Source organism: Kribbella sp. CWNU-51, from assembly GCF_054073265.1.
Window position 1 is genome coordinate 54,966 of record NZ_JBSXMZ010000025.1, and the last position, 54,903, is coordinate 109,868.

Sequence of the window (54,903 nt, forward strand, 5' to 3'; positions counted from 1 at the left end):
CGGCGAGTGAGCTACCAGCCCTTCAATGCACTCAGGTAGGTTCCAGCCGGTGGGCGGACCGAGCCCGTCATGAAGAGTTTGAGAGGCGCGGCGTACAGGCCGTAGGTGTGGGTGCCGGTGAAGAAACCAGCCGAGTCGCAGCCGTCGTACTGGACCCAGATCTCGCGGATTCCGGCCGCGGTGTCGAAGCGCAGCACGATCGCCTCGGACGGCTGTGCGGTCTGCGGCGCGCACTTGAACACCGGCAGCGACGGGTTCCGTTCCGGCAGCACCTTGATCGCATCGACCACCTGCTGCGCGACCTCAGAGCTGAATCGCTCCTGGCCGAGCAGCGCCGTGGACCCCGGAGTGAGCTGGTAGCGGCACGCCTGCAGCCCGGTCACCGGTGTGTTCAGGTCCAGCCCCGTCCCAGCCGGTACGGCGTTGGGCCCGTCGGCCTGGAGAATCGGATGATCCGGAGGACAACTCACCGCGGCCTTCGGCGGCGCCATGCCCTCGGTCGACTTGTCCGGGACGGACGCCTTGCTCTGCCCACTGCTGTCACTGGCGGTCGACGCGACCGGGGACTCGCCGCTCGCCAGGTTCCACACTCCGCCGATGGCCGCGGCCACCACGACGGCCGCCGCGGCGATGGTCAGGTTCTGACGCCGCTTGCGCACTCGCCGGCGCGCCTCTCGCGCCAGTCCGTCGTCCCGCAGTCCGGTCTGGGCGTCGGCCTGGCTCTGGAACGCCGAGGCGATCTTGGGGCCGAGCTCTTGCTCAGGGTCGTGCTCAGGCATCCTCGGCTCCTTCCTTGCTCAGCGTGGTCTTCAGTGCGGCCAAAGCTCTGTGGACATGTGATCGGGCGGTCGCCTCCGCACAGTGCAGCAGCACACCGATCTCGGCGTACGAGAGCTCCTCGTAGAAGCGCAGTACGACGGCTGCCCGCTGCTTGTCCGGCAGCGTCGCGCACAGCGCCCAGACCGCGTCCGACTCAGCCCGGGCGGCAGCACCGTCCGGGGCGGCCGGTGCGCTCCGGACCGGGTCCGGCGCCGGTGCCTCGCGGCGGCGGAACCGGCGCCACCAGGAGATGTGTGCGTTCACCACCATCCGCTTCACGTACGCCTCGGGGTCGTCGGCCCGGCTCACCCGGCTCCAGCGCGCACAGGCCGTCGTCAGGGCATCCTGAACGGCGTCCTCGGCCAGGTTTCCGTCCCCGGTGAGGACATAGGCGAACCGCAGCAGTGCATCTGCCTTCTCGGTCACCCACTGCTCGAAGTCGAGCGCGTCGGTCCGTGCCTCTGCTGCCGCCAAGGCTGCCTCCATACCCTCAGGACGGCGATGGACCCGGGTTCGTTGCACACAGGACCCGGAACCCCTTCGCGCTGCCGATCCGCCGGCACGGGTAGCCCTGCTCGGTCAGCCAGCGCTGCAGCGAGTCGCCGCCGAGGTTCTTGCCGACGACGAACCATGCCACGCCGCCGGGGGCAAGCCGGGCCAGCCAGTGCAGCAGCATCTTGTGCAGCTCGGCCTTGCCGATGTGGATCGCCGGGTTCGACCAGATCTGGTCGAAGAGCACGTCAGCGGGTACGTCGTCCGGCAGCGCCGGGTGCACGCGGTCACTCACGCCGGCCTTACCCGCGTTCTCCCCGGTCAGCTCCAGGGCCCGAGTGTTCACGTCCACTGCCCAGACCACGGCCTCGGGCGCTTCGACGGCCAGTGCACACGCGATGGGGCCGTATCCGGTCCCCAGGTCGAGGAACGTGCCCGAGCCGGTCGGCGGATCCACCTCGCGCAGCAACACCGCCGTACCGATGTCCAACCGGTCTCTGGAGAACACTCCGGTCGCGGTGGTGAACGTGTACTCGCGTCCCCAGATCCGGGCCTCGACAGTGCGGCGTACGTCCGCGGAACCGGGCTCCGCCGAGAAGTAGTGGTCAGCCACGCTGGTGTACCTCTCCCCTGACCTGACGGGCCTGCAATGCCTGCGCGGCCAGCTCGTCATCGGCCGGGTACCGCACTTCTTCCAGTGTGAGGCCGTGCGCGGGCAGCACCGACACAGCTGAGTCCCGGAGCTTGCCGGCCAGTACGGCGGCCGGCCAGTCGACGTCACGTCGTCCGTCACCCACAGGGATCATCGAACCCACCAGGGCCCGGACCATCGAGTGACAGAAGGCATCCGCGATCACTGTGCCCTCCAGCAGCCCGGGAGCCGTCCGGAGCCACGAGAACTCCAACAGGGCCCGCACTGTGCTGGCACCTTCCCGCTTCTTGCAGAACGCGGCGAAGTCGTGCTCTCCGAGCAGACCGGCCGCGGCTGCGTTCATCCGATCCACATCCAGAGGGCGGCCCACTCGCAGTACGTGCCCACGGGTCAGCGGGTCCCAGCCGGCCGGATCGTCGCAGAGGCGGTAGACGTAGCGGCGGGCCAGAGCGGAGAAGCGGGCGTCAAAGCCCTCTGGAGCGGCCGTGACAGCCGTGACAGCCACATCCTCGGGCAGGACGCCGTTCAGGCTTCTCAGGAGCCTCAGCGGCTCTACGGCGCCTTCGACGTCCACATGGGTGACCTGACCGCGAGCGTGTACGCCGGTGTCCGTGCGGCCGGCGCAGGTCACCACAGGAGTCGCCGGCAGCCGCAATACGACGCGGAGGGTCTCCTCCAGCACACCCTGCACGGTTCGGAGGCCCTCCTGACGGGCCCAGCCGTGAAAGGCCGTTCCGTCGTATCTCAGGTCTATCCGCCAACGCCCAATACCGTCGAACACAGTGCAATCTAACGCAAACAGCGCCCCCCCACCGTGCGGTGAGGGGCACTGTCAACAGCTGCTGTTACTTGTCCTCGGTCTTGGCGTCCTCGACGACGTCCTGGACGTCCTCGGTCGCGACGACGTCCTCGACCTTCTCGTCCTGAACGTCCTGGACCTTCTCGTCCTCGACGTCGTCGGACTTGTCCTCGGCGACCGCCGGCTTCTCGGCGGCCTTCTTGGCCGGAGCCTTCTTCGCGGCGGTCTTCTTCGCCTTCGGCGAGTCGGCCAGTGCCTCGACCAGCTCGATCTTCACCATCGGCGCGTTGTCACCCTTGCGTGGGCCGAGCTTGGTGATCCGGGTGTAGCCGCCCGGACGGTCGGCGTACCGCTCGCCGATGTCGGTGAAGAGCACGTGCACGACGCTCTTGTCCTTGATCCGCTTCATCACCTGGCGGCGCGAGTTCAGGTCACCACGCTTCGCCTTGGTGATCATCGACTCCGCCAGCGGCTGCAGGCGCTTGGCCTTGGCCGCGGTGGTGGTGATGGCGCCGTGCTCGAACAGCGACGTCGCGAGGTTGCTGAGGATCAGCTTCTCGTGCGCCGGGCTGCCGCCCAGCCGGGCACCCTTGGTGGGGGTAGGCATCTCTTACTCCAGAAGGATTCAGGCCGATGGTGGCCCGGGGTGGGTGTCAGTACTGCTCGGTCTCGGCGAAGCTCTCGTCCTCGTCCTCGGCCTCGGTGCCGTAGGCCTCGGCGGCCGCACGCAGGTCGAAGCCAGGAGGCGAGTCCTTCAGCGACAGGCCCATCTCGGCCAGCTTCAGCTTGACCTCGTCGATCGACTTGGAGCCGAAGTTGCGGATGTCCAGCAGGTCCTGCTCGCTGCGCGAGATCAGCTCACCCACGGTGTGGATGCCCTCACGCTTGAGGCAGTTGTAGGAGCGGACGGTCAGCTGCAGGTCCTCGACCGGCAGGGCCAGGTCGGCGGCCATCTGCTCGTCCACCGGCGACGGGCCGATGTCGATGCCCTCGGCCTCGACGTTCAGCTCGCGGGCCAGGCCGAACAGCTCGACCAGCGTCTTACCGGCCGACGCGACGGCGTCGCGGGGCAGCATCGACGGCTTGGTCTCGACGTCGACCACGAGGCGGTCGAAGTCGGTGCGCTGCTCGACACGGGTCGCCTCGACCTTGTAGGTGACCTTGAGGACCGGCGAGTAGATCGAGTCGACCGGCATCCGGCCGATCTCGGCGTCGGCGGACTTGTTCTGGATCGCCGACACGTAACCGCGGCCCCGCTCGACGACCAGCTCCATCTCGAGCCGGCCCTTCTCGTTCAGGGTGGCGATCTTCAGGTCCGGGTTGTGCACCTCGACACCGGCCGGCGGCGCGATGTCGGCGGCGGTGACGTCACCGGGGCCCTGCTTGCGCAGGTACATGGTGACCGGCTCGTCGTGCTCGGAGGAGACGACCAGGTCCTTCAGGTTCAGGATCAGCTGGGTGGCGTCTTCCTTGACCCCGGCAACCGTCGAGAACTCGTGCAGCACGCCGTCGACCTTGATGCTGGTCACGGCGGCGCCCGGGATGGACGACAGCAGGGTACGGCGGATGGAGTTGCCGAGGGTGTAGCCGAAGCCCGGCTCGAGCGGCTCGATCACGAACCGCGAGCGGTGCTCGCCGACGACCTCTTCGGTCAGGGTGGGGCGCTGCGCAATAAGCACTTCGTTCTTCTTTCTGGTTCCGCGACGACCACTATTTGAGGTCGCGAAGATCCGAAGGACCGGCCGTTTCCGGCCGGTGACCACAGGCCACCGGCCGGAGCAGGATCAGTTCTTCGAGTAGAGCTCGACGATCAGGTGCTCGGCGACCTGGGTGTCGATCTGCTGCCGGGTCGGCAGCTGGTGGACGAGGATGCGAAGCCGCTCGGGCATCACCTCGAGCCAGGCCGGGACGACGCGCTCGGAGTGCGTCTCCCGGGCGATGATGAACGGGGTCGTCTCGACCGACTTCGCCTTGACATCGATGATGTCGTGGGCGGCCACCCGGTACGACGGGATGTTCACCTTGACGCCGTTCACGGTGAAGTGACCGTGGACGACGAGCTGACGGGCCTGCCGACGGGTCCGGGCCAGGCCGCTGCGGTACACCACATTGTCCAGCCTGGACTCCAGGATGATCAGCAGGTTGTCACCGGTCTTGCCGGAGCGCCGCGAGGCCTCCTCGTAGTACCGGCGGAACTGCTTCTCCAGGACGCCGTACGAGAAGCGGGCCTTCTGCTTCTCACGGAGCTGGAGCAGGTACTCGCTCTCCTTCGGGCGGCCGCGGCCGTGCATACCCGGCGGGTACGGACGGCGCTCGAACGCCTTGTCGCCACCGACGAGGTCGACCCCGAGACGGCGCGACTTCTTGGTCATCGGTCCGGTGTAACGGGCCATGGTTCGCTACCTTCCTCTCTCTGGGGTCAGACCCGGCGCCGCTTCGGCGGGCGGCATCCGTTGTGTGCGGTCGGGGTGACGTCCTGGATGGTGCCGACCTCGAGGCCGACGGCACCCAGCGAACGGATCGCGGTCTCGCGGCCGGAGCCGGGACCCTTCACGAACACGTCGATCTTGCGCATGCCGTGCTCCATCGCCCGGCGCCCAGCGGCCTCGGCGGCCATCTGCGCGGCGAACGGGGTGGACTTGCGCGAACCCTTGAAGCCGACGGTTCCCGCGGAAGCCCACGAGATGACCGCGCCGGTCGGGTCGGTGATCGTCACGATCGTGTTGTTGAACGTGCTCTTGATGTGCGCGTGGCCGGCGGCCACGTTCTTCTTCTCCTTGCGGCGCACCTTCTTCGCGCCGGCCGCTGTGCGGCTCTTGGGAGGCATAAGTCAGTTGCTCCTGGAAAGGTCGAGGCTGGTCATCCGGGTCACTTCTTCTTCTTGCCGGCGATCGCCTTGCGACGACCCTTACGGCTGCGGGCGTTGGTCCGCGTGCGCTGACCACGCACCGGCAGGCCGCTGCGGTGCCGGCGACCCTGGTACGACCCGATCTCGATCTTGCGGCGGATGTCCGCGGTCACCTCACGACGGAGGTCACCTTCGATCTTGTAGTTGCCTTCGATGAAGTCCCGGAGCTTGACCAGTTCTTCGTCGCCCAGTTCGTGGACGCGCTTGTCACCGGAGATTCCGGTGGCTTCGAGCGTCTTCAGGGCGCGAGTACGACCTACACCGAAGATGTAGGTGAGAGCGACCTCGATGCGCTTGTCGCGCGGCAGGTCGACCCCTACGAGGCGTGCCATGTGGCGGTGTTCCTTTCGTCGGCAGAGGTGTGGTGGCGCGCCGCGTCCCCGCCCGCCTCGGTGAATTGCTCACCGGCAGGGCCCCGGCCTCTGTTCCGGGGGCGACGCCCAGCAGCGGTACATCCTGCTGCTGGACGAGCGTGCGCGCTGTGTGATGCGAAAGTGCTGTGTACTGCTCGAAAAGGCTTGGTCAGCCCTGCCGCTGCTTGTGCCGCGGGTTCTCGCAGATCACCATGACCCGGCCGTGACGGCGGATCACCTTGCACTTGTCGCAGATCTTCTTGACGCTCGGATTGACCTTCATCGAGCTACTTTCTTCGACAGGTGTTGGTGGTGGTCCTACTTGTACCGATAGACGATGCGACCCCGGGTGAGGTCGTACGGCGACAGCTCCACGACGACCCGGTCCTCGGGGAGGATCCGGATGTAGTGCTGCCTCATCTTGCCGCTGATGTGCGCGAGCACCTTGTGCCCATTGGACAGCTCAACACGGAACATCGCGTTCGGCAGGGCCTCCACGATGGTGCCCTCGAGTTCGATGACTCCCTCTTTTTTGGGCATGTCCTCGCACTTCTGTAGACGACGTACTGAAAAGGTGGGTACTACCGGCTCAGACCCAGGCTCGAATGCCCTCCTGACACGAGGTCAGGCAGCCGCGGGCACAACGAGACAGAGGCTACAAAGAGCCAAGGAACGAGTGTACGCCACTCCCCCACGCGAAACCCAATCGAGACTCCGTACGGCGCCTTGGCAGCGCAACCGTGGTCACTGAGAGTGCGTAGCGGCCCACTGTTCGCCTTCGCGCCAGAGTTGTTCGGGCATCAGGTCGAGCAGGTCGCAGGCCGCGTCCAGCTGGGCCAAGGCGGTGGTGGCGTCGCGGTACGCCGGGAGGATCGCGACGAAGCGGCGTCCCTCGCAGCTGAAGCCGAAGGCCGGCACCTGGGCCAGGGCCTCGGCTGCGCCTGGATGCAGGACCGCTCGGGCGTGGTCCTCGCGGCCGTTGAACAGGCAGTAGCGCCCGGGCAGCCCGTCAATGGTCAGTTTGAGCGGCAGCAGGCTCGCGGCCGCGACCGGAGCCAGCGACGCCGGCAGCACCTGCAGCGGTGGAAGCGGCCGGTCCACCTGCAGATCGAGGAAGTCGAAACCGAGCTCGCGACGTCCGACCTTGTGCTGGAACCGACCGGTCCAGAACTCACGCCCGCGGTGCCGGCCGGTGGTCACCTCCGTCACCTCGGCGGACGGGTCGGTGGAGAACGGCGGGAACGGCCAGTGCTCCTGCAACCCCGGCTCAGTGGCCTTCATCCGCCAACCCATCTGGGCGGCCGCGTCGGCCCATGACTTCCGCAGCCGGCCATCGGCGATCCGCATCGACACCGTGAACAGGATCAGTACCAGGAACCAGCCCAGCATCATCCAGCCGACCCAGCGCGGCTCCAGCAGCAGACCCACAACCACCAGCGGGATCGCCACGGCGAACCAGATCAGGTACACGAGAGCCGAGCCCCGCCGTAGCTGCCACGCCAGATCTGGGCGCAGACGCGGACCCGCGGGGCGACGGGTGACCGGGGCCGCTGTCAACGGCGCCTGCCGAGGCCACCCAGGGCGAAGATCGCCCACGGGATCAGCAGCCAGACCGGCCAGAAGTGCGGCCAGTGACCGCCGTTGCCGAGACCGATCACGAACCAGATCACCACGTTGATCATGACGACGCCGGTGAAACCGCCACCCAGCGCGGCGATCCCGTGCCGACCACTGTGCCTCTTGCGCTCCGGGAAGTCGCCCGGCTCGGGCGCCGGCTTGCTGTCCTGCACCACCGCGGGCGTCTGGTACGTCCGCACCGGCGGCAGGTCCCGCACCAGCGGCTCCAGCTCGCCGTACGTCTGGACGGCGTACAACTGGTCGAGGCGGGAGGAGAACTCGGGCTGATCCAGCCGGCCGTCCGCGAACGCGTCCCGCAGCCGCCCGGCGATCTTGTCCCGGTCGGCTTCGGTGAACCGCTGGTGCGGCTGGTACTGAGGCATGTCTCAAGTGTGCCTCAGCTGCGGTTCGCCTGCGTCCCCCGACGGGTGGACCCCCACTGTCCGTCGATCAGCTAGCGCACCGTCAGTCGGTCAGCGCGCCGCACTTGACGCCGAGCTCGGCCAGCTTCGCCTCGCCGCCGTCGAGCGCGGTCAGCACCCAGGGACCCTGCGGAGTGAGAGTGAACGTGTGCTCGGTGTGCGCGGCGGCCAGACCGTCGTCGGTGACGACCGTCCAGTCGTCCTCGAGCGTGTGGTTGTCCTGCTTGCCGAGCGTGAGCATCGGCTCGACGGCCAGCGCCATCCCCTCGACCAGCTTGGGGCCGCGGCCCGGGCGGCCGAAGTTCGGCACGTTCGGCGGCTGGTGCATCGCCGAGCCGATCCCGTGCCCGACGAAGTCCTCGACGATCCCGTACGACGAGGTCGCCCGGACGTGGGCCTCGACAGCGTGGGAGATGTCGGTGAGCCGGCCGCCGAGCTTCGCGGCGGCGAACCCACGCCACATCGACTCCTCGCAGATCCGGGCCAGCTCGAGCAGCTCGGCACCGACCTCGCCCACCGGCACCGTGATCGCCGCGTCGCCGTGCCAGCCGTCGACGATCGCGCCGCAGTCGATCGAGATCAGGTCGCCGTCGGCCAGCACCCGGCCACCGGGGATGCCGTGCACGATCTCGTCATTCACCGACGCACAGATCGAGCCGGTGAAGCCGTGGTAGCCCTTGAACGACGGGACCGCGCCGGAGGACCGGATGTGGTCCTCGGCGATCGCGTCCAGTTCGCCGGTGCTGATACCGGCCCGGACCTCGCCGCGCAGCAGCTCCAGCGTGCGGCCGACGACGAGGCCGGCCGCCCGCATCGAAAGGATCTGTTCACGGGTCTTGATCTCGATCCCGCGGTCTCTGAACATCACAGCCCGCGCTTACTCCGTGATCGTCTTCAGGGCGGCGAGCACGCGCTCGCTCACCTCGTCGATCTCGCCGACTCCGTCCACCTCGACCAGCAGGCCGCGCTGGGCGTACACCCGCAGCAGCGGCTTGGTCTCGGCGGTGTAGACGTCCTGCCGGTGCCGGACGACCTCTTCGGAGTCGTCCGACCGGCCGTCGGTCTGGGACCGCTTCAGCATCCGGCCGACCAGCACGTCGATGTCGGCGACCAGCGCCACCACCGCGTCCAGCTTGTGGCCGTGGTCGGCCAGGATGTCGTCCAGCGTGCCGACCTGGGCCAGCGTCCGCGGGTAGCCGTCGAGCAGGAAACCCTCGCCCGCGTCGGCCTCGGACAACCGGTCCCGCACCATTGCGTTGGTGACCTCGTCCGGGACGTAGTCACCGGCGTCCATGTAGCGCTTCGCTTCGAGCCCGAGCGGCGTCTCGTCCTTGACGTTCGCACGGAAGATGTCACCGGTGGACACGGCCGGGATATTCAGGCGTTCCGCAAGCACCTTTGCCTGCGTGCCCTTGCCCGCCCCGGGCGGACCCATCAGCAACATTCTCATCAGCGCAGGAACCCTTCGTAGTTACGCTGCTGCAGCTGAGACTCGATCTGCTTCACCGTGTCCAGTCCGACGCCGACCATGATCAGGATCGACGTACCACCGAACGGGAAGTTCTGATTCGCGTTCAGCAGGACCAGCGCCACGAGCGGAATCATCGAGATGGCCGCGAGGTAGAGCGCGCCCGGCAGCGTGATGCGGGACAGTACATAGCCCAGGTACTCCTCGGTCGGCCGTCCCGCCCGGATCCCGGGGATGAAGCCGCCGTACTTCTTCATGTTGTCTGCAACTTCCTTCGGATTGAAGGTAATCGAGACGTAGAAATACGTGAAGAAGATGATCAGGGCGACGTACGTCACCATGTAGATCGGGTGGTCACCCTTGACCAGGTTGCCCTGAATCCAGTTCGCCCAGGGCTTGCCTTGCTGGAACTGACTGAGCAGCACCGGTAGATAGAGCAGGCTCGAGGCGAAGATGACCGGGATGACACCGGCCTGGTTGACCTTCAGCGGGATGTACGTCGAGGTGCCGCCGAACATCTTGCGGCCGACCATCCGCTTGGCGTACTGGACCGGGATCCGGCGCTGCGCCTGTTCGATGAAGATGACCGCGGCCATGATCACCAAGCCGATGACGATCACCACCAGGAAGGTGGCGATGCCCTTCTGCTTGCGGATGTTCCACAGCTGGGTCGGGAAGGTGGCGACGATCTGGGTGAAGATCAGGATCGACATGCCGTTGCCGACGCCGCGGTCGGTGATCAGCTCGCCCAGCCACATGATCACGCCGGTGCCGGCGGTCATGGTGAGCACGATCACGCTGATCGTGAACCAGTCGTCCTTGTACAGCAGCGGCTCGTTGCAGCCCTGGAACAGCCGGCCCGGCGTCCGGGCCAGCGCCACGAACGCGGTCGACTGCAGGATCGCCAGCCCGACGGTGAGGAACCGGGTGTACTGGGTGATTTTGGCCTGTCCCGCCTGGCCTTCCTTCTTCAGCGACTCCAGCCGCGGGATCACCACGGTGAGTAGCTGCAGGATGATGCTGGCGGTGATGTACGGCATGATGCCGAGCGCGAAGATCGCGAGCTGCAGCAGCGCGCCGCCGGAGAACAGGTTGATCAGGTTGTACAGGTTCGCGTTCGCACCACCCTGGGACACCTTGATACAGGTGTGCAGGGACTGGACGTTCACGCCGGGGGCCGGCACGACCGAGCCGAGCCGGAAGATCACGACAATGAAGAGCACGAACAAGATCTTCCGGCGCAGGTCCGGAGTCTTGAACGCGTTGGCAAAGGCGCCTAACACCCTGTCCTCCCACATGTTTCCTCTGCCCCGGGCAGGGCAGGGGCCTAGCAAGCAGCTGGGCAAGAGACGAACCAGGGCTCGTCCGACCGGCGCAGGATATCAAGCGCCGTACCGGTCGAGCCCTGGACCTCGTCACACCTCGGTGATGGTCCCCCCGGCCGCCTGGATCTTGTCCTGGGCGGACTTGGAGAACTTGTGCACCGAAACCTGCAGTGCCACGGTCAGTTCGCCGTCACCCAGCACCTTCACCGGCTGACCACGACGGACCGCACCCTTGGCGACCAGTTCGGCTACGCCGACCTCGCCACCTTCGGGGAACAGTTGTCCGAGCTTGTCCAGGTTAACGACCTGGAACTCCACCCGGTTCCTGCTCTTGAAGCCCTTCAGCTTCGGGAGCCGCATGTGCAGCGGCATCTGGCCACCCTCGAAGTACTCGGGGATGTTGTTGCGCGCCTTGCTGCCCTTGGTACCGCGGCCGGCCGTCTTGCCCTTGCTGCCCTCACCACGACCCACGCGGGTCTTGGCGGTCTTGGCACCGGGCGCCGGACGCAGGTGATGAACCTTCAGCGCCATGTCAGTCGACCTCCTCGACGGTGATGAGGTGGCGAACCGCACGCACCATGCCGCGGACCTCGGGCTTGTCCTCGTGGACGGCGGTGTCGCCGATCCGCTTGACGCCCAGGGTGCGCAGCGTGTCGCGCTGGTTCTGCTTGCCACCGATGCCGGAACGGGTCTGGGTCACCTTCAGGCGTGCCATCAGGAGGCCACCTCCGCCCGCGCCTTCAGCAGTGCCGCCGGGGCGACCTGCTCGACCGTCAGGCCACGGCGCGCGGCCACGGCCTCCGGGGTCTCCAGGCTGCGCAGCGCCGCCACCGTGGCGTGCACCACGTTGATGGCGTTGGACGAACCCAGCGACTTGCTGAGGATGTCGTGGATCCCGGCGCACTCCAGTACGGCGCGCGCCGAGCCACCCGCGATCACACCGGTACCGGGAGCGGCCGGACGCAGCATGACAACGCCTGCGGCCTTCTCGCCCTGGACCGGGTGCGGGATGGTGCCCTGGATCCGCGGCACCTTGAAGAACGCCTTCTTGGCCTCCTCGACACCCTTGGCGATCGCCGCGGGCACCTCCTTGGCCTTGCCGTAACCCACACCGACGGTGCCTTCACCGTCGCCGACGACCACGAGGGCGGTGAAGCTGAAGCGACGACCACCCTTCACGACCTTGGCGACACGGTTGATGGCTACCACGCGCTCGATGTAGGCGGTCTTGTCAGCTGCCTGACCGCGACCACCGTCGCGACCACGGCGCTCACCACCGGCGCCGCCTCCGCGACGCTGCTGGCCTCCGCTCATTTCGAACTACCTTCTTCCCTTTGTGTCGCCATGTCAGAAGCCGAGCCCGCCCTCGCGGGCGGCGTCGGCCAGGGCCGCGATGCGGCCGTGGTACTTGTTCCCGGCCCGGTCGAAGACGACCGAGTCGATGCCGGCGGCCTTGGCCCGGTCGGCGATCAGGCCGCCCACCGTCTTGGCCTTGTCGGTCTTGTTCGCCTCCGCGCCACGCAGGTCGGCCTCCATGGTGGAGGCAGACGCCAGCGTCTTGCCGGCCACGTCGTCGATGACCTGAACGAACAGGTGCCGCGACGACTTGGTGACCACCAGCCGCGGCCGGTCGGCCGTGCCGTTGATCTTCTTCCGGACCCGGATCTGGCGACGCAGCCGCGACGCCGTCTTCTTGGCGGAGTGCTTGTGCGGACGCAGTCCGATCGCCATGGTTACTTACCAGCCTTTCCGACCTTGCGGCGCACCTGCTCGCCGGCGTACCGCACACCCTTGCCCTTGTACGGCTCGGGCTTGCGCAGCTTGCGGATGTTGGCGGCGACCTCGCCGACCGACTGCTTGTCGATGCCCTGCACCGAGAAGCGGGTCGGCGCCTCGACCACGAAGGTGATGCCCTCCGGGGCGTCGACCGTGATCGTGTGGCTGTACCCGAGCGAGAACTCCAGCTGGGTCGGTCCCTTGGACAGGACGCGGTACCCGACGCCGACGATCTCGAGCTTCTTCTCGTAGCCGTCCGTCACGCCGGTCACCAGGTTGGCGATCAGAGTGCGGGACAGGCCGTGCAGTTCCTTGCTCTTGCGCTGGTCGTCGGGGCGGGACACCGCGATGGTGCCGTCCTCGTCCCGGTTGACCGCGATGGGCTCAGCCACGACGTGCGAGAGCTGACCCTTGGGACCCTTCACGGTGACCGTCTGGCCGTCGATCGTGACGTCGACGCCGGACGGGACCGAGATCGGGAGCTTACCGATGCGAGACATGAGAGTGGTCCTCCTTCCGGTTCTTCGTCACCAGACGTAGGCGAGGACTTCCCCGCCGACGCCCTTGTTCTTGGCCTGACGGTCGGTCAGCAGTCCCTGGGACGTCGAGATGATCGCGACACCCAGTCCACCGAGGACCTTGGGCAGGTTGGTCGACTTCGCGTAGACCCGCAGGCCCGGCTTGCTGATCCGGCGAACACCCGCGATGGAGCGCTCCCGGCTCGGGCCGAACTTGAGGTCGACGACCAGGGTCTTGCCGACGGCGCCCTCCTTGGGCTCCTCGACCTTGTAGGAGGAGATGTAACCCTCCTGCTGGAGAATGTCGGCGATGCCCTGCTTGATCTTGCTGTACGGCATCGTGGTCGACTCGTGGTACGCCTGGTTGGCGTTCCGCAGACGCGTCAACATGTCTGCGATCGGGTCGGTCATCGTCATGGCCTGGGGCCTCTTTCCCGCCGTGGTTTCGCCGGCCGGCGACCTACGGTGACTAGATGGTGAGTAGGGAGAAGTTCGGAGGTGGAGACGGTCACCAGCTGGACTTGGTCACGCCGGGCAGCTCGCCCCGGTGCGCCATCTCCCGCAGGCAGATCCGGCACAGGCCGAACTTGCGGAAGACCGCCTTCGGCCGGCCGCAGCGCTGGCAGCGGGTGTAACCGCGCACCGCGAACTTCGGCTTCCGGGCCTGCTTGACCTTGAGTGCTGTCTTCGCCACGTCAGTTCTCCTTGAACGGGAAACCGAGCTGCCGCAGCAGGGCCCGGCCCTCGTCGTCGTTCTTCGCGGTGGTCACCACGGTGATGTCCATGCCCCGGACCCGGTCGATGCGGTCCTGGTTGATCTCGTGGAACATCACCTGCTCGGTCAGACCGAAGGTGTAGTTCCCAGTGCCGTCGAACTGCTTCGGGGACAGGCCGCGGAAGTCGCGGATCCGGGGCAGCGCGAGCGCCAGCAGCCGGTCCAGGAACTCCCACATCCGGTCGCCGCGCAGCGTCACGTGGGCGCCGATCGGCATCCCCTCGCGCAGCTTGAACTGCGCGATCGACTTGCGGGCCTTGGTCACCTGCGGCTTCTGCCCGGTGATCGCGGCCAGGTCCTTGACCGCGCCCTCGATCAGCTTCGAGTCGCGCGCCGCCTCGCCGACGCCCATGTTCACCACGATCTTGGTGAGGCCGGGCACCTGCATGACGTTGTCGAACTGGAACTGCTCCTGCAGCTTGCCGACGATCTCCTCGCGGTACTTCGTCTTCAGCCGCGGCTGGATCCTGCTTGTCACAGTCTCGCTGGCAGTCGCACTCATCAGATCTCCTCGCCGGTACGCCGCGCGATCCGGACGCTCCGGAAACCGGTGTACGTCGAGCCGTCGGGGCGCCGCTTCTGCACCTCGACGCGGTTGTAGCCGACGCGGGTGGTCACCTTCTGCTTCTTGCCGTCCTTGTCGACCTCGACCAGAAGCATCACGTTCGAGACGTGGATCGGGGCTTCCTGGGTGACGATGCCACCGGTGGTGCCGCCGCGCTGGGCCTGCTGCACCTTGGTGTGCTTCTTGACCCGGTTCACGCCCTCGACGATGACCTTCTCGGCGTCGGGCAGGACCTGGATGATCTTGCCCTCGAGGCCCTTGGACTTACCGGCGATCACGCGGACCTGATCGCCCTTCTTCACGTGCAGTTTCCTCTGCGCCATCTCAGAGCACCTCCGGGGCGAGCGAGATGATCTTCATGAAGCGCTTCTCCCGCAGCTCCCGGCCGACCGGCCCGAAGATACGGGTGCCCCGGGGCTCGCCGTCGGCCCTCAGGATCACCGCGGCGTTCTCGTCGAAGCGGATGTAGGAGCCGTCCGGACGCCGGCGCTCCTTCACGGTCCGCACGACGACCGCCTTGACGACGTCACCCTTCTTCACACCACCGCCGGGGATCGCGTCCTTGACGGTGGCGACGATCGTGTCACCGACACCGGCGTAGCGCCGACCGGAGCCACCGAGAACGCGGATGCACAAGATCTCCTTGGCACCCGTGTTGTCGGCGACCTTCAGTCGCGACTCCTGCTGGATCATCTGTTGATCTCCTGGTTGTCTCGCTGGTTCTCACAAGTTGTGAGCCTTGCGGAACGAATGATTTCGATTGGTTGCCGGTCTGGGACCGGAACTACTACTTGGCCTTCTCGAGGATCTCGACGACGCGCCAGCGCTTGGTCGCCGACAGCGGCCGGGTCTCCATCAGGAGGACGCGGTCGCCGATGCCGGCGGCGTTCTGCTCGTCGTGCGCCTTCAGCTTGCTGGTGCGCCGGATGACCTTGCCGTAGAGCTTGTGCTTGACCCGGTCCTCGACCTCGACGGTGACGGTCTTGTCCATCTTGTCGCTCAGCACCAGGCCCTCTTTGGTCTTCCGGCGGCCGCGCGTCTCGGTGGTGGTCGTGCTCACGGTCTCGTCCTTCGCGTTCTCGGTCATGCCTTCGCCTCGGCCTTCTCGCTGTCGTCCGCCTCGTCGGTGCCGGCCTCGGCCTCGGCGTCAGCCTCGACCGGTGCGTCGACCTCGTCGGTGATGCCGAGCGCCCGCTCGGTCAGCACCGTGTAGATGCGGGCGATGTCCTTGCGGACGGCGCGCAGCCGGCCGTGGGACTCCAGCTGACCCGTAGCAGCCTGGAACCGGAGGTTGAACAGCTCCTCCTTGGCTTCACCGAGCTTCGACATCAGCTCGTCCTTACCGAGATTCCGCAGTTCGGCGGCGGTCACGGTGGTAGCCATCAGTTCTCACCTGCCTCTCGGGAGATGAAGCGGCACTTCATCGGCAACTTGTGGATCGCGCGGCGCATGGCCTCGCGAGCGATGTCCTCCGGCACGCCGGACAGCTCGAACAGCACGCGGCCGGCCTTCACGTTGGCGATCCACCACTCCGGCGAACCCTTACCGGAACCCATCCGGGTCTCGGCCGGCTTCTTGGTCAGCGGGCGGTCCGGGTAGATGTTGATCCACACCTTGCCGCCACGCTTGATGTGCCGGGTCATCGCGATACGAGCGGCCTCGATCTGCCGGTTGGTGACGTAGTGGCTCTCCAGCGCCTGGATGCCGAAGTCACCGAACGCCAGCGTGGTACCGCCCTTGGCCGCGCCGGAGCGCTTCGGGTGGTGCTGCTTGCGGTGCTTGACCTTGCGGGGGATGAGCACGGTTCAGCTCTCCGTTCCGGTCGTCTCGGCCGGCTTCTCGGCCGCCGGAGCGGCCTCGGCCTTCGGAGCCTCGTTCCGGGCGCCGCCGTCGCGACGGTCGTCACGACGACCGCCACGGTCACCACCGCGACCACCACGGTCGCCGCGGTCGCCACCGTCACGGCGGGCCGGACGGCCACGCTGCTGGGTTGCGGCGCGGGCAGCGGCCTGCGCCTCGCGCTCGGCGCGGGTGCCGGCGACGTCGCCCTTGTAGATCCAGACCTTCACGCCGATCCGGCCGAAGGTCGTGCGGGCCTCGTAGAAGCCGTAGTCGATGTCCGCGCGGAGCGTGTGCAGCGGCACCCGGCCCTCGCGGTAGAACTCGGAACGCGACATCTCCGCGCCACCGAGCCGGCCGGAGCACTGGATCCGGATGCCCAGGGCGCCGCCACGCATGGTGGTCTGCATCGCCTTGCGCATCGCGCGGCGGAACGCCACGCGGCCGGACAGCTGCTCGGCCACGCCCTGCGCGACCAGCTGGGCGTCGACCTCGGCGTTCTTCACCTCGAGGATGTTCAGCTGCACCTGCTTGCCGGTGAGCTCCTCCAGGCTGCCCCGGATCCGGTCCGCCTCGGCGCCACGGCGACCGATGACGATGCCCGGACGGGCGGTGTGGATGTCGACCCGGACCCGGTCACGGGTGCGCTCGATCTCCACGCGGGAGATGCCGGCGCGCTCCATGCCCTTGCTCAGCAGGCGGCGGATCTTGACGTCCTCGCCCACATAGTCCTTGTACAGCTTGTCGGCGTACCAGCGGCTCTTGTGGTCGGTGCTGATGCCGAGACGGAACCCGTGCGGGTTTACCTTCTGTCCCACAGTCAGGACTCCTTCTTCTCAGCGGTGGCCTTCTTGGCGGCCGACTTCTTGGCGGTCGCCTTCTTGGCCGGCTTCTCGGCGGCCTCGGCCTGGTCGGCCGCGGCCTTCTTCGCCGGCGCCTTCTTGGCCGTGTCCGCCTTCTTGGCGGACTTCTTCGCCGGAGCCGGGTTCTTCTCGACCGGCTCGTCCTCGACCCGCGGCGCGACCACGACGGTGATGTGGCTGGTCCGCTTGTCGATCCGGGTGGCCCGGCCCTGGGCACGCGGGCGGTGACGCTTCAGCGTCGGACCCTCGTCCACCAGGACCTTCGCCACGACCAGGTCGGCCCGGCTCAGGTGCTCGGTGCCCTCGGCGTTCGCCGCGGCGCTGTCGACGACCTTGTACACGGTCGCGGCAGCGGCCTGCGGGGCGAACTTCAGAGTGGCGAGTGCGTCGTCGACGCCCAGACCGCGCACCAGGTCGCCCACGCGGCGCGCCTTCATCGGCGTCACGCGGACGAAGCGCGCGACCGCGAAGGCCCCGGGCTCGTCGCCCAGCAGGCTCTCGCGACGGGCACTGACGGCCCTACGCTCTTGAACGCTCATGATGTTCGAATCTCTCCGTAGGTTGCTATCGCTTCGTCACTGACACGCGGTCAGCGACGCCGTGACTTCCGGTCGTCCTTCTCGTGACCCTTGAACGTCCGGGTCGGGGCGAACTCGCCGAGCTTGTGCCCGACCATCGCGTCCGTCACGAACACCGGCACGTGCTTGCGGCCGTCGTGCACCGCAATCGTGTGGCCGATCATGTCCGGCACGATCATCGATCGGCGGGACCAGGTCTTGATGACGTTCTTGGTGCCCTTCTCGTTCTGCACCTCCACCTTCTTGGCCAGGTGGTGGTCGACGAACGGGCCCTTCTTGAGGCTGCGTGGCATTCTGGCCGGCTCCTATCAGCGCTTCTTGCCGGCCTTGCGGCGCCGGACGATCATGCGGTCGCTTTCCTTGCGGGTGCGGGTGCGGCCCTCAGGCTGACCCCACGGGGACACCGGGTGGCGACCACCCGAGGTCTTGCCCTCACCACCACCGTGCGGGTGGTCGACCGGGTTCATCGCGACACCGCGGACGGTCGGGCGCTTGCCCTTCCAGCGCATCCGGCCCGCCTTGCCCCAGTTGATGTTCGACTGCTCGCCGTTGCCGACCTCACCGAGGGTGGCGCGGCAGCGCACGTCGACCATCCGGACCTCGCCGGACGGCATCCGCAGGGTGGCCATCCGGCCTTCCTTCGCGACCAGCTGGATGCTGGCACCGGCCGAGCGGCCCATCTTGGCGCCGCCGCCCGGGCGCAGCTCGACGGCGTGCACCGTGGAGCCGACCGGGATGTTGCGCAGCGGCAGGTTGTTGCCGATCTTGATGTCGGCGGCCGGGCCGTTCTCGACGATCGTGCCCTGCTTCAGGTTCGACGGGGCGAGGATGTAGCGCTTCTCGCCGTCGACGTAGTGCAGCAGCGCGATCCGCGCGGTGCGGTTCGGGTCGTACTCGATCTCGGCGACCTTGGCCGGCACGCCGTCCTTGTCGTACCGCTTGAAGTCGATCAGCCGGTACGCCCGCTTGTGACCGCCACCGTGGTGCCGGGTGGTGATCTTGCCGGTGTTGTTCCGGCCGCCCTTCTTGGGCAGCGGACGCAGCAGCGACTTCTCGGGGGTCGAACGGGTGAGCTCGACGAAGTCGGCCACGCTCGAGCCACGGCGGCCCGGCGTCGTCGGCTTGTACTTGCGGATTCCCATTACGACTGGCCTCCGAAGATGTCGATGCGGTCGTCACCCTTGAGGGTCACGATCGCCCGCTTGGTGTCGGGGCGCTTGCCGAAGCCGGTACGCGTCCGGCGGCGCTTGCCCTTGCGGTTGATGGTGTTGACGTCGCTGACCTTGACCTTGAAGACCTTCTCGACCGCGAGCTTGATCTCGGTCTTGTTGGCCCGCGGGTCGACCTCGAACGTGTACTTCTGCTCGTCCAGCAGGCCGTAGCTCTTCTCGCTCACGACCGGCCGGAGCAGCACGTCGCGGGGGTCCTTGTTGACTCCGTGGCTCATGCCTCTACCTCCTCGGCCTCAGTCGACGTGGCGACGGCCTTGACGGACTTGCCCTTCGGCGCACCGGCCACGAAGGCCTCCAGCGCGGGCTGGGTGAACACGACCGCGTCGCTGACCAGAACGTCGTACGCGTTCAGCTGGTCGGCGGCGATCAGGTGCACGTGCTGCACATTGCGCAGGCTCAGCCAGGTGAGCTCGTCGGCACGCTCGACCACGACCAGGACCTTGCCCGGCTCGGCGGCCTCGGCCAGCACGTTCAGCGCGGCCTTGGTGGACGGCTTGTCGCCGTCGACGAACTTCTCCACGACGTGCACGCGGCCGTCGCGGGCCCGGTCGGACAGCGCACCGCGGAGCGCGGCAGCGATCATCTTCTTCGGGGTCCGCTGGCTGTAGTCGCGCGGCACCGGGCCGTGGACGACGCCACCGCCGGTGAACTGCGGCGCGCGGGTCGAGCCCTGGCGGGCGCGACCGGTGCCCTTCTGGCGGTACGGCTTGGCGCCACCACCGGACACCTCGCCCCGGCTCTTGGCCTTCGCCGTGCCCTGGCGGGCCGCGGCCAGCTGGGCCACCACGACCTGGTGGATCAGCGGGATGTTGACCTGGACGTCGAACAGCTCGCCCGGAAGCTCGGCGGAGCCCGACTTGGTGACCTTGTCGCCCTTCACGACGACGACGTCGACGGTGCTCACTTGGCAGCTCCCTTCGCGGCGTTGCGGATCAGCACGAGGCCGCCCTTGGGGCCGGGAACGGCACCCTTGAGCAGGATCAGGCCGCGCTCGGTGTCGATCGCGTGCACGCTGATGTTCTGCGTGGTGATCTGCTCGGCGCCCATCCGGCCCGCCATCCGCAGGCCCTTGAAGACGCGGCCGGGGGTGGCGCAGCCACCGATGGAGCCCGGCGAGCGGTGCTTCTTGTGCACACCGTGGGTGGCGCGCAGGCCGTGGAAGCCGTGCCGCTTCATCACACCGGCGAAGCCCTTGCCCTTGCTGGTCGCGGAAACGTCGACCCGCTCACCGGCCTCGAAGGCCTCGGCCTTGATCTCCTGGCCGAGCGTGTACTCGCTGGCGTCGGCGGTGCGCAGCTCCAGCAGGTGGCGCCGCGGCGTCACGCCGGCCTTGTCGAAGTGACCGCGCATCGGCTTGGTCACCTTGCGGGGGTCGATGTCGCCGAAGGCGATCTGGACACCGTCGTACCCGTGGCTGTCCGAGGTGCGAACCTCGGTCACGACGCAGGGGCCGGCCTGGATCACGGTGACGGGGACGACACGGTTGTTCTCGTCCCAGGTCTGGGTCATGCCGAGCTTGGTGCCCAGCAGACCGCGCGTGTTCTTAGAAGTGTTCACAGTGGGGCTCATTGGTTGTTCGCGTCCCTCAGAGCTTGATCTCGATGTCGACACCGGCCGGCAGGTCGAGCCGCATCAGCGAGTCGACGGTCTTCGGCGTGGGGTCGATGATGTCGATGAGCCGCTTGTGGGTGCGCATCTCGAAGTGCTCGCGGCTGTCCTTGTACTTGTGCGGCGAGCGGATGACGCAGAACACGTTCTTTTCCGTCGGCAACGGCACCGGGCCAGCAACCTTCGCACCAGTACGCGTCACCGTGTCGACAATCTTGCGCGCCGAGCTGTCGATGACCTCGTGGTCGTAGGCCTTCAGCCGGATGCGGATCTTTTGTCCCGCCATCGCTTCGCTTCGTCCTTCTCTATCGTCTTCGTTGCGTTGCTCCGACCCCCGCGGTCGGGTGTGTCGCGTGCGCGGCACGCGCGTGACTCACCGCTTCATCGACCTGGATTGGTGATCGGGGCCCGGTCTCGGACCGGAACCTCGGCATGGTCTCCGGTCCGGCGCACCCGCCAGACATGGTCTGGGGCGCGCCCCGGCGGCCTCGCCTGAGCAACCTGAACATTGTGCCAGAGATCGGCGCCGGAACGCCAATCGGGTGGCCTCACGCCTGATCCGGTCCCACCTGAGCGCCGGATCAGGCGCAAAGCAGAGGTCCGCGGGGGCTCAGCGTGCGAGCCCTCGCGGACCTCGTGAGATCACTTGATGATCTTGGTGACCCGGCCGGCGCCGACGGTGCGGCCACCTTCGCGGATCGCGAACTTCAGGCCCTCTTCCATGGCGATCGGCTGGATCAGCTCGACCGACATGTCGGTGTTGTCGCCCGGCATGACCATCTCGGTGCCCTCGGGCAGCGTGACGACGCCGGTGACGTCCGTGGTGCGGAAGTAGAACTGCGGGCGGTAGTTCTGGAAGAACGGCGTGTGACGGCCGCCCTCCTCCTTCGACAGGATGTAGACCGAGGCGTCGAAGTTGGTGTGCGGGGTCGTGGTGCCCGGCTTGATGACGACCATGCCGCGCTCGACGTCCTCGCGCTTGGTGCCACGCAGCAGCAGACCGACGTTCTCACCGGCCTGACCCTCGTCCAGCAGCTTGCGGAACATCTCGATGCCGGTGACCGTGGTGGTCTGCTTCTCCGGACGGATGCCGACGATGTCGACGGTCTCGTTGATCTTGACGATACCGCGCTCGATCCGGCCGGTGATGACCGTGCCGCGACCGGTGATGGTGAAGACGTCCTCCACCGGCATCAGGAACGGCTTGTCGACCTCGCGGACCGGCTGCGGGATGTAGGAGTCGACCGCGTCCATCAGCTCGAGGATCGACTCGCCCCACTTCGCGTCACCCTGCAGTGCCGGGTGCGCCGCGACCTTGATGACCGGGGCGTTGTCGCCGTCGAACTCCTGCTCCGAGAGCAGCTCGCGGACCTCGAGCTCGACGAGCTCCAGGATCTCCTCGTCGTCGACCATGTCGCACTTGTTCAGCGCCACGACCATGGCCGGCACGCCGACCTGGCGGGCGAGCAGCACGTGCTCACGCGTCTGCGGCATCGGGCCGTCGGTGGCGGCGACGACCAGGATCGCGCCGTCCATCTGGGCCGCACCGGTGATCATGTTCTTGATGTAGTCCGCGTGACCCGGGCAGTCAACGTGGGCGTAGTGCCGGGCCTCGGTCTGGTACTCGACGTGCGCGATCGAGATGGTGATACCGCGCTGACGCTCTTCGGGCGCCTTGTCGATCTGGTCGAAGGCCGACGCCTCGTTGAGGGTCGGGTACTTGTCGTGCAGCACCTTGGTGATCGCCGCGGTAAGAGTGGTCTTACCGTGGTCGATGTGACCGATGGTGCCGATGTTGACGTGCGGCTTAGTCCGCTCGAACTTCGCCTTCGCCACTGGGGCCCTCCTAGTAAATGTTGACTACGCCGTACGCCGACGCGCTGTGGGTGGTTGGTCCGGATGCGAGAGACTACTCGCCCCGGGCCTTCTTGATGATCTCTTCCGCCACGTTCTTCGGAACCTCGGCGTAGGAATCGAACTGCATCGAGTAGGACGCGCGGCCCTGGGTCTTGGACCGCAGGTCACCGACATACCCGAACATCTCGGACAACGGCACCAGGGCCTTGATGGCCCGGCTGCCACCGGGGCCCTCGTCCATCGACTGGATCTGGCCGCGGCGTGAGTTGAGGTCGCCGATCACTTCACCCATGTAGTCCTCGGGCGTGATGACCTCGACCGCGAACATCGGCTCCAGGATGACCGGGGTCGCCCTGCGGGCGGCATCCTTGAAGGCCATCGAACCGGCGATCTTGAACGCGAGCTCGGAGGAGTCGACGTCGTGGTAGGCGCCGTCTCGCAGCGTCACCTTGACATCCACCATCGGGTAGCCGGCCAGTACGCCGAACTCCATCGCCTCCTGGGCGCCCTCGTCCACCGACGGGATGTACTCCCGGGGGATGCGGCCGCCGGTGACGGCGTTGACGAACTCGTACCCGCCCTCACCACCAGCCTCGACGCTGGTCGGCTCGATGTCGATGATCACGCGCGCGAACTGACCCGAACCGCCGGTCTGCTTCTTGTGCGTGTAGTCGACCTTCTCGACCTTCTTCTTGATGGTCTCGCGGTAGGCGACCTGCGGCTTGCCGACGTTGGCCTCGACCCGGAACTCGCGCTTCATCCGGTCGACCAGCACCTCGAGGTGCAGCTCACCCATACCGGCGATGATGGTCTGGCCGGTGTCCTCGTCGGTCCGGACCTGGAAGGTCGGGTCCTCCTCGGCGAGCCGCTGGATCGCGACGCCCAGCTTCTCCTGGTCGCCCTTCGACTTGGGCTCGATGGCGACCGAGATGACCGGGGCCGGGAACTGCATCGACTCCAGTACGACGGGCTTGGCCGGGTCGGCCAGCGTCTCACCGGTGGTGGTGTCCTTCAGACCCATCACGGCGACGATGTGCCCGGCGCCGATCGACGCGATCTCCTCACGCTTGTTCGCGTGCATGCGGTAGATCTTGCCGATCCGCTCCTTGCGCCCCTTGGTGGGGTTCAGGACCTGGGTGCCGGTCTCCAGCTTGCCGGAGTAGACCCGGATGAAGGTCAGCTTGCCCAGGTGCGGGTCGGCCGCGATCTTGAACGCCAGCGCCGAGAACGGCTCGCTGTCGTCCGGCTTGCGCAGGACGACCTTGTCGCTGTCCTTGACGTCGTGGCCCTCGATGGCCGGAACGTCGAGCGGGCTCGGCAGGAACGCGTTGATCGCGTCGAGCAGCGGCTGGACGCCCTTGTTCTTGAACGCCGTACCAGTCAGGACCGGGGTCAGCTTGCTGGCGATGGTCGCCCGCCGGATGGCCGCGACGATCTGCTCCTGGCTCGGCTCGTCGCCCTCCAGGTACATCTCCATGATCTCGTCGTCGGCCTCGGCCAGCGTCTCGATCAGCTTGTCGCGCCACTCGGCGGCGATCTCGGTGTGGCTGGCCGGGATCTCCTCGACGGTGTAGTCCTCACCCATCGTGGTCTCGCCGCGCCAGGTCAGCGCGCGCATCCCGATCAGGTCGACGACGCCGATGAAGTCCGACTCCGCACCGATCGGCAGCTGCAGCACCAGCGGCACCGCGGCCAGCCGGTCGACGATCATATCGACGCAGCGCATGAACTCCGCACCGGTCCGGTCCAGCTTGTTCACGAAGCAGATCCGCGGCACGCCGTACCGGTCCGCCTGGCGCCATACGGTCTCCGACTGCGGCTCCACGCCGGCGACACCGTCGAACACCGCGACGGCACCGTCGAGGACGCGCAGCGAACGCTCCACCTCGACGGTGAAGTCGACGTGGCCCGGGGTGTCGATGATGTTGATGGTGTGGTCTTTCCAGGTGCAGGTCGTCGCGGCGGACGTGATCGTGATGCCGCGCTCCTGCTCCTGCTCCATCCAGTCCATCGTGGCGGCGCCGTCGTGGACCTCACCGATCTTGTAGGTGATACCGGTGTAGAAGAGGATCCGCTCGGTCGTCGTCGTCTTGCCGGCGTCGATGTGAGCCATGATCCCGATGTTGCGGACCTTGGCCAGGTCGGTGGTGATTTGTACGGCCACCTCGGTGGTCTACCTCTCGATTCTGTACTGCGTCAAAGGGGTGAGCGCTGGGGTCCGGATCGGACCCCGGATCACCAGCGGTAGTGGGCGAAAGCCTTGTTGGCTTCGGCCATCTTGTGCGTGTCCTCGCGGCGCTTCACCGAGGCTCCCAGGCCGTTGGAGGCATCCAGGATCTCGTTCATCAGGCGCTCGGACATGGTCTTCTCGCGACGCGCACGGGAGTACGACGTCAGCCAGCGCAGGGCGAGCGTGGTCGAACGACCGGGCTTGACCTCGATCGGCACCTGGTAGGTGGCGCCACCGACGCGGCGGCTCTTCACCTCGATGCTCGGCTTCACGTTGTCCAGCGCACGCTTCAGCGTGATCACCGGGTCCGTGCCGGTCTTGGTGCGGGTGCCCTCGAGCGCGTTGTAGACGATGCTCTGCGCGATCTGCTTCTTGCCGTCGACCAGGATCTTGGAGATCAACTGGGTGACGAGCGGCGAACTGTAGACCGGGTCGATGATGACCGGGCGCTTCGGGGCGGGGCCCTTGCGCGGCATTAGCTCTTCTCCTTCTTCGCGCCGTAGTGGCTGCGGGCCTGCTTGCGGTTCTTCACACCCTGGGTGTCGAGCGAACCGCGGATGATCTTGTACCGGACACCGGGCAGGTCCTTCACACGACCGCCGCGCACGAGCACGATCGAGTGCTCCTGCAGGTTGTGGCCGACGCCGGGGATGTACGCGGTGACCTCGATGCCGCTGGTCAGGCGGACACGCGCGACCTTCCGAAGCGCCGAGTTCGGCTTCTTCGGCGTAGTCGTGTAGACGCGCGTGCACACACCGCGACGCTGAGGGGAACCCTTCAGGGCGGGCGTCTTGTTCTTGGACACCTTGTCCTGGCGGCCCTTGCGGACCAGCTGCTGAATGGTGGGCACCGCGTAGGTCTCTTTCTGTCGTCCGGCTATCTCTCTGCTGTTGCTTGCCTGACCCCCGCGGTCGGGTGTGTCGCGTGCGCACGGGCGTACCGAAGCCGTAATCTTCCAGACTGTCGGCAGGAGTCCCGTGCCACGCGCGCAGACCCGGTTCGACGAGGGGCACGCATGACGGCCCAGGATGACCCGGGCACGATCGTTAAGACTAGCGGCTGCCTCAAGCACGGTCAAAATGACTACCCGACCGGCGCAGAGGCCATTCCGCTTCTCCAGTCTACAGGGTCTACGGAGTGGTCTTACCGGCCAGGAAAGCGGCTGCCACCGAGCGGTCCCCCTCGACCTCCAGAACGTCCGCGGGCAAGCGCTTCCAGAGGCAGAGGTCCAGCTCTGCCGCGGTCCCCGAGAGGACCGCCTCACCGGCTGCCTTCCCCCGCTCCACCTGCGGCCGATCCCCTTCAGCCACAGGCGTCAGCGTCCATTCGCCGCCCGTGTCGATCGCGCGTACGCCGACCTGCCGGGTGACCGCCGGCTTCGCCCCGCGGGCCAGCATCCGGGGCAGGAACACCCCGAACACCTCGTCGACCCCGTCGGCCGCGATCTCCGCAGGTATCACGTCCAGACCAGTGGCCTCCCGGGCTTCAGCCTGGACGGCGTCCACGAGATGGATGACCGTCTCATGCATGCGCCGCCGGGACCAGAATCCCGCCCGCTGATCGACCGGCGCGAAGTTCCAGCACGGTTCGTCCGGATCGACGGCCCGCAGCGCGGCGGCCAGTGCGGCGGTCGTACCGGCATACCAGTCGGACCAGGAGATCGTCGTACGCAGGACCTCCGGGCGCTTCTGGGAGATGCCGCTGAGCACGATCGACGCGGCCCAGCGCTGCCCCGAACCGAGGTGCATGGCCAGGTCGGCCAGCGTCCAGCCCGGGCAGTTCGGCACCACGGCGGCCGGGTCCACCCGGTCGAGCACGGCCGCGACCTCCGCGGCCGTCCGCTCGAACTCGGAGAGATGGTCGATCGGTTCAGGCACGGAACTCGACTTCGGTGATCAATCCGTCGGCGACGCGATAGAGCGCGAGCTGGGCGGCCGGTTCGCCGGTGTCGTAGGCCAGCACGTGCTCGACCACCCAGTCGCCGAGCATCAGCTTCTGCACCACCTCGGTCTTGCAGCGCCCGGCGTCGAACCGCGGCCGGTAGTGCTCGCGCAGGAACCGGCGGCCCTTCAGCTCGGTGCCGTCGACGAGCTGGATCCGCGCGGTCGGCGAGTACATCGCCAGGAACGCCTCCAGGTCGTGAGCAGCGTACGCGGCGTGCTCGCGCCCGACGACGCGCGCGGCGGGCGTATCCGCCGTGACAGCGGCGACGGTGGCGGCGCCCAGGTCGGCCAGCGGCGCCATGGTGGCGGCAGGCGTGGGAGTAGGAGTGGGCACCTGCTGACTGGCAGGATCAGCAACTGCCGGTGCTTCCTTGACCGCTGCTGCGGGCTTGGCGGCAGGCGTCCTACGGCGGGTGGTCGTGGTCTTCTTGGCCGGCGGCGGGGGTGGGACGAGCAACTTCTCCTCGCCGCCGGGTTCCTCGCCCAGATGGGCGATCGCCCAGTCCAGAGCCTTGGTGACGGCGGCGCGTGATTCTTCGGTGTGGTCGAGCATGTCGAACCCGTGGTGCCCTTTCGGTACGTCGATGATGTCCAGCGAGCTGCCACCCGCGGAAACGAACTCCGCGACCGGACCGGCGAGCTCCTCGCGCTCGAGCCCGGCTCTGGTCAGCAGCACCGGCAGATCCTTGTGTTTGCCGATCACTTCGGCGGCGTTTACCAGATCGTCGACACCGGGCGGGGTGGCGAGCAGGGGATAGGACAGGGCGACGAACCGCAGCCAGTCGGGGCGGCTGTCCAGCCACTCCCCCGCCAGCAGGCCGGCGCCGGAGAAGAACCACAGGCCGACCCGATCGGGGTCGACGCGTGGATCGGAACGCAGGACGCCGACCGCGGCCTCCACCTCGTCCGCGGCGGTGACCAGGCGGTCGAGGCCATAGATCAGGCTGTGGTCGACGACAGCGGCCACCAGGCCCCGCCTGGCGGCTGCGGTCGCGTACCCCCGGTAGACCGGCCAGTCCCGCGGCATCACCTCGAGGCCGGCGGGTCCGGGACCCCCGTGCACGAACAGCACCGCCCCGGTCCGGGCAGTCCCGGCCGGGCGATAGAAGTCGATCTCTCCCAGTCTGTCCACCCGCACGTCGGGCCCGTCCAAAACTCCCAGGACAAAGGGCCGCAGATAGGCCGGGAGATCCGTCATGCCCCAATCTTGGCGCATCCGCCGGACACTTTCAGCCGCCACCCCGAGTGTCTTCGCCAGACCGCCGTACGAGCTCGCCCAGAACGCCGGAATCCCCTGTCAGCCAAGCGTTTGAACCCTGGAACGCCGCGAGGGCGGCACCCCCTAGTGGGAGTGCCGCCCTCGTGGGTGACTTGGCTCAGTTCTGGTAGGAACCGAGGTCGAAGTCGTCGAGCGGGACCGACTGTCCGGTGGACGGGCCGAAGTCGTAGTCGTACGACTCGTAGCCGACCATCGAGTACATCGCGGCCTTCGCCTCCTCGGTGGGCTCCACCCGGATGTTGCGGTACCGGTCCATGCCCGTACCGGCCGGGATCAGCTTGCCGATGATGACGTTCTCCTTCAGACCGACCAGCGAGTCGGACTTGCCGTGGATCGCGGCCTCGGTGAGGACGCGGGTCGTCTCCTGGAAGGAGGCGGCCGACAGCCACGACTCGGTCGCCAGCGAGGCCTTGGTGATACCCATCAGCACCGGACGACCGGAGGCCGGCGTACCGCCCTCGGCCACCACGCGACGGTTCTCCGCCTCGAAGGTGATCCGGTCCGCGAGCTCACCCGGCAGCAGCTGGGCGTCGCCCGACTCGATCACCGTGACCCGGCGCAGCATCTGCCGGACGATGATCTCGATGTGCTTGTCGTGGATGGCCACACCCTGCGACCGGTACACCTCCTGGACCTCGTCCACCAGGTGCTCCTGCGCCTTGCGTACGCCGAGGATCCGCAGCACCTCCTGCGGGTCCGGCGTACCCTGCGTCAGCTGCTGGCCGACCTCGACGTGCTGACCCTCTTCGATCAGCAGGCGGCCACGCTTCGACACCGGGTAGGCGACCTCCTCGGAACCGTCGTCCGGGGTGAGCACCAGCTTCCGGGTCTTGTCGGTGTCCTCGATCGCGATCCGGCCCGCGGCCTCGGCGATCGGCGCCTTGCCCTTGGGCTGACGGGCCTCGAAGAGCTCGACCACACGCGGCAGACCGTGGGTGATGTCATCACCCGCGACACCACCGGTGTGGAAGGTACGCATCGTCAGCTGCGTACCCGGCTCACCGATGGACTGCGCCGCGATGATGCCGACGGCCTCACCGATGTCGACCGGCTTGCCGGTCGCCAGCGAACGGCCGTAGCACTTCGCGCAGGTACCGGTCTTGGCGTCACAGGTGAGCACCGACCGGACCTTGACCTCTTCGATCCCGGCGTCGACCAGCTTGGCGATCGACACGTCGCCCAGGTCAGCGCCGGCCTCGAGGACGACGTTGCCGTCGGCGTCGGAGACGTCGCCGGCGAGCGTCCGTGCGTAGGCGCTGGTCTCCACGTTCTCGGCGTGCACGACCTTGCCCGACGGGTCCTTCTCGCCGATCTTCTTCGGCAGACCCCGCTCGGTCCCGCAGTCCTCCTCGCGGATGATCACGTCCTGCGACACGTCCACCAGACGACGGGTCAGGTACCCCGAGTCGGCGGTCCGCAGCGCGGTGTCGGCCAGACCCTTCCGGGCACCGTGGGTGGCGATGAAGTACTCGACCACCGACAGACCCTCGCGGAAGTTGGACTTGATCGGCCGGGCGATGATCTCACCCTTCGGGTTGGCCACCAGGCCACGCATACCGGCGATCTGCCGGATCTGCATCATGTTGCCTCGGGCACCCGAGTGGACCATCATCCAGATCGGGTTGGCCTTCTCGAAGTTCTCCTCCATGGCCTTGCCGACCTCGGCGTTGGCGCCGGTCCAGATCTCGATCAGCTCCTGGCGCCGCTCGGACGAGGTGATCAGACCTCGCTCGAACTGCTTCTGGACCTTCTCGGCCTGCGACTCGTAGCGAGCCATGATCTCCGGCTTGCTCGGCGGCGTGCTGAAGTCGTCGATCGACACCGTGACACCCGAGCGGGTGGCCCAGCGGAAACCGAGGTCCTTCAGCGCGTCGAGGGCGTTGGCGACCTCGACCTTGGAGTACCGCTCGGCCAGGTCGTTGACGATCCCGCCCAGCTGCTTCTTGCCGACCTCGACGTCCACGAACGGGTAGTCCTGCGGCAGCGCCTCGTTGAACAGCGCCCGGCCCAGCGTGGTCTCCAGCGCGAACCCGCCGTCGGCACGCTCGGTGGCACCGGCCGGTACGCCGGACTCGTCCAGCCGCAGCGTGATCTTGGCCTGCAGCGACAGCTCGTTGCGGTCGAACGCCATCAGCGCCTCGGCCACCGAGCTGAACGCCCGGCCCTCGCCGAGCGCGCCCTCCTTGAGCATGGTCAGGAAGTAGATGCCGATGATCATGTCCTGCGTCGGCATCGTGACCGGACGGCCGTCGGCCGGCTTCAGGATGTTGTTCGTCGACAGCATCAGGATCCGGGCCTCGGCCTGCGCCTCGGCCGACAGCGGCAGGTGCACCGCCATCTGGTCACCGTCGAAGTCCGCGTTGAACGCGGAGCAGACGAGCGGGTGGATCTGGATCGCCTTGCCCTCGATCAGCTGCGGCTCGAACGCCTGGATGCCCAGCCGGTGCAGGGTTGGTGCACGGTTGAGCAGGACCGGGTGCTCGGTGATGACCTCTTCCAGCACGTCCCAGACCTGGGCGCGCTGGCGCTCGACCATCCGCTTGGCGGACTTGATGTTCTGCGCGTGGTTGAGGTCGACCAGCCGCTTCATCACGAACGGCTTGAACAGCTCCAGCGCCATCGCCTTCGGCAGACCGCACTGGTGCAGCTTCAGCTGCGGGCCGACCACGATGACCGAACGGCCGGAGTAGTCGACGCGCTTGCCCAGCAGGTTCTGCCGGAAGCGGCCCTGCTTGCCCTTGAGCATGTCGGACAGCGACTTCAGCGGCCGGTTGCCCGGGCCGGTGACCGGACGGCCACGACGGCCGTTGTCGAACAGCGCGTCGACGGCCTCCTGCAGCATCCGCTTCTCGTTGTTGACGATGATCTCCGGCGCGCCCAGGTCGAGCAGTCGCTTGAGCCGGTTGTTCCGGTTGATCACCCGGCGGTACAGGTCGTTCAGGTCCGAGGTGGCGAACCGGCCACCGTCGAGCTGGACCATCGGCCGCAGGTCCGGCGGGATCACCGGAACGCAGTCGAGCACCATGCCCATCGGGCTGTTGTTGGTGGCCAGGAACGCGGTGACGACCTTGAGCCGCTTCAGGGCGCGGGTCTTGCGCTGGCCCTTGCCGGTCTTGATCGTCTCGCGCAGGTTGTCCGCCTCGGCCTTCAGGTCGAAGGTCTCCAGCCGGCGCTGGATCGCGGCGGCACCCATGGCGCCCTCGAAGTACTTGCCGAACCGCTCCTTCATGGCGCGGTAGAGGATCTCGTCGCCCTCCAGGTCCTGGACCTTCAGGTTCTTGAACCGGGTCCAGACCTCGTCGAGGCGGTCGATCTCGCGCTGCGCACGGTCGCGCAACTGCTTGACCTCACGCTCGGCGCCTTCCTTGACCTTGCGCCGTACGTCGGCCTTGGCGCCCTCGGCCTCGAGCTGCGCCAGGTCCTCCTCGAGCTTCTTCATCCGCTGCTCGATGTCGTTGTCGCGCCGGTTCTCGAGCTGCTTGCGCTCGACGTCGGTGCGACCCTCCAGCGACGAGAGGTCGCGGTGCCGCGCCTCCTCGTCGACGTCGGTGATCATGTACGCCGCGAAGTAGATGACCTTCTCGAGGTCCTTCGGGGCGAGGTCGAGCAGGTAGCCGAGCCGCGACGGGACACCCTTGAAGTACCAGATGTGGGTGACCGGGGCGGCCAGCTCGATGTGGCCCATCCGCTCACGGCGCACCTTGGAGCGGGTGACCTCGACGCCACACCGCTCGCAGATGATGCCCTTGAAGCGAACGCGCTTGTACTTGCCGCAGTAGCACTCCCAGTCCCGGGTGGGACCGAAGATCTTCTCGCAGAAAAGGCCGTCACGCTCGGGCTTGAGCGTCCGGTAGTTGATCGTCTCGGGCTTCTTGACCTCGCCGTGCGACCACTGGCGGATCTCATCCGCGGTCGCCAGGCCGATCCGAAGCTCGTCGAAGAAGTTCACGTCGAGCACGATGTGTTATCTCCCGTTGCTAAAAATGGTCTGAGTGAGTTGGTTGTTGATCTCAAGCGGCAACCCGCTCAGACCTCCTCGACGCTGTTCGGCTCACGCCGGGACAGATCGATGCCCAGTTCCTCCGCGGCACGGAAGACGTCCTCCTCGCTGTCGCGCATCTCGACCCGGCTTCCGTCGGACGAGAGCACTTCCACGTTCAGACACAGGGACTGCATTTCCTTGACCAGAACCTTGAAGGACTCCGGGATACCCGGCTCCGGGATGTTCTCGCCCTTGACGATCGCTTCGTACACCTTGACGCGACCGACCACGTCGTCCGACTTGATCGTGAGCAGCTCCTGCAGCGCGAAGGCGGCACCGTAGGCCTCCAGGGCCCACACCTCCATCTCGCCGAACCGCTGGCCGCCGAACTGGGCCTTACCGCCCAGCGGCTGCTGCGTGATCATCGAGTACGGACCGGTCGACCGTGCGTGGATCTTGTCGTCGACCAGGTGGTGCAGCTTCAGCATGTACATGTAACCGACGCCAACCGGCTCCGGGAACGGCTCACCCGAACGGCCGTCGAACAGCCGGGCCTTGCCCGAGCCGTCGACCATCCGGACACCGTCGCGGTTCGGCAGCGTGGAGCCGAGCAGGCCGGTGACCTCCTCCTCCTTGGCGCCGTCGAAGACCGGGGTGGCGACATTCGTCATCGGAGCCGCGGAACCGGCGCCGATCTTGATCAGCCGCTGGGCCCACTCCTCCTGATTCTCCGGGTCGACCTCCCAGCCGCGGCTGGCGATCCAGCCGAGGTGGGTCTCGAGCACCTGACCGACGTTCATCCGGCCGGGCACGCCCAGCGGGTTCAGGATGATGTCGACCTGGGTGCCGTCCTCGAGGAACGGCATGTCCTCGACCGGCAGGATCTTGGAGATGACGCCCTTGTTGCCGTGCCGGCCGGCCAGCTTGTCGCCGACCGAGATCTTGCGCTTCTGGGCGACGTACACCCGGACCAGCTGGTTGACGCCCGGCGGCAGTTCGTCGCCGTTGTCGCGGTCGAAGACCCGGACACCGATGACGGTGCCCTCCTCGCCGTGCGGCACCTTCAGCGAGGTGTCGCGGACCTCCCGCGCCTTCTCACCGAAGATCGCCCGGAGCAGCCGCTCCTCCGGGGTCAGCTCGGTCTCACCCTTGGGCGTGACCTTGCCGACCAGGATGTCACCGGTGGTGACCTCGGCGCCGATCCGGATGATGCCGCGCTCGTCCAGGTCGGCCAGCATCTCGTCGGAGACGTTCGGGATGTCCCGGGTGATCTCCTCCGGGCCCAGCTTGGTGTCGCGAGCGTCGACCTCGTGCTCCTCGATGTGGATCGAGGTCAGCAGGTCCTGCTGGACGACGCGCTGGGAGAGGATGATCGCGTCCTCGTAGTTGTGGCCCTCCCACGGCATGAAGGCGACCAGCATGTTGCGGCCGAGCGCCATCTCGCCCTCGTCGGTGCACGGACCGTCGGCCAGCGGCGTGCCGACCTCGACCCGCTGCCCGGCGTCGACCAGCGGGCGCTGGTTGATGCAGGTGCCCTGGTTCGAGCGGCGGAACTTCGCCAGCCGGTAGGTCTGGTACGTGCCGTCGTCGGCGGCGACCTCGATCAGGTCGGCCGACACCTCCTTGATCACGCCGGCCTTGTCGGCCACCACCACGTCACCGGCGTCGACCGCACCGCGGAACTCCATGCCGGTACCGACCAGGGGGGCGTCCGCGGTGATCAGCGGAACGGCCTGGCGCTGCATGTTGGAGCCCATCAGGGCGCGGTTGGCGTCGTCGTGCTCGAGGAACGGGATCATCGCGGTCGCCACCGACACCATCTGGCGCGGCGAGACGTCCATGTAGTCCACGTCCTCGACCAGCACGAGCTCGACCTCACCGTGGCGCCGGCGGACCAGCACCCGGTCCTCGGCGAACCGGTCGTCGTCGGTCAGCGCGGCGTTCGCCTGCGCGATGACGAACCGGTCCTCCTCGTCCGCGGTCAGGTAGTCCACCTGATCGGTGACCTGGCCGTCGACGACCTTGCGGTACGGCGTCTCGACGAAGCCGAACGGGTTCACCCGGCCGTACGTCGCGAGCGAGCCGATCAGACCGATGTTCGGGCCTTCCGGGGTCTCGATCGGGCACATCCGGCCGTAGTGGGACGGGTGCACGTCGCGAACCTCGAAGCCGGCCCGCTCGCGGCTCAGACCACCCGGGCCAAGGGCCGACAGGCGGCGCTTGTGGGTCAGACCCGCGATCGGGTTGGTCTGGTCCATGAACTGGGACAGCTGGGAGGTGCCGAAGAACTCCTTCAGCGCCGCCACCACCGGACGGATGTTGATCAGGGTCTGCGGCGTGATCGCCTCGACGTCCTGGGTCGTCATCCGCTCCCGGACCACGCGCTCCATCCGGGCCAGGCCGGTGCGCAGCTGGTTCTGGATCAGCTCGCCGACGGTGCGCAGCCGGCGGTTGCCGAAGTGGTCGATGTCGTCTTCCTCGACGACGATCTCACCGGTCGGCGCGGGCAGCTCGGTCTTGCCCTCGTGCAGTGCCACCAGGTACTTGATCGTGGCGACGATGTCGTCGATCGTCAGCACCGCGGTGTCGTGGGCCTCGTCGCGGCCGAGCTTCTTGTTGATCTTGTAGCGGCCGACCTTGGCCAGGTCGTAGCGCTTGCCGTTGAAGTAGTAGTTGTCCAGCAGCGCCTGCGCGGCCTCCCGCGTCGGCGGCTCGCCCGGCCGCAGCTTGCGGTAGATGTCCAGCAGCGCGTCGTCCTGCCCGGAGGTGTGGTCCTTCTCCAGGGTGAGCCGGATCGACTCGTAGTCGCCGAACTCCTCCAGGATCTGCGCGTCGGTCCAGCCGAGCGCCTTGAGCAGCACGGTGACGTTCTGCTTGCGCTTGCGGTCCAGCCGCACGCCCACCATGTCGCGCTTGTCGACCTCGAACTCCAGCCACGCACCGCGCGACGGGATGATCTTGGCGGTGAAGATGTCCTTGTCCGACGTCTTGTCCGGCGTGCGCTCGAAGTACACACCGGGCGAGCGGACGAGCTGGGACACCACGACACGCTCGGTGCCGTTGATGACGAAGGTGCCCTTGCGCGTCATCAGCGGGAAGTCACCCATGAAGACGGTCTGGCTCTTGATCTCGCCGGTCTCGTTGTTCATGAACTCGGCGGTGACGAACAGCGGCGCGGAGTAGGTGACATCCCGCTCCTTGCACTCGTCGACCGTGTTCTTCGGAGGCTCGAAGCGGTGGTCGCGGAACGACAGCGACATGGTGCCGCTGAAGTCCTCGATCGGGGAGATCTCCTCGAAAATCTCTTCCAGGCCGGAAGGGCCGGACAGTTCGGTCCGTCCCTCGGCCTCGGCGGCGGCCACACGGGCCTGCCACGTTTCGTTGCCGACCAGCCAGTCGAAACTGTCCACCTGCAGCGCAAGCAGATCCGGAACCTCGAGAGGTTCGGAGATCTTTGCGAAGGAGATGCGGCGTGGTGAGCCGGAAACGTCGGAAATGCTGTCGGACTGGGGGTTGCGCGAGGCGACCAAGGGGCGTCCTTCCACGGGCTCGCAGAAATCACTTCGGTGCTGGGAGCGCACGCCGAACCACCCTAGTCAAGTCGAGACCCGAGCCAGGGTGTAAGTAAAGGCAGCGCAAAGCAATAGGTTACATGATCCAGGCAAGCCTGTCCAATGGGGTCCAACACTATGCCGTCGGACCACCCTCTCCGTCAAGGACCGACCCGGGGTCTCCAGCGGGTAGATCACCCGCGAGCCGCCCGGCGTCCTGCTGGTGCGGAGTCACAAAGAGACTACAGTCCGGCGATCTCCTGGACCAGCCATTGGTCGCCCTTTCGGACCATCGTGAACCGGGTCCGGTTCAGATCCACCCGGGGCTTACCCTGCGTGATCGTGCTGGTGGTGGTCTGGTTCACGAAGATGATCAGCGTGACCCGGTCGGCGTCGCCGTCGCGGACCCCGACCTCGCGGACGTCGGCCTTGACCGTCGCCTTGGTCTTGGTGGCCAGCTCGCCGGCCACCTTCGCGGTCTCGTCGAACTTGCCGGCGAACTCCGGGGTCATCGTCGCCCGGGCCGCGGCGAAGCTCTTGTCCAGGTCCCGGTAGTCGTAGCTGAGCGCGGTCTCGGCCGCTTTCCGGCCGGCCGCGGCGGCCTGGTCGCGGGCGTCCTCGGCCTGCTTGCCCTGCCACGCCTTGATCCCGAGCACCACCGCGACGGTCAGCACCAGTACGACGGCCACCCCGAGGGCCACGGTCAGCATCCGGCCCAGACCGCGCGTCGTGTCACCGTCCGTAACCGTCGGCGCCTCGGAAATGTCCTCCGCGGGGGCCTCCGGAGGCGTCGATGTGGCTGGGGTCACATCCTCCGAAGCCGGTGGGAACGCCTCTTCGGTCGCTTCGGTGTCGTTCGTTGTCACTTCGTCGAGCGCCGTACCCGAGGTACGGCGCTGGCCCGCGATGCGGGGGCGGTTGCGGGAGCGGTCCGGCATCAGCCCACCACCTGGAGGTCGGCGGTCAGCCAGCGGTCCTTCTCACGGACCATGTCCAGCTTGATCCGGTAGCGGCGCTCGACACCGTCGGCCGAGGCCGTGTTCGTCACCACCGCGTTCACGATCACCAGCACCTGAGCGGAGTCCTTGTCGTTCGAGACCACCGCGGCCTCCTTCACGTCGCCTTTGGAGGTCGCCTTGTTGGTCACCACGTCGGTCTTCACCGCGTCGATGCCGGACTGGAACTCCTGCTTGAACTGCCCGGTCGAGTCGTCCAGCACCCGTTTCGAGTCGGCGTCCCACGTGTTGTAGTCATAGGTGGTGAAGTCGAGGGCCAGTTGCCGGCCCGCCTTCATCGCACCCTCCCGCTCGGAGTCGTCCGCGCTCTGCTTCCGCAGCGCGATCACCGCGGTCGTCGCTCCGGAAAGTGCGATGACGAGCAGGACGCTGAGCGCCCACGCCAGAATCATGGGGCCACGCTTGGAAGTCACTTGCTGGTCACCGGTCCGAGAATCAGGGCTTTCCAGGAGTCGCTGCCGAGCAGGTCGGCCTGGCCGCCGGTGGAGCCGAGGACGATCTCCGGCATCCCGCCGGACCCGCCGGCATCGCCGGTGGCCGGGTCGTAGCCGATGCCGTATCCGGTCCGGTTCAGCTCGCGGGACGACGGGCTCGGCTTGTTCTGCGCGCCGCGGACGTTGACGCCGGTCGACGGGTTCGCGGTGCAGCTCGCCTTGGCGTTGGCCTTGGTGTTCGACGTGTCCTGCGGGACCCGCTTGTCCGTCCCGCCGTACCCGGGCCGGCAGGCGGGCGGGGTGAGCCCGAGCACCAGGCCGAAGTGCGCGTCGTAGTGCCCGGTCCCGGGGTCCTTCGCGGGTACGACGTACCCGCCCATCACCACCGCCGGATACACCACCAGCAGCTGTTCGACGGCGTCGAGCCGGACCGCGGTGATCTCGTTCACCGTCAGCAGGTTACCGAGCAGCACCGCGATGTCCGCACGGTTGTCCTCGATCAGGCCGGTGACCTGCGACGAGGCGGCCGAGCCCTGGTCGATCACCTGGCGCAGGTTCGCGTCCGAGCTGACCAGAGTGTCGGACAGCAGCGCGAGGTTCTTCGCCCAGGTCTTGATCGCGTCGCCGCTGGCCACCTGGGTGGCGAGCACGGTGTCGCCGTCGTTGATCAGCTTGATCGTCTGCAACACGTTCGCGTCCGCGTCGTCGATCAGCTTGCCGGAGCTGTCGATGATCTTCTGCAGGTCGGTGCCCTTGCCCTTCAGCGCGGTCCCGAGCTCGCGGACCGTGGTGCGCAGGCTCTCCTTGTCGACCGAGTTGACCAGTTGGTCGAGGTTCAGCAGCAGCTCGGTCGTGTCGATCGGAATCGCAGTATCTTGCCGGGCGATCGTCGAGTTGTTCTGCAGGTACGGACCGGTGTCGCGCCGCGGCTGCAGGTCGACGTACTGCTCGCCGATCGCGGACCGGTTCGCGACCACCGCGAGCAGGTCGTTCGGGATCTTCTGCTTGTTGTCGATGTCGAGGTTCACCTGGACACCGTCGGACAGCAGCTTGAGCTGGCCGACCCGGCCGACCGGCTGGCCGCGGTACGTCACCTCGGCGCCGGTGAAGATGCCGCCGGACTCGGCGAAGCTGGCGCTGACCGTGTAGTCCTCGTCGAAGAACAGCTTGTCCACCTGGGCGTACTTCGCGCCCACGAAGGCGACCCCGACGACGGTGATCAGCAGGAACACCATCAACTGGATCCGGACCGCTCTGGTGATCACTTGGCCACCCCCGGCATCAGGGCCCTGGCCAGATCGGGATCGAACCCGGACCGGTTGAGCTTCGGCGTACAGACCGGCAACCCGAGCAGCGTGATGCAGGTCGTCGCCGTACCGGTCGGCACCGGCAACGTCGGCAGGCCGCCGCCGGTCGGGTTGTGCAGCGGGAGGCTGATCCGGCCGGTCGGCAGCGCCGTCGGACCGGCGGTCGGCAGGTTCAGCCCGAGGATGCCCTTCAGCGCCTTCTGCGTGTTCACGTCGAGGGTGATGCCCAGGTTGGTGAAGTCACCGCCGACCGCCTTGGCGGCCCCGTCCGGGAACGGATACGTGAACAGCAACTCGAGCGACTTCGGCAGGTCCTCCCCTGCCTCGGCCAGCTTGGTCAGGATCGGGTACAGCGACCGCAGGTTCGCGACCAGGTCCTTCTGCGCGGATGTGATCACCCTCGTCGCGGTGTTGCCCAGGGTCGCCAGCGCCTGCAGCGTCTTGACCAGGGCCGCGCGCTGCTTGTCCAGGGTGGCGATCGACTTCGGCAGCGAGTCGATCGCGGTCGCCAGGGTGGCCTTCTGCGCATTCAGCTTCTTGGCCAGCGCGTCGACCGCGGTGATCGCGGTGATGATCTGCTGCTTGTTCTGGTCCAGGGTGCCGACGAAGGTGTTCAGCTGGGTCAGCACGCTGCGAATGGCCGGCTCGTTGCCGGTCAGGGCCTTGTTCAGCTCCTGGGTGATGATCTGCAGCTGGGCCACGCCGCCGCCGTTCAGCAGCAGGGAGAGCGCGGACAGGACTTCCTCGACCTCGACGTTGCTGGTGGTCCGGGACAGCGGGATGACCTCGCCGTTGTCCAGCTTGCCGCGCGGCTCCTCCGATCCGGTCGGCCGGGACAGCGACACGAACTTCTCGCCGAGCAGGCTGGTCTGGCGGATCGTCGCGTGCGCGTTGTCCGGCAGGTCGAGGCTCTTCGGCAGCTTGATCCGCACCTTCGCGACGTACCCGTCGAGCCAGACCTTCTCGACCGTGCCGACGGTGACGTCGTCCACCTTGACCGACGACTTCGGCACCAGGTCCAGCACATCGGCGAACTCGACCGTCACCGTGTACGACGGCCCCTTGATCTTCGCGCCACCGGGCAACGGCAACGAGTACACACTGAAATCACACCCGGTGAGCAGGGTCGCGAAAGCCACGGCCGCGGCCACAATCGTCGTACGGCGCCTCATCGGACCAGCCCCCCGAGTGTCGGGTCGACCGGGTCAGGGCTGTTCAATGGCGCCTTCGGGAGCGGGGCCCACGGCGTACCGGCCGGGCCGCCGCTGGCCGGGGCGCTGCCGGTCAGCTGGCTCAGCAGCGGCAGCTTCGGCAGGGCGTCGAGCACCGGCTTCAGCGCCGAACAGGTCGAGATCGGCTGGTTCACCTGCAGCAGGAGCGAGCAGATGAACGTCGCCGGGTCGTCCAGCTGGGCCGCGTTGATCCGCTGGTCCAGCGTCCCGAACTGCGGGTTGTAGATGCGGGCCAGGTTGCCCAGGCCGAGCGGAGCCGTGTCGAGCACCTCGGTCAGCGCGGCCTTCTCGTTGACCAGGATCTGCGACAGCGCGGTGGCGCTGGAGACCGTGGTCTTCACCAGCGTCCGGTTGTCCTTGACGAACGTCGCGACCTCGCCGAGCGCGGTCGCCAGCAGCGACAGCGCCGACGAAAGGTCCTTGCGCTCACCGGCCAGCGTGGTCGAGGTGGCGGCGAAGTTGTTGTTGAACTGGCGGACCAGCGCATCGTTCGCCGCGAGTGCGGACACGAACGTCTGCAACTGCCGGATCGTGCTGAACAGGCTCTGCGAGTTGCCCGCCAGCGTGCCGGTCAGCTTCGACACGTCCGTGATCGTCTGGTTCAGCTTCTGGCCTTGGCCGTTCAGGTTCCTCGCCGAGACGTCCAGCAGCCGCGACAGCGCGCCCTGGTCGTTGGCGCCCTTCGGGCCGAGTGCGACCGACAGGTCGTTCAGGCTCTGGTAGATCTGGTCCAGCTCGAGCGGTACGGCGGTCCGCGTGAGCGGGATCTCCGCGCCGTCGGCCATCACGTCACCCTTGGAGTACGCCGGGGTGAGCTGGATGTACCGGTCGGCCACGATCGACGGGGACGCGATCACAGCCTTGGCATTGGCGGGCACCTTGTGCTTGGCCTCCCACCAGAACTTCACCCGCACGCTCCGGCCGGCCGGAGTGACGCTCTCCACCTCGCCGACCTTGATACCGAGGATGCGGACGTCAGAGCCCGGGTACACCGACACCGCACGCGGGAAGTACGCCGTCGCCGTCACCCGCGCGGGCTTCGGCCACAGCGTCACCACGCTGACCGCGAGGATCACCAGGACCACTGCGATCGCGATCAACCGGGATACGGAGGCGAGCCGCATCAGCCGCCACCTCCCAGGATCGTGGGCAGGCCGGGTATCCCGACCTTCGGCAGCGGGATCTCCGGGACGGGCGCCAGGTTCTGCAGGTAGACGTCGAACCACGGGCCGGTGCCGAGCGTGTTGGTGAACAGCCGGACGAACGGCGCCAGCCCCTTGATGCTGGCGTCCAGATCGTTCTGGTTCTTCAGCAGGACCGCGAGGACGGCGTTCACCTTCGTCAGGGTCGGGCTGAGGTCCTTACGGTTCTCCCGGACCAGCGCGGTGATCTGCGCGGACAGCTTCTGCGTCGAGACCAGCAACTGGTGGATCAGCGCCCGCCGCGCCTGCACGGCCTGGAAGACGGAGTTGCCGTCCTTCATCAGCTTGATCAGCTGTTGGTTGCGGTCGGCAAGGACCTTGGTGACCACGTTCGAGTGCTGCAGCAGGAGCTTGAGCTGCTCGTCGCGTTTGGCCACGTTCCGGGACAGGCGGGACAGGCCGGTCAGCGACGCCTGCACCTCTTCCGGGGTGTTCTTGAACGTCGCCGACAGCGTGTCCAGCGCCTTGGCCAGCTGCGCCGTGTCGATCCGCTCGGTCGTGTTGGCCAGATCGGTGAAGGCGTCCACGACGTCGTACGCCGAAACCGTCCGGGCCAGCGGGATCTCGGAGCCGGCCCTGAGCTGACCGGAGCCGGCCGGGTTCAGCTTCAGGTACTTCTGGCCGAGCAGGGTCTTGATCTTCATCTCGGCGCCGGTCTGGTCGCCGAGTTTCACGCCCTTGTCCACCACGAAGTCGACCCGGACGTGGGTGCCCTCGAGCTCGACCTTCCGCACCTGCCCGACGCGGACGCCGGCCACCCGGATCTCGTCGTTCGGCTTGAGCCCGCCGGCCTCGGAGAACTGCGCGGAGTACTTCGTCCCGCCGCCGATCAGCGGCAGGTCCTGCGCCTTGAACGCGGCCAGCATGATCAGCCCGATCACCGTCAGGCCGATCACGCCCACGGTCACCTGGTTCTGCTCGCGGAAGGGCTTCACTTCTTGCACCTCGCGGAGTTGAGGTCGTAGGCGACCGGAATGCGAGTGCCGGTGGGCAGGGTGACGTTGCCGTCGAAGTTGCACAGGTAGAAGTTGAACCAGGAGCCGTACGACGCGGTCCGGCTCATCGTGTTCAGCTTCTCCGGCATGTACTGCAACGTCTTCACCCAGATCGCCTGCGTGTCGTCGAGCGTGGTCGCGACCGTGCGGAGCCGGTCCAGGTCCGCCTTGATCGGCACCCGGGTCTGCTGCAGCAGGCCGGCCGTCTTGGTGTTCAGCGAGTTGATCGAGCCGAGCGAATTCAGGATCGGGTTGATGTCCTGGCTCAGCCCGGTGATGAACTGCTGCAGGTTCACCAGCAGCTGGGAGAAGTTCTGCTGCCGCTGCGAGACGATCTGCAGGGTCGCGGTCAGGTTGGTGATCAGATCGCCGATCACCTGGTCCGCGTCGGCCAGCGTGGTGGTCAGCGACGCCGTCTTGGCCAGCAGCGACTCGATCGTGCCGCCCTCGCCCTGCAGCACCTTGATCACCTCGAAGGCGAACTGGTTCACGTCCGCCGGGGTGAGCGCGGTGAACAGCGGTTTGAACCCGTTGAACAGCACCGACAGGTCCAGCGCGGGCGCGGTCCGCTCCTTCGGGATGATGCCGTTCTTCTTCAGCCGCTCGCCGCCGCCCACGCCGTCGGTGAGCGCGATGTAGCGGTTGCCGACCAGGTTCCGGTACCGCAACGTCGCGTGCGTCGACGCGTCGAGGATCTGGTCGGAGTCGACGCTGAACGTCACCATCGCCAAGGTGTCGTGGTAGAGCGCGATCTTGTCGACCTGGCCGACCTTCACGCCGGCGATCCGGATGTCGTCGCCCTTGTTCAGCCCGACCGCGTCGGTGAACACGGCCCGGTACTTCGTGGTCGCGTTGAAGGTGATGTTGCCGATCGTCACCGCCAGCAGCGCGGTCGCGACCGTGGTGACGACCACGAAGATCGCCAGCCGCACAGTGTCGAGCGAGGTCTTCTTGTCGAGGAGCTTCATTTGAGATTCACCTGGCCTCCCCGGAGGAGGGGGCCGACCAGCAGAGTGGTCAGATCGGGAACGTCGGCCGCGGGGATACCCATCTCCGGTGCGACGACCGAGTCGACGACCTTCTGCTCGGCCGGCGTACCGACGCCCTGGGTGTCCAGGTCGAAGCCGGGCATCGCGCGGTTCAGCTGCAGGTTCAGCGGGAAGCGCTGGCTCTTGTTGTGGTCACCGGTCACGCCGTCGTCACCGGTGACGTACGGCGCCGGGTTCTCCTGCGTGTACGGACCGGGCTTCGACCCCGGATGGCTGTAGTTCTTCCCGACACAGGTCGGCCCGCGGTGGTCCTTGTAGGCCGGCAACTCGTTCGGTTCGTACGGCGTCGGCTGGTTGGTGATCAGCTCGAGGTTGATGTTCAGCCGGCCGTCCCGGAACGTGTCGTTGAGGATCGGCGCGGTATCCGTCATCACCTTGAGGAAGCACGGCATCTCGGGCGAGTACCGCTCCAGCAGATCCAGCACCGGCCGGCTGACCTCGCCGAGCCGGATCACCCGGTCCTCGTTCTCCTTCAGGAAGGTGTTCCCGCTCGTGGACAGCTTCTGCACGTCGACGAAGAACGTCTGCAGCTGCACCTGCTTCTCCACCACCGTGTTGCCGGTGATGGTCAGGTTGCGGAGCGCACGGACGAGATCCGGCGTCGCGTCGCCGTACAGCTGGGCCACCTGGGTGAGCTTGGTCAGCGCGTCCATCAGCTTCGGGACGCTCGGGTTCAGCTTCTTCAGATAGCCGTCGAGCTGGGTCAGCGTGCCGGCGATCTCGGCGCCGCGGCCCTCCAGTGCGGTGGCCAGCGTGTTCAGGGTGGCGTTCAGGTCGGCCGGGTCGACCGCCTGCAGCAGCGGAAGCGCGTCGTTCAGCACCTTCTCGATCTCGATGCCGACCGCGGTCTTGTCCCGCGCGATGACGTCGCCGGCCTTGATGTGCCGTCCCTCCGCGCCGGTCGGCGGCACCAGCGCGACGTACTTCTCGCCGAACAGGGTCTTCGGCAGGATCCGGGCGCTGACCGCGCTGGAGATCTCGGCCACCTGGTCGGGTTTGAGCGCCAGGTTGACGGTCGCCTCGTCGCCGTCGGTGGAGACCCCGGTGACCTCGCCGACGATGATGCCGCGCAGCTTCACGTCGGCGTGCTCGTTCAGCTGCAGGCCGATGTGGCTGGTCTTGAGCTCGACGTTCACGGTCTCGGTGAAGACCTTGGCGTAGAAGGCGTACGTCAGCCAGAGCAGGAAGCACAGCACGCCGATGAAGGCGACACCCAGGATCTTGTGCGAGATCAGTTTCCTCATCGCGTCACCCGGCCAGCCTGACGGTGGTCGTCGTACCCCAGATCGCCATCGAGAGCAGCAGGTCGACGACGTTGATCACGACGATGGACGTCCGTACGGCGCGACCGACCGCGACGCCGACTCCGGCCGGACCGCCGGTCGCGTGGTAGCCGTGGTAGCAGTGCACCAGGATCACCAGGACGGAGAAGACGAGCACCTTCCCGAACGACCAGAGCACGTCGCCGGGTGGCAGGAACAGATGGAAGTAATGGTCGTACGTGCCCGTGCTCTGCCCGTAGAACGTGGTCACGGTGAGTCTCGTCGCGAAGTACGACGCCAGCAGGCCGACGACGTACAGCGGGATGACCGCGACCAGCCCGGCGATGATCCGGGTGGTGACCAGGAACGGCAGCGACGGGATCGCCATCACCTCGAGGGCGTCGATCTCCTCGCTGATCCGCATCGCGCCGAGCTGCGCGGTGAAACCGCAGCCGACGGTCGCGGCCAGCGCGATGCCGGCGATCAGCGGGCCGATCTCGCGAGTGTTGATGTACGCGCTCACGAACCCGGCGAACGCCGAGGTGCCGATCTGGTTCAGCGCCGAGTAGCCCTGCAGGCCGACCTCGGTGCCGGTGAAGAAGGCCAGGAACGTGATCACGCCGACGGTGCCGCCGATCACCGCGAGCGCGCCGGTGCCCAGCGTCACCTCGGCCAGCAGCCGGAGGATCTCCTTGCGGTACCGGGTGATCGACTTGCCGGACCAGGCCAGCGCCTTGATGTAGAAGGCGAGCTGCTCACCGAGCCGGTCGAGGGAGTTCAGCGGTTTCTTGACCAGGGTGTCCATCAGGGCCGACACGTCAGGCCCCCTTCGGCGGGACGAGCTGGAAGTAGATCGCCGTCATCGAGAAGTTCGCGACGAACAGCAGCATGAAGGTGATCACGACCGACTGGTTCACCGCGTCGCCGACCCCCTTCGGTCCGCCGCCCGCGTTGACACCCTTGTACGACGCGACCACCGCCGCGATGAAGCCGAACACCAGTGCCTTCGCCTGGCCCTGCCACAGGTCCGGCAGGTGGGCGAGCGCGGTGAACGAGGCGATATAGCTGCCCGGTGTGCCGTCCTGCAGGACGACGTTGAAGACGTAGCCGCCCATCACGCCGACCACACTGACGAAGCCGTTCAGGAAGAAGGCGACCAGCATCGTGGCCAGCACCCGCGGCACGACCAGCCGCTGGATCGGGTCGATGCCGAGCACCATCATCGCGTCGAGCTCCTCGCGGATCTTGCGCGAACCCAGGTCGGCGCAGATCGCGGAGCCGCCGGCGCCGGCGATCAGCAGCGCGGTGGCGATCGGCGACGCCTCCCGGACCACGGCCAGAACGGCGGCCGAGCCGGTGAACGCCTGCGCGCCGAACTGTTTGATCAGGCCGCCGACCTGCAGCGCGATCACCGCGCCGAACGGGATCGCGACCAGCGCGGTCGGGATGATGGTCACGCTGGCAACGAACCAGGCCTGCTGCAGAAACTCCCGCAACTGGAACGGGCGCCGGACCGAGGCCCGGGCAGTGTCGAGAGCGAAGGAGAACAGGTTGCCGGCATGCTTCAGCGGGGCGGTCGCGGAAACAGTCACGTGGCTCCCACCGTCGCAGTGGCGAAGGAGCCCGGCGGGGGGGTGACGCCGTTCTCCCGGCACCATTCGCCGGGCGGGCGCTGCGTCGGCCGCAGCATGCCGCTGCTGGGCAGCTGCTGGATCGGGATCGGCGGCAGCGGGGGCAGCTCCTGGCCGGCCTCGGCGGCGAGCTCGTCGGCGTCCTTCTCCTCCGACATACCGATCGGGCCGATCATCTGCGCGTTCAGGAATTGCCGGACCGCCGGCTCCTCGCTGGACAGCAGCATCTCGCGCGGGCCGAACATCGCCAGGTGCTTGTGGTACAGCATGCCGATGTTGTCCGGCACCGTCCGCGCGGTGTTCACGTCGTGGGTGACGATCAGGAACGTCGGTCCGAAGGCCTCGTTGAGGTCGATCATCACCTGGTTCAGGAACGACGTACGCACGGGGTCCAGACCGGAGTCGGGTTCGTCGACGAGCAGGATCTCGGGGTCGAGCACCAGCGCCCGGGCCAGCCCGGCCCGCTTGCGCATCCCGCCGGAGATCTCGCCCGGCAGCTTCCGCTCCGCGCCGACCAGGCCGACCATCTCCATCTTCTCCATCACGATGGAGCGGATCTCGGACTCGGACTTCTTGGTGTGCTCGCGGAGCGGGAAGGCGACGTTGTCGTACAGGTTCATCGAGCCGAACATCGCGCCGTCCTGGAACAACACGCCGAACAGCCGCCGGATCTCGTAGAGCTCGCGCTCGGAGCAGGTGGCGATGTCGGTGCCCTCGATGAACACGTGGCCCTTGTCGGGCTTGAGCAGACCGATCAGCGTCTTGAGGAAGACGGACTTGCCGGTGCCGGACGGGCCGAGCATCACGCAGATCTCACCGGCCGGCAGAGTCAGGGACACGTCGCCCCAGATCAGCTGGCTTCCGAAGGACTTAGTGAGACCCTCGACGCGGACTTCTACGCCCACCGGTCCTCCTCACGGGAATGTCTGTCTGGCCCCGAACCGACGAGTTTCTGCCCGGTCCAACGAGGCACGGTCGCCTAGGTTACGCACGAGTACGGTTCTGCGTAAACCCCGCGTGTCAAGCGATTGACCGGTGCGTCACGCTCCGGTCACCTCCGTCACGCTGTGCTTTCGGCACGTGACACGCGGCTGCGGGTGATCCTAGCGAGCCACCATGCCAGAAGGGCGGCCCCCCTCAGGGGACCGCCCTTCTCTACACATTCGTTACGTCCCTCAGCGAGGGACGCACCGCGTGGTCACTTCAGGGTGACGGTGGCGCCGGCGCCCTCGAGGGCCTCCTTGGCCTTCTCCGCGGCAGCCTTGTCGACCTTCTCCAGAATCGCCTTCGGGGCCGACTCGACCAGGTCCTTGGCCTCCTTCAGACCAAGGCTGGTGAGACCGCGCACCTCCTTGATGACCTGGATCTTCTTCTCGCCGGCGGCCTCGAGGACGACATCGAACTCGTCCTGCTCCGCGGCCTCTTCGGCAGCGGCGGCCGGGGCGCCCGGGGCGGCGGCCACGGCGACCGGGGCGGCGGCGGTAACGCCGAACTCCTCCTCGAACGCCTTAACGAACTCCGACAGCTCCAGCAGGGTCAGTTCCTTGAACTGGCCGAGGAGCTCTTCGGTGCTGAGCTTCGCCATGGTGGCGGTCCTTCCTTAAAGGGTGATGCTTGGTGATCACTGATGGGGTTGTTGCGGATGAGGTCTGCCTCAGCTCTCGGCCGGGGCGGTCTCCTCGGTGCTCGCCTCGGCAGGTGCCTCGACCGTGTCCTGCACGGCCGGCGCCTCGTCCGCCACGGCTGTGGCGTCCGCGGCCGGCAGCTTGTCCTGCAGCGCCGCGAACAGGCGCGCGGCCTGCGACAGCGGAGCAGCGAACAGCGACACCGCTTGCTGCGGAGCCGCCTTCATCGCACCTGCGAGCTTCGCGAGGAGAACCTCACGCGACTCCAGGTCAGCGAGTTTGTTGATCTCGTCGGTGCCGAGTGCCTTGCCTTCCAGCACTCCGGCCTTGATGACGAGCAGGGGGTTCGCCTTGGCGAAGTCACGCAGGCTCTTGGCCGCGACCACCGGGTCGCCCTTGATGAAGGCGATGGCCGACGGACCCTCGAGCAGCGAGTCGAACGACTCGACACCCGCGTCCTTGGCCGCGATCTTGGTCAGCGTGTTCTTCACCACGGCGTAGTTCACGTCGTCACCGAGCGCAGTACGCAGTTGCCGCAGCTGCGCCACGGTGAGTCCGCGGTACTCGGTCAGCACGGCGCCGTTCGAGCTGCGGAACTCGTCCGTCAGCTCTGCGACAGCGGCTGCCTTGTCCGGCCTCGCCATGGGGGTCTCCTTCTTTCGGCTTCATGCCTCGACCCCGGGCCGGTCCGTTCCATAAGAAAACGCCCCTGCGCAGGCGCAAGGGCGTGAACATCAACTGCTGTCACACTATCCAAGTCACCTACGCGGGCCGCCCACTCATCTGTGGGACCTTCAGTCACTCGAAAGCGACAACCAGCGGTCTTTGGCAACAGCCATTCTTACATCAGAGTTGAGTATGGCCAAATCGGCCGACCTCCTCAGCGTCAGTTCGGCAGCGCACCCTCGGATGGGGCAGGAGCCGGCGTCCGAGTGTCTCCGGTTCGACCGCTCGGGCAAGCTCCCGCGTCGGCCGTACGCTGAGTCGGGTGAGGGATACACCCAGCCACGAAGAAGGGTCGACAACGTCAGTTGCTCAGGAGCTCAGCGAACTGCGAGCACTGATCGCCGGGTTGCGGAGCGAGAACACTCGCCTCCTGCGGCTCTTGAAGCTCAGTCCTGCCGAATTGGCGCCGCCCGGCCCCGCTCAGACCGGCATCTTCGAGGGCCGCCCGGGACCGGTCGATTCGAGGTCGTCCGCCGAAGCCAAGGTCGCGTTCTTCCGTGCCCTGTTCGCGGCACGTACAGACATCTATGCGGAGCGGTGGCAGAGTCAGCGCACTGGCAGATCGGGTTGGCTGCCCGCAGTTCGCGGCGGATGGAACAAGGGCATCCAGCACAGAGACCGACACTATCTGCCGCTGTCGGCCGCAGTGACTACAGCGCATCTGTCTGGGCAGAAGCACATCGGCCTTTACCCGTTGCTTGACGGCGACTCGTGCTGCTGGCTGGCGGCCGATTTCGATGGCCAGGCCGCGATGCTGGATGCATTGGCTTATGTGAAGGCAGCACGCTCGTCGGGAGTTCCGGCCGCCCTTGAGGTCTCCAGGTCCGGCGTCGGCGCCCATGTATGGATCTTCTTCGCTGCGCCTGTACCCGCCGAAACTGCCCGCCGGTTGGGGTTCGGTCTCATTCGGGAGGCCATGGCCCTCCGGGGACGGATGGATCTGTCGAGCTACGACCGGCTGTTTCCCTCGCAGGACGTCGTCCCTGACGGTGGCGTCGGCAACCTGATCGCCGCACCCCTCAGCGGGCAATACCGCCGCGATGGGACAACCGTCTTTCTCGATCTGGCGAGTCTCGAGCCGTACGACGACCAGTGGACGTATCTCTCGTCGGTGCCGCGGATGGGTCCGCGGGAAGTCTCGTCGGCGGCACGCCGGCTGGGGACAGTCAAGGTGGGATCCAGCGTCGACCGGATCGGCATGCCGACATCGACTCGCACCCGCCCTGCGGCGCCGCCTCGTGTGCAGGTCCACCTCGGTGCCGGGATCCGGATAGCGAGCGGGCATCTGCCGCCGGCTCTTCTCGCCACCCTCAAGCATGCGGCGTCGATGCCGAATCCGCTGTTCTACGAGCGGCAGAGACTGCGCCTGTCAACCTGGGATGTGCCCCGATTCCTTCGCAGCTTCGACGAGACCGTCGAGGGTGACCTGGTGCTGCCCCGTGGTCTGGCCGCGAAGGCGATCGAACTATTGGAACAGGCTGGGAGCCAGGTCGACAGGATCGACGAGCGGTCCTCGGGTAGCCCTCAACAGTTCGAGTTTGCGGGAGCGCTGAGCCGGGTTCAGCAGGCAGCCGTCGACACGATGGCGGGGCACGAACTGGGTGTGCTGGTCGCGCCGCCAGGAGCCGGAAAGACCGTGATCGCGTGTGCGCTGATCGCCAAACACCAGGTGTCCACCCTGGTACTGGTCGATCGAAAGGCACTTGCCGACCAGTGGCGCAGCCGCATCGGCGAACTGCTGGGGATCAAGGCCGGTCAACTGGGAGGTGGTCGGTCGAAAACGCGCGGCACGGTAGACGTGGTGATGCTCCAGACCCTTGCTCGCCGCAACGATGTCGCCACGTTCACGAACGCCTACGGTCTCGTGGTGGTGGACGAATGCCATCACCTCCCGGCAGCCGCCTTCGAGCACGCGGTCAAGCAGGTCGCGGCACGCCAGTGGATCGGTCTTACCGCCACGCCTTATCGACGTGATCAGCTCGACGACCTCATCGGCCAGCAAACAGGTCCGATCCGCCACACGATTGCCGGTGCCGCCAGTGGAACTGGCGAGCAGTCAGGCCATAGCGACGCACTGGATCTCGAACACACGAGAGACAGCCTGCCGAGCCCTCGGCCGGTCCTGCATGTACACAAAACCGAGTTCTGCTACACAGGGAAGGCCAATCCGTCCGAGCCCGGTGGGATCGCGGCTGTCTACCGCCAACTTGTCGCGGACGAGAAGCGCACGACACAGGTGGTGGAGGACGTTCTCGGTGCGCTGGCCCGGCGCCGCCACTGCCTGGTCCTGACCCAATGGACCGAGCACGTAGAGGTCTTTGCGACAGCGCTCCGCCAAGCGGGCCACGATCCGGTCGTCCTGCGGGGCGGCATGGGCGCGAAAGCTCGAACAGCAGCACTCGAACGACTGAAGCCGCGGGATGAGAACCCACTGCTCGTCATAGCTACCGGGCCATACGTCGGAGAAGGCTTCGACTGCCCAGTTCTGGACACGTTGTTTCTCGCAGCACCGATCGCGTTCAAGGGGAGGTTGGTGCAGTACGCGGGCCGGATCCTCCGGTCCTCACCGGGCAAGACGACCGCTGAGATCCACGACTATGTCGACACTCCCACGAGGGTACTGGCGTCGGCTCTCGCCAAACGGGCTCCCGGCTACACCAGCCTCGGATTTCCGGACCCGCGCCGTTCGATTACCTGACCCGGTTAGCCTCGCCCTTCGAGCAGCCTTCGAGATCGCGCTGCTGTCGGAGAACCTCGCCGAGGAATTCGGATGAGGGACGCGGTCGAAGCTGACAACGTCGCCGATCGAGTTCCGGGATGCAGTGGTCGATGAACGACAGTCCTTGGAACCTTGCGCTCCAGCCCTCTGCCGCAACTAGAACGGCGGTCGGCCGTCTGACGCTGGTTGGCTGCCTCCGGGTGATTCGCTCGGGGCCCCATCGATGGATTGCCCGACGCCGGGTCCTGCGCTCGGTCCTTCGACGGCCCTTCGGGTCGCGGGACGGGCGTGGACTGGGTCGGTGATGGGGCCGCGGACGGGTGGCACGGTGGTGTAGCGGTGGCCGGTGGGGGTGGTGAGGGTGATCGTGCCGTCGGGGTGGCTGGTGGTGGTCCAGCCCCAGGCGGGGGTGTCTTTGATGACGTGGTGGTACTCGCAGTACGGCGCTAGGCCGGTGAGGCTGGTGGTGCGGTTGCGGGCGAACGGGGTGAGGTGGTCGCGGTCGCAGTCGCGGGAGGTGCGGTTGCAGCCGGGCCAGGCGCAGACGGGGTGGCGGGCGAGCAGGGTTTCGGTGACGAGGGTGCTGGGATCGTGGCGGGTGGTGGAGGCTTCGACGACGGCGCCGTTGACGGGGTCGGTGAGGAGTCGCCGCCAGGTGCCGTCGGCGGCGATGCGGCGGGCCATGTCGGCGGTGATCGGGCCGTAGCCGGTGAGTTCGGCGGGGTCGTCGTCGAGGCCGAGCAGGGTGGAGGCCGCGACGACGACCTCGATGTGGGGGCGGCGGCGGTGCTGGTCGGGTAGGCGGCGGCCGAGCCAGTCCAGGCCGTTGTGGAGGATGTGCTCGAACAGGTCCGCGGCCACGTCGGCGCGGCGCTGCGCGGCGGTCCGGGCATCCTTCAGCACCCCATCAGCCGAGCCGGCGGTGGTGGTGACCGTGGCGCTGCTGTCGTCGGTCGCACGGCCCGCTCTGGCATCCGTGGACGCCATCGTGTCCGGTGCCACGGTGTTGGCCGAGGTGGTGGTGCTGGACCCGGGGGCAGGGTCGGTGGTGGTGGGGGTGTCGCGTTTGGCGAGGGTGGCCATGGCTTGGATGGCGACCCAGATCTGCTGGATCTTGTCGGACGTGTGGACGATCCATAGGCCGGCCATGCCGTCGGCCAGCGGGACGATCTTGCAGGTGCGTTCGGTGACGGCGGCGCGGTGGCTGTCGGCGGCTTCACGAGTGGTGTGTTTGGCTACTTGGCGGCGCAGCGATTCCTGCAGGTTCTTGTGGGTCTGTGCGGCGGCGCGTTTCAGGACGTGCGCCTCGACCGCCTGCGCCTCGCGGTCGGGCAGTTTGCTGGTGGCTTCGGAGATGGCCAGGGCCTTGCCCCAGGTGAGTGCCCCGCATTTCAGGGCCCCGTGCGTTGCCGACAGGGTCGAGGTGAGCCGCAGGGCGGTGTCGACCCGGCGACCGACGGTGTTGGGCGACAGGCCGAGCGCCAACGCGATCTCGCCGTACCAGGAACGTTCCGGGTCGATCGGGCGGCCCGTCGCATCGAGTTGGGTCGGGCGGGGCGACTCGCGGTGCTCGGCTTGGCGCTGCCGGTGGAACGATGCCATCGCGGCGGCCTTGATTGATTCCGCCCAGCTGGACAGGCGGTCCGCGGCCTTCATCAACTCGATCAGCGCCATCGGTGACATCGCCTGTGGTCGCGTCGATTCCAGCGCGGTCGCGAGGTTGCCGCCGGGCGGCAACAACACCCAGGCCGGCGCCTCGCGGCGCAGCATCTCGCGCTCCGCCTCGTCTTGGTCTACGCCGTCCCACAACTCCCATTCCAGCGCGTCCACCCTGGAAGATCTGTTACGGCCCAGGAGCAGGTCGAGTTCGGCGTCCAACTCGTCTTGCTGACCGACGAAACGCGGACCGTCCGGGGCGTCGGGGTCCTCGGGGATGTCGAAGCCTTCCAGCGCCGCGGCGCCATCCGGCCGGTCCATGTCCCCGGACACGAAGCCCGAACATCCACATCGTGCCACCGTCCGCAACGAACCATAGGCAGGGTCGGCGCCGTCCCAGGACTGTGCGCCGCAATGTGCGCCGGACGGAATGCCGGGAACCGGGAGAGGACGGGACGGCGAGTGAGTGCCGAGCACGGCCGTCTCGTCGGCGACCGAACGGTCGGCGTCTTGGCGGCTGATCGCAATCTCTCGCATGCAGTCATATTAGAACATGTGTTCGATCAACTCAAACCGCCAGGCCTTCGGCGTTGGAGTGGGAAGTCGTTGCAGGCCGGCGATCCGATGAATTACTTGCCCATGGCAATAATCGCGCCAGCATGCACGATACAGTCTTCCAGGCAGTCGCAGTGTCCAGCCTCCGATCGCCGGCAGCCCCGGCCAGCCGGGAGTCAGCCCTCACCTCGATGAACCCGTCCCCGGCTCCTGTCCCCGCGCCACGCGGTGAGGCCAGTCACTACACAGGAAAGTATTCGCGCTGCCGGCAGTATCGCGCTCAGCTCGTCACGTCGGCCGTGGGATGCGGTGGAATCCAGCGGTGCATCGCGGCGGCCGCGGCCCAGCCGGTGCCGCCCATGATGACGATCGCCGGGCCGAGTCCGAGCAGTGCTGTGGCACCGGCCAGCAGGAGTGGGCCGACGCCATTGCCGGTGTCGGCGAACAGCCGGAAGGCCCCCAGGAACTGGGCTCTGCCGACGGATGGAGACGCGTCGGCGCCGAGCGTCATGATCACGCCCGCCCCCAACCCGTTGCCGACGCCCATCAGCAACGCGACCGTGGTCAACGTCGCGGTGGAGTGCGTGAGTGGCAGCAACAGGTGTGCGAACCCGAGGACGAGCATCGACGGTACGGCGACCCACTTGCGGCCGAGGCGGTCCATCACCGAACCCGCCGGATAGAACAGGAGCATGTCGACCGCACCGGACAGCCCGAAGATGATGCTGGTGGTCTGCGCATCCAGACCGATGTGCAGCGCCCACAGCGGGATCACCACCTGCCGCGACGCGCGGACCGCGCCGACCAGCAACGCTCCGACGCCAAGGGTCCGCAACACCGGGAGGTGGTCCCGGATCACGGCCCAGGTCGACTGTGCGGCGACCGGTCGGCTTCCGCGCGTACGCCGTACCGACTCGACGTCGGGGAGGCTGACCAGGACCGCGCAGGCCAGCACCGCGCACACGAAGTGCACCCAGTAGGCGCCGTCGGTGCCGAGGAACTTCATCGCGGCGGCACCGAGGAACGGGCCGATGAAGGAGCCGATGCGCTGCACGCCGCCGAGGGTCGACAGGGCGCGGGCCCGTAGCTCGATCGGGACGGCTTCACTCAGGTAGGCCTGGCGGGCCAAACCCCAGACCGCACCAGCCAGACCGGTGCAGCCGATTGCGATGGCCAGGCCCCAGACCGTCGGCACCAGCAGACAGGCCAGCAGGGCCAACGAGACGAGGACAGTCGCCCCCAGCATCGCGCGTCGCTCACCGATCCGGTTGGTCAGGGCACCGGCCGGGATGTCGCCGATCACCTGCCCGAGCCCGGCGGCCGCGACGACCAGCCCGGCAACGGCCACCGAGGCGCCCAGGTGGGTTGCCGACAACGCTACGATCGGTGCGATCGCGCCCTGCCCGATGCCGTAGAGCAACGCGGGCAGATAGACCGCGGGCGCGATCTTGAGCAGGTCTTTGGCCTGGGACATCACCGGCTGCCGGCCAGCGCCGTACTGCGATCCCGGGCGGCTGGGGTGGCGCCGAGCAGCTCGGACACCGACCAGGCGGCCGCGACGATCCTCATCCCGAACTCCTCCATCCGCTCGACCGGCATCCGCATCTCGGGGCCGGAGACACTCAGGCAGCCGGCCACCTGACCGGAGTGGTCGAAGACCGGCGCCGCGACACTGCGGATCCCCGGCGTGCGCTCCGCCATCGACAGCGCGAACCCGCGCGCACGGATCTCGGCGAACTGGGCGGCCAGCACGACCGGATCGGTGATGGTCTGCGGGAGCACCTGCTCAAGGTGACCGGCGAGAACCTCCTGCTGCCGTTCCCACGGCAGGAAGGCCAGCAATGCCTTCCCGGGCGCACCTTGCGGCAACGCGACCGGCAGGCCGAACTCGGTGTAAGTACGGCGCAACTGGTGATGGCTCTCGACTTGGTCGAGCACAACGCGCTGGCCGGACGGCAGCAACTCGTGCACAGCCGCGGTCTCCCCGGTGTCGTCACGGAGCATCCGCAGCACCGGCATCGCCGCGTCACGCAAGGACGCCGG

Annotated in this window: 63 protein-coding genes (2 of these 63 running past the window's edge); 2 read left to right on the forward strand and 61 right to left on the reverse strand. The window is 67.3% G+C overall.

Translation table 11 applies throughout. The features are described 5' to 3' along the window. Window positions 1-10, forward strand: partial view of a hypothetical protein gene (locus ACXC9Q_RS26765; protein WP_457059404.1) — the final stretch only. The gene continues 1,241 nt to the left of window position 1, outside the view; only the last 10 of its 1,251 coding nucleotides appear in the window; its start codon lies off the left edge, out of view; the stop codon is at window positions 8-10. Between the two features lies 1 nt (window position 11). Here the strand turns inward: ACXC9Q_RS26765 and ACXC9Q_RS26770 are convergent, their stop codons facing one another. The 58 genes from ACXC9Q_RS26770 to rplJ form a co-directional block, all read right to left on the reverse strand. Continuing rightward, entirely contained in the window at window positions 12-779 is a 768-nt protein-coding gene (locus ACXC9Q_RS26770) for a hypothetical protein (RefSeq protein ID WP_457059405.1), read from the reverse strand. After that, entirely contained in the window at window positions 772-1,293 is a 522-nt protein-coding gene (locus tag ACXC9Q_RS26775; RefSeq protein ID WP_457059406.1) for an RNA polymerase sigma factor, read from the reverse strand. The genes ACXC9Q_RS26770 and ACXC9Q_RS26775 overlap by 8 nt, the downstream gene beginning before the upstream one ends. A gap of 16 nt (window positions 1,294-1,309) precedes the next feature. Continuing rightward, complete coding sequence (locus tag ACXC9Q_RS26780; protein WP_457059407.1) at window positions 1,310-1,924, reverse strand: class I SAM-dependent methyltransferase; 615 nt, start codon at window positions 1,922-1,924, stop codon at window positions 1,310-1,312. Beyond that, entirely contained in the window at window positions 1,917-2,732 is an 816-nt protein-coding gene (truA, locus tag ACXC9Q_RS26785; RefSeq protein WP_457059460.1) for a tRNA pseudouridine(38-40) synthase TruA, read from the reverse strand. Before truA ends, ACXC9Q_RS26780 begins: the two co-directional genes overlap by 8 nt. A gap of 76 nt (window positions 2,733-2,808) precedes the next feature. Beyond that, the gene (rplQ, locus tag ACXC9Q_RS26790; RefSeq protein WP_457059408.1) at window positions 2,809-3,369 is read right to left on the reverse strand and encodes a 50S ribosomal protein L17; all 561 of its coding nucleotides are present in this window, start codon (window positions 3,367-3,369) and stop codon (window positions 2,809-2,811) included. Between the two features lie 46 nt (window positions 3,370-3,415). Further along, the gene (locus ACXC9Q_RS26795; RefSeq protein ID WP_131360975.1) at window positions 3,416-4,441 is read right to left on the reverse strand and encodes a DNA-directed RNA polymerase subunit alpha; all 1,026 of its coding nucleotides are present in this window, start codon (window positions 4,439-4,441) and stop codon (window positions 3,416-3,418) included. Window positions 4,442-4,546: 105 nt separating this feature from the next. Further along, window positions 4,547-5,155: a 30S ribosomal protein S4 gene (gene rpsD / locus ACXC9Q_RS26800; RefSeq protein ID WP_328526131.1), complete on the reverse strand. Its 609-nt coding sequence runs from the start codon at window positions 5,153-5,155 to the stop codon at window positions 4,547-4,549. A 26-nt stretch (window positions 5,156-5,181) separates the two neighbouring features. Next, the gene (gene rpsK / locus ACXC9Q_RS26805; RefSeq protein ID WP_012923659.1) at window positions 5,182-5,589 is read right to left on the reverse strand and encodes a 30S ribosomal protein S11; all 408 of its coding nucleotides are present in this window, start codon (window positions 5,587-5,589) and stop codon (window positions 5,182-5,184) included. 41 nt (window positions 5,590-5,630) lie between these two features. Further along, window positions 5,631-6,002, reverse strand: coding sequence for a 30S ribosomal protein S13 (gene rpsM / locus ACXC9Q_RS26810; RefSeq protein WP_020388083.1), 372 nt, complete (start codon window positions 6,000-6,002; stop codon window positions 5,631-5,633). 190 nt (window positions 6,003-6,192) lie between these two features. Further along, window positions 6,193-6,306, reverse strand: coding sequence for a 50S ribosomal protein L36 (gene rpmJ, locus ACXC9Q_RS26815; RefSeq protein WP_008361054.1), 114 nt, complete (start codon window positions 6,304-6,306; stop codon window positions 6,193-6,195). A 35-nt stretch (window positions 6,307-6,341) separates the two neighbouring features. Beyond that, window positions 6,342-6,563 (reverse strand): translation initiation factor IF-1, encoded by a 222-nt coding sequence (infA, locus tag ACXC9Q_RS26820; RefSeq protein WP_012923661.1) that lies wholly within the window; start codon window positions 6,561-6,563, stop codon window positions 6,342-6,344. Window positions 6,564-6,767: 204 nt separating this feature from the next. After that, window positions 6,768-7,580, reverse strand: a complete 813-nt coding sequence (locus ACXC9Q_RS26825; RefSeq protein ID WP_457059409.1) for a hypothetical protein — start codon at window positions 7,578-7,580, stop codon at window positions 6,768-6,770. Further along, window positions 7,577-8,023, reverse strand: coding sequence for a DUF1707 SHOCT-like domain-containing protein (locus tag ACXC9Q_RS26830; RefSeq protein WP_457059410.1), 447 nt, complete (start codon window positions 8,021-8,023; stop codon window positions 7,577-7,579). Before ACXC9Q_RS26830 ends, ACXC9Q_RS26825 begins: the two co-directional genes overlap by 4 nt. Window positions 8,024-8,105: 82 nt before the next feature. Then, window positions 8,106-8,927: a type I methionyl aminopeptidase gene (gene map, locus ACXC9Q_RS26835; RefSeq protein ID WP_457059461.1), complete on the reverse strand. Its 822-nt coding sequence runs from the start codon at window positions 8,925-8,927 to the stop codon at window positions 8,106-8,108. A 12-nt stretch (window positions 8,928-8,939) separates the two neighbouring features. Next, window positions 8,940-9,512 carry an adenylate kinase gene (locus ACXC9Q_RS26840; protein WP_457059411.1) on the reverse strand — a complete coding sequence of 191 codons (573 nt, stop codon included), beginning with the start codon at window positions 9,510-9,512 and terminating at the stop codon, window positions 8,940-8,942. Continuing rightward, window positions 9,512-10,813, reverse strand: coding sequence for a preprotein translocase subunit SecY (gene secY, locus ACXC9Q_RS26845; RefSeq protein ID WP_457059412.1), 1,302 nt, complete (start codon window positions 10,811-10,813; stop codon window positions 9,512-9,514). The genes ACXC9Q_RS26840 and secY overlap by 1 nt, the downstream gene beginning before the upstream one ends. Window positions 10,814-10,945: 132 nt before the next feature. Beyond that, window positions 10,946-11,386 carry a 50S ribosomal protein L15 gene (rplO, locus tag ACXC9Q_RS26850; RefSeq protein ID WP_328526126.1) on the reverse strand — a complete coding sequence of 147 codons (441 nt, stop codon included), beginning with the start codon at window positions 11,384-11,386 and terminating at the stop codon, window positions 10,946-10,948. A 1-nt stretch (window position 11,387) separates the two neighbouring features. Further along, the gene (rpmD, locus tag ACXC9Q_RS26855; RefSeq protein ID WP_020388092.1) at window positions 11,388-11,570 is read right to left on the reverse strand and encodes a 50S ribosomal protein L30; all 183 of its coding nucleotides are present in this window, start codon (window positions 11,568-11,570) and stop codon (window positions 11,388-11,390) included. After that, window positions 11,570-12,169, reverse strand: coding sequence for a 30S ribosomal protein S5 (rpsE, locus tag ACXC9Q_RS26860; protein WP_457059413.1), 600 nt, complete (start codon window positions 12,167-12,169; stop codon window positions 11,570-11,572). Before rpsE ends, rpmD begins: the two co-directional genes overlap by 1 nt. A 33-nt stretch (window positions 12,170-12,202) precedes the next feature. Continuing rightward, window positions 12,203-12,586, reverse strand: a complete 384-nt coding sequence (gene rplR / locus ACXC9Q_RS26865) for a 50S ribosomal protein L18 (RefSeq protein WP_131360993.1) — start codon at window positions 12,584-12,586, stop codon at window positions 12,203-12,205. 2 nt (window positions 12,587-12,588) lie between these two features. Next, window positions 12,589-13,131 (reverse strand): 50S ribosomal protein L6, encoded by a 543-nt coding sequence (rplF, locus tag ACXC9Q_RS26870; RefSeq protein ID WP_328526124.1) that lies wholly within the window; start codon window positions 13,129-13,131, stop codon window positions 12,589-12,591. 27 nt (window positions 13,132-13,158) lie between these two features. Next, window positions 13,159-13,566, reverse strand: a complete 408-nt coding sequence (gene rpsH / locus ACXC9Q_RS26875; RefSeq protein WP_328526123.1) for a 30S ribosomal protein S8 — start codon at window positions 13,564-13,566, stop codon at window positions 13,159-13,161. 91 nt (window positions 13,567-13,657) lie between these two features. Continuing rightward, window positions 13,658-13,843 carry a type Z 30S ribosomal protein S14 gene (locus ACXC9Q_RS26880; RefSeq protein WP_012923674.1) on the reverse strand — a complete coding sequence of 62 codons (186 nt, stop codon included), beginning with the start codon at window positions 13,841-13,843 and terminating at the stop codon, window positions 13,658-13,660. Window position 13,844: 1 nt separating this feature from the next. Further along, on the reverse strand, window positions 13,845-14,426 hold the full coding sequence (gene rplE / locus ACXC9Q_RS26885; RefSeq protein WP_457059414.1) for a 50S ribosomal protein L5: 582 nt from the start codon (window positions 14,424-14,426) through the stop codon (window positions 13,845-13,847). Further along, window positions 14,426-14,812: a 50S ribosomal protein L24 gene (gene rplX, locus ACXC9Q_RS26890; protein WP_328526121.1), complete on the reverse strand. Its 387-nt coding sequence runs from the start codon at window positions 14,810-14,812 to the stop codon at window positions 14,426-14,428. The genes rplE and rplX overlap by 1 nt, the downstream gene beginning before the upstream one ends. A gap of 1 nt (window position 14,813) precedes the next feature. Continuing rightward, a complete protein-coding gene (gene rplN / locus ACXC9Q_RS26895) occupies window positions 14,814-15,182 on the reverse strand; it encodes a 50S ribosomal protein L14 (protein WP_457059415.1) in 369 nt (122 codons plus the stop codon). Window positions 15,183-15,276: 94 nt separating this feature from the next. Next, window positions 15,277-15,549 carry a 30S ribosomal protein S17 gene (rpsQ, locus tag ACXC9Q_RS26900; RefSeq protein ID WP_442914521.1) on the reverse strand — a complete coding sequence of 91 codons (273 nt, stop codon included), beginning with the start codon at window positions 15,547-15,549 and terminating at the stop codon, window positions 15,277-15,279. A 23-nt stretch (window positions 15,550-15,572) separates the two neighbouring features. Next, window positions 15,573-15,872, reverse strand: coding sequence for a 50S ribosomal protein L29 (gene rpmC / locus ACXC9Q_RS26905; protein ID WP_457059416.1), 300 nt, complete (start codon window positions 15,870-15,872; stop codon window positions 15,573-15,575). Continuing rightward, window positions 15,872-16,291 (reverse strand): 50S ribosomal protein L16, encoded by a 420-nt coding sequence (gene rplP / locus ACXC9Q_RS26910; RefSeq protein ID WP_328526118.1) that lies wholly within the window; start codon window positions 16,289-16,291, stop codon window positions 15,872-15,874. The genes rpmC and rplP overlap by 1 nt, the downstream gene beginning before the upstream one ends. Before the next feature lie 3 nt (window positions 16,292-16,294). Further along, window positions 16,295-17,146, reverse strand: coding sequence for a 30S ribosomal protein S3 (rpsC, locus tag ACXC9Q_RS26915; RefSeq protein WP_328526117.1), 852 nt, complete (start codon window positions 17,144-17,146; stop codon window positions 16,295-16,297). Between the two features lie 2 nt (window positions 17,147-17,148). After that, window positions 17,149-17,730 (reverse strand): 50S ribosomal protein L22, encoded by a 582-nt coding sequence (gene rplV / locus ACXC9Q_RS26920; RefSeq protein WP_405069308.1) that lies wholly within the window; start codon window positions 17,728-17,730, stop codon window positions 17,149-17,151. Window positions 17,731-17,780: 50 nt separating this feature from the next. Then, on the reverse strand, window positions 17,781-18,062 hold the full coding sequence (rpsS, locus tag ACXC9Q_RS26925) for a 30S ribosomal protein S19 (protein WP_130441496.1): 282 nt from the start codon (window positions 18,060-18,062) through the stop codon (window positions 17,781-17,783). A gap of 15 nt (window positions 18,063-18,077) precedes the next feature. Next, a complete protein-coding gene (gene rplB, locus ACXC9Q_RS26930) occupies window positions 18,078-18,911 on the reverse strand; it encodes a 50S ribosomal protein L2 (protein WP_328526116.1) in 834 nt (277 codons plus the stop codon). After that, a complete protein-coding gene (gene rplW / locus ACXC9Q_RS26935; protein WP_328526115.1) occupies window positions 18,911-19,216 on the reverse strand; it encodes a 50S ribosomal protein L23 in 306 nt (101 codons plus the stop codon). Before rplW ends, rplB begins: the two co-directional genes overlap by 1 nt. Beyond that, window positions 19,213-19,905 carry a 50S ribosomal protein L4 gene (rplD, locus tag ACXC9Q_RS26940; protein ID WP_457059417.1) on the reverse strand — a complete coding sequence of 231 codons (693 nt, stop codon included), beginning with the start codon at window positions 19,903-19,905 and terminating at the stop codon, window positions 19,213-19,215. Before rplD ends, rplW begins: the two co-directional genes overlap by 4 nt. Beyond that, window positions 19,902-20,558, reverse strand: coding sequence for a 50S ribosomal protein L3 (gene rplC / locus ACXC9Q_RS26945; protein ID WP_442914489.1), 657 nt, complete (start codon window positions 20,556-20,558; stop codon window positions 19,902-19,904). Before rplC ends, rplD begins: the two co-directional genes overlap by 4 nt. A gap of 28 nt (window positions 20,559-20,586) precedes the next feature. Beyond that, window positions 20,587-20,895, reverse strand: a complete 309-nt coding sequence (gene rpsJ / locus ACXC9Q_RS26950; protein ID WP_012923688.1) for a 30S ribosomal protein S10 — start codon at window positions 20,893-20,895, stop codon at window positions 20,587-20,589. Window positions 20,896-21,251: 356 nt separating this feature from the next. Further along, on the reverse strand, window positions 21,252-22,445 hold the full coding sequence (gene tuf, locus ACXC9Q_RS26955) for an elongation factor Tu (protein ID WP_328526113.1): 1,194 nt from the start codon (window positions 22,443-22,445) through the stop codon (window positions 21,252-21,254). 73 nt (window positions 22,446-22,518) lie between these two features. Further along, window positions 22,519-24,579, reverse strand: coding sequence for an elongation factor G (fusA, locus tag ACXC9Q_RS26960; protein ID WP_457059462.1), 2,061 nt, complete (start codon window positions 24,577-24,579; stop codon window positions 22,519-22,521). A gap of 122 nt (window positions 24,580-24,701) precedes the next feature. After that, complete coding sequence (gene rpsG / locus ACXC9Q_RS26965) at window positions 24,702-25,172, reverse strand: 30S ribosomal protein S7 (RefSeq protein WP_130384648.1); 471 nt, start codon at window positions 25,170-25,172, stop codon at window positions 24,702-24,704. Then, a complete protein-coding gene (rpsL, locus tag ACXC9Q_RS26970; RefSeq protein WP_328526112.1) occupies window positions 25,172-25,546 on the reverse strand; it encodes a 30S ribosomal protein S12 in 375 nt (124 codons plus the stop codon). Before rpsL ends, rpsG begins: the two co-directional genes overlap by 1 nt. Before the next feature lie 280 nt (window positions 25,547-25,826). Further along, entirely contained in the window at window positions 25,827-26,573 is a 747-nt protein-coding gene (locus tag ACXC9Q_RS26975) for a maleylpyruvate isomerase family mycothiol-dependent enzyme (RefSeq protein ID WP_457059418.1), read from the reverse strand. Beyond that, a complete protein-coding gene (locus tag ACXC9Q_RS26980; protein WP_457059419.1) occupies window positions 26,566-27,837 on the reverse strand; it encodes a nuclear transport factor 2 family protein in 1,272 nt (423 codons plus the stop codon). The genes ACXC9Q_RS26975 and ACXC9Q_RS26980 overlap by 8 nt, the downstream gene beginning before the upstream one ends. 178 nt (window positions 27,838-28,015) lie before the next feature. Then, a complete protein-coding gene (locus ACXC9Q_RS26985) occupies window positions 28,016-31,876 on the reverse strand; it encodes a DNA-directed RNA polymerase subunit beta' (RefSeq protein ID WP_457059420.1) in 3,861 nt (1,286 codons plus the stop codon). Between the two features lie 68 nt (window positions 31,877-31,944). After that, window positions 31,945-35,430 carry a DNA-directed RNA polymerase subunit beta gene (gene rpoB, locus ACXC9Q_RS26990; protein ID WP_328526107.1) on the reverse strand — a complete coding sequence of 1,162 codons (3,486 nt, stop codon included), beginning with the start codon at window positions 35,428-35,430 and terminating at the stop codon, window positions 31,945-31,947. 263 nt (window positions 35,431-35,693) lie between these two features. Continuing rightward, a complete protein-coding gene (locus tag ACXC9Q_RS26995) occupies window positions 35,694-36,389 on the reverse strand; it encodes a hypothetical protein (protein WP_457059421.1) in 696 nt (231 codons plus the stop codon). Further along, the gene (locus ACXC9Q_RS27000) at window positions 36,389-36,859 is read right to left on the reverse strand and encodes a hypothetical protein (RefSeq protein WP_457059422.1); all 471 of its coding nucleotides are present in this window, start codon (window positions 36,857-36,859) and stop codon (window positions 36,389-36,391) included. Before ACXC9Q_RS27000 ends, ACXC9Q_RS26995 begins: the two co-directional genes overlap by 1 nt. A gap of 17 nt (window positions 36,860-36,876) precedes the next feature. Further along, window positions 36,877-38,166 (reverse strand): MCE family protein, encoded by a 1,290-nt coding sequence (locus tag ACXC9Q_RS27005; protein WP_457059423.1) that lies wholly within the window; start codon window positions 38,164-38,166, stop codon window positions 36,877-36,879. Continuing rightward, a complete protein-coding gene (locus ACXC9Q_RS27010; protein WP_457059424.1) occupies window positions 38,163-39,380 on the reverse strand; it encodes an MCE family protein in 1,218 nt (405 codons plus the stop codon). The genes ACXC9Q_RS27005 and ACXC9Q_RS27010 overlap by 4 nt, the downstream gene beginning before the upstream one ends. Beyond that, window positions 39,377-40,564 carry an MCE family protein gene (locus tag ACXC9Q_RS27015; protein WP_457059425.1) on the reverse strand — a complete coding sequence of 396 codons (1,188 nt, stop codon included), beginning with the start codon at window positions 40,562-40,564 and terminating at the stop codon, window positions 39,377-39,379. The genes ACXC9Q_RS27010 and ACXC9Q_RS27015 overlap by 4 nt, the downstream gene beginning before the upstream one ends. After that, window positions 40,564-41,577 carry an MCE family protein gene (locus ACXC9Q_RS27020; RefSeq protein WP_457059426.1) on the reverse strand — a complete coding sequence of 338 codons (1,014 nt, stop codon included), beginning with the start codon at window positions 41,575-41,577 and terminating at the stop codon, window positions 40,564-40,566. Before ACXC9Q_RS27020 ends, ACXC9Q_RS27015 begins: the two co-directional genes overlap by 1 nt. Next, window positions 41,574-42,605 (reverse strand): MCE family protein, encoded by a 1,032-nt coding sequence (locus ACXC9Q_RS27025; protein WP_457059427.1) that lies wholly within the window; start codon window positions 42,603-42,605, stop codon window positions 41,574-41,576. Before ACXC9Q_RS27025 ends, ACXC9Q_RS27020 begins: the two co-directional genes overlap by 4 nt. Next, complete coding sequence (locus tag ACXC9Q_RS27030; protein WP_457059428.1) at window positions 42,602-43,930, reverse strand: MCE family protein; 1,329 nt, start codon at window positions 43,928-43,930, stop codon at window positions 42,602-42,604. The genes ACXC9Q_RS27025 and ACXC9Q_RS27030 overlap by 4 nt, the downstream gene beginning before the upstream one ends. A 4-nt stretch (window positions 43,931-43,934) precedes the next feature. Beyond that, window positions 43,935-44,753, reverse strand: a complete 819-nt coding sequence (locus ACXC9Q_RS27035; RefSeq protein ID WP_329484784.1) for an MlaE family ABC transporter permease — start codon at window positions 44,751-44,753, stop codon at window positions 43,935-43,937. Between the two features lie 13 nt (window positions 44,754-44,766). Beyond that, window positions 44,767-45,540: an MlaE family ABC transporter permease gene (locus ACXC9Q_RS27040; protein WP_328526098.1), complete on the reverse strand. Its 774-nt coding sequence runs from the start codon at window positions 45,538-45,540 to the stop codon at window positions 44,767-44,769. Next, window positions 45,537-46,484 (reverse strand): ABC transporter ATP-binding protein, encoded by a 948-nt coding sequence (locus tag ACXC9Q_RS27045; protein ID WP_457059429.1) that lies wholly within the window; start codon window positions 46,482-46,484, stop codon window positions 45,537-45,539. The genes ACXC9Q_RS27040 and ACXC9Q_RS27045 overlap by 4 nt, the downstream gene beginning before the upstream one ends. 293 nt (window positions 46,485-46,777) lie before the next feature. Beyond that, on the reverse strand, window positions 46,778-47,164 hold the full coding sequence (rplL, locus tag ACXC9Q_RS27050) for a 50S ribosomal protein L7/L12 (protein WP_328526096.1): 387 nt from the start codon (window positions 47,162-47,164) through the stop codon (window positions 46,778-46,780). A gap of 69 nt (window positions 47,165-47,233) precedes the next feature. Beyond that, on the reverse strand, window positions 47,234-47,848 hold the full coding sequence (gene rplJ / locus ACXC9Q_RS27055; protein ID WP_328526095.1) for a 50S ribosomal protein L10: 615 nt from the start codon (window positions 47,846-47,848) through the stop codon (window positions 47,234-47,236). Window positions 47,849-48,192: 344 nt separating this feature from the next. Here rplJ and ACXC9Q_RS27060 point away from each other — a divergent pair, with 344 nt between their 5' ends. Then, on the forward strand, window positions 48,193-50,628 hold the full coding sequence (locus ACXC9Q_RS27060; protein WP_457059430.1) for a TOTE conflict system archaeo-eukaryotic primase domain-containing protein: 2,436 nt from the start codon (window positions 48,193-48,195) through the stop codon (window positions 50,626-50,628). A 177-nt stretch (window positions 50,629-50,805) separates the two neighbouring features. Here the strand turns inward: ACXC9Q_RS27060 and ACXC9Q_RS27065 are convergent, their stop codons facing one another. From ACXC9Q_RS27065 to ACXC9Q_RS27075, 3 genes are all read right to left on the reverse strand, one after another. Further along, window positions 50,806-52,842 carry a DUF222 domain-containing protein gene (locus tag ACXC9Q_RS27065; protein WP_457059431.1) on the reverse strand — a complete coding sequence of 679 codons (2,037 nt, stop codon included), beginning with the start codon at window positions 52,840-52,842 and terminating at the stop codon, window positions 50,806-50,808. 298 nt (window positions 52,843-53,140) lie between these two features. Next, window positions 53,141-54,334, reverse strand: a complete 1,194-nt coding sequence (locus ACXC9Q_RS27070; RefSeq protein WP_457059432.1) for an MFS transporter — start codon at window positions 54,332-54,334, stop codon at window positions 53,141-53,143. Next, window positions 54,334-54,903, reverse strand: the 3' portion of a protein-coding gene (locus ACXC9Q_RS27075; RefSeq protein ID WP_457059433.1) for an IclR family transcriptional regulator. Its footprint extends 249 nt past the window's final position; only the last 570 of its 819 coding nucleotides appear in the window; its start codon lies beyond the right edge, outside the window — the gene reads right to left on this strand; its stop codon occupies window positions 54,334-54,336. The genes ACXC9Q_RS27070 and ACXC9Q_RS27075 overlap by 1 nt, the downstream gene beginning before the upstream one ends.

What these genes read in the sequence shown, in the direction of transcription:
- rplB (WP_328526116.1), bottom strand. Translation starts at nt 18,911, where the DNA reads ATGGGAATCCGCAAGTACAAGCCGACGACGCCGGGCCGCCGTGGCTCG.
- rplJ (WP_328526095.1), bottom strand. Translation starts at nt 47,848, where the DNA reads ATGGCGAGGCCGGACAAGGCAGCCGCTGTCGCAGAGCTGACGGACGAG.
- map (WP_457059461.1), bottom strand. Translation starts at nt 8,927, where the DNA reads ATGTTCAGAGACCGCGGGATCGAGATCAAGACCCGTGAACAGATCCTT.
- ACXC9Q_RS26995 (WP_457059421.1), bottom strand. Translation starts at nt 36,389, where the DNA reads ATGCCGGACCGCTCCCGCAACCGCCCCCGCATCGCGGGCCAGCGCCGT.
- infA (WP_012923661.1), bottom strand. Translation starts at nt 6,563, where the DNA reads ATGCCCAAAAAAGAGGGAGTCATCGAACTCGAGGGCACCATCGTGGAG.
- ACXC9Q_RS26840 (WP_457059411.1), bottom strand. Translation starts at nt 9,512, where the DNA reads ATGAGAATGTTGCTGATGGGTCCGCCCGGGGCGGGCAAGGGCACGCAG.
- ACXC9Q_RS27030 (WP_457059428.1), bottom strand. Translation starts at nt 43,930, where the DNA reads ATGAGGAAACTGATCTCGCACAAGATCCTGGGTGTCGCCTTCATCGGC.
- rplV (WP_405069308.1), bottom strand. Translation starts at nt 17,730, where the DNA reads ATGAGCGTTCAAGAGCGTAGGGCCGTCAGTGCCCGTCGCGAGAGCCTG.
- rplE (WP_457059414.1), bottom strand. Translation starts at nt 14,426, where the DNA reads ATGAGTGCGACTGCCAGCGAGACTGTGACAAGCAGGATCCAGCCGCGG.
- ACXC9Q_RS27015 (WP_457059425.1), bottom strand. Translation starts at nt 40,564, where the DNA reads ATGCGGCTCGCCTCCGTATCCCGGTTGATCGCGATCGCAGTGGTCCTG.
- rplQ (WP_457059408.1), bottom strand. Translation starts at nt 3,369, where the DNA reads ATGCCTACCCCCACCAAGGGTGCCCGGCTGGGCGGCAGCCCGGCGCAC.
- ACXC9Q_RS27025 (WP_457059427.1), bottom strand. Translation starts at nt 42,605, where the DNA reads ATGAAGCTCCTCGACAAGAAGACCTCGCTCGACACTGTGCGGCTGGCG.
- rplN (WP_457059415.1), bottom strand. Translation starts at nt 15,182, where the DNA reads ATGATCCAGCAGGAGTCGCGACTGAAGGTCGCCGACAACACGGGTGCC.
- rpsD (WP_328526131.1), bottom strand. Translation starts at nt 5,155, where the DNA reads ATGGCCCGTTACACCGGACCGATGACCAAGAAGTCGCGCCGTCTCGGG.
- ACXC9Q_RS27010 (WP_457059424.1), bottom strand. Translation starts at nt 39,380, where the DNA reads ATGAGGCGCCGTACGACGATTGTGGCCGCGGCCGTGGCTTTCGCGACC.
- rplF (WP_328526124.1), bottom strand. Translation starts at nt 13,131, where the DNA reads ATGTCTCGCATCGGTAAGCTCCCGATCTCGGTCCCGTCCGGCGTCGAC.
- rplO (WP_328526126.1), bottom strand. Translation starts at nt 11,386, where the DNA reads ATGGCGCTGAAGGTTCATCACCTGCGTCCGGCGCCCGGTGCCAAGACC.
- ACXC9Q_RS27000 (WP_457059422.1), bottom strand. Translation starts at nt 36,859, where the DNA reads ATGATTCTGGCGTGGGCGCTCAGCGTCCTGCTCGTCATCGCACTTTCC.
- rpsS (WP_130441496.1), bottom strand. Translation starts at nt 18,062, where the DNA reads ATGCCACGCAGCCTCAAGAAGGGCCCGTTCGTCGACCACCACCTGGCC.
- rpmD (WP_020388092.1), bottom strand. Translation starts at nt 11,570, where the DNA reads ATGGCACGCCTGAAGGTGACCCAGACCCGTTCCGGCATCGGTGGCAAG.
- ACXC9Q_RS26830 (WP_457059410.1), bottom strand. Translation starts at nt 8,023, where the DNA reads ATGCCTCAGTACCAGCCGCACCAGCGGTTCACCGAAGCCGACCGGGAC.
- rplW (WP_328526115.1), bottom strand. Translation starts at nt 19,216, where the DNA reads ATGAGCCACGGAGTCAACAAGGACCCCCGCGACGTGCTGCTCCGGCCG.
- ACXC9Q_RS27035 (WP_329484784.1), bottom strand. Translation starts at nt 44,753, where the DNA reads ATGGACACCCTGGTCAAGAAACCGCTGAACTCCCTCGACCGGCTCGGT.
- rplR (WP_131360993.1), bottom strand. Translation starts at nt 12,586, where the DNA reads ATGGCGATCGGACTGCGTCCGCACAAGCACTCCGCCAAGAAGACGGCG.
- rpsE (WP_457059413.1), bottom strand. Translation starts at nt 12,169, where the DNA reads ATGAGCGGAGGCCAGCAGCGTCGCGGAGGCGGCGCCGGTGGTGAGCGC.
- ACXC9Q_RS27065 (WP_457059431.1), bottom strand. Translation starts at nt 52,842, where the DNA reads ATGCGAGAGATTGCGATCAGCCGCCAAGACGCCGACCGTTCGGTCGCC.
- fusA (WP_457059462.1), bottom strand. Translation starts at nt 24,579, where the DNA reads ATGGCTCACATCGACGCCGGCAAGACGACGACGACCGAGCGGATCCTC.
- ACXC9Q_RS26980 (WP_457059419.1), bottom strand. Translation starts at nt 27,837, where the DNA reads ATGACGGATCTCCCGGCCTATCTGCGGCCCTTTGTCCTGGGAGTTTTG.
- rplL (WP_328526096.1), bottom strand. Translation starts at nt 47,164, where the DNA reads ATGGCGAAGCTCAGCACCGAAGAGCTCCTCGGCCAGTTCAAGGAACTG.
- rpsG (WP_130384648.1), bottom strand. Translation starts at nt 25,172, where the DNA reads ATGCCGCGCAAGGGCCCCGCCCCGAAGCGCCCGGTCATCATCGACCCG.
- rpmJ (WP_008361054.1), bottom strand. Translation starts at nt 6,306, where the DNA reads ATGAAGGTCAATCCGAGCGTCAAGAAGATCTGCGACAAGTGCAAGGTG.
- rpsM (WP_020388083.1), bottom strand. Translation starts at nt 6,002, where the DNA reads ATGGCACGCCTCGTAGGGGTCGACCTGCCGCGCGACAAGCGCATCGAG.
- rpsK (WP_012923659.1), bottom strand. Translation starts at nt 5,589, where the DNA reads ATGCCTCCCAAGAGCCGCACAGCGGCCGGCGCGAAGAAGGTGCGCCGC.
- ACXC9Q_RS27070 (WP_457059432.1), bottom strand. Translation starts at nt 54,334, where the DNA reads ATGTCCCAGGCCAAAGACCTGCTCAAGATCGCGCCCGCGGTCTATCTG.
- rplX (WP_328526121.1), bottom strand. Translation starts at nt 14,812, where the DNA reads ATGGCGCAGAGGAAACTGCACGTGAAGAAGGGCGATCAGGTCCGCGTG.
- rpsJ (WP_012923688.1), bottom strand. Translation starts at nt 20,895, where the DNA reads ATGGCGGGACAAAAGATCCGCATCCGGCTGAAGGCCTACGACCACGAG.
- rpmC (WP_457059416.1), bottom strand. Translation starts at nt 15,872, where the DNA reads ATGGCTACCACCGTGACCGCCGCCGAACTGCGGAATCTCGGTAAGGAC.
- rpsH (WP_328526123.1), bottom strand. Translation starts at nt 13,566, where the DNA reads ATGACGATGACCGACCCGATCGCAGACATGTTGACGCGTCTGCGGAAC.
- ACXC9Q_RS26770 (WP_457059405.1), bottom strand. Translation starts at nt 779, where the DNA reads ATGCCTGAGCACGACCCTGAGCAAGAGCTCGGCCCCAAGATCGCCTCG.